Raw genomic sequence first — 57,671 nt, forward strand, 5'->3', positions numbered from 1 at the left:
CTGAACAGCCGGCCGCGCGCAACCCACGCGTTCCATTCGCCATTCGAGGTTTTCGCTGCGACACTTGCCTCAGCGGGACAACCTCAAAACGCTAAACATTAACCCCCTCGTTGCACTTCGGTTTGAAACCGCCGCTTATTTTTCTTTTTGGTTCGCTTTCGGTGGGGTCGTCCCGTTTTCGCGTTGGTCTATTAGCGTTGCCCCTGTGCGGGGCGGCAGTCACTTTCTTTGCTCGGGACCAGAGTAAGCGCTAAAGCGCCAACTCTGGTCGACGCAAAGAAAGCAACCAAAGAAACAGCTATCCCCAGCCTAAGCACTTCATGCCGGCCGCGGCACAGGCGATCGATTAGTGGTCCGGCAATAGCGAGTGCCCTCAAAGGTCTTATCGGGCGTGGACCGCGCACGATCCGACAAACCATAACTTCAAGGGCGCTGGTTCCGCACGAAATAGCTTCGGCACAGCGCTACGCGCTGCCGAAGGGTCTGCGAGGGGAACCAGCGAGAAGAGATGCAGCGAGATAGAGCGCGCAAACCCGATGGACCCGTCGGCCGCGAAGCGGGCTGGAGCTAGCAGGTGCTGAACCAGTATGTTAAGCGATGCGATGTATCAGACCGTGCGCGATCCAAGCCCGGTGAGGTTTGTGGGGGCACTCGCTACTGCTGGACCACGAAATTAGTTCTGTGCCGCGGCCGGCATGAAGTGCTTAGGCTGGGGAAAGCTGCTTTCTTTGCCTACTTTCTTTGCGTCGACCAGAGTTGGCGCTTTAGCGCTTACTCTGGTCCCGAGCAAAGAATGTAGGTGCCGCCCCGCACAGGGGCAACGCTAATAAACCGACACGAAAACGGGACCCACCGAAAAAAATCTACTTCGCCAACGACCGCCGCTTCATTTCGAGCTGAGTGATAAGCCGCTGCAGCGTATTCTCCGCCGACCCCGGCATAGAAACAAACTTGAACCCGATCGTAAACCGACGATCCCCCTTAGGCGTAGTCGATTCCCGATGCGAAACGAGCATCATATCCACCGTAATCCGCCCATTCGCGCTGAAATGCAGTTCAGCATCCTGCACCACGATGCCCATCTCGAGACTCGCCACGCGCTCATCCGTCGTGCGCAACGCCACGCCGCCGAGCGAAAGATCATGCACCTCGAAACGGAACCGATCGCCTTCCGGCAGCGAGCCCGTGCACATATAAGGATCGAGCACCGGCGCCTCGACGCGGAAATACTCGCGCCGCTGCATGTAATACAACACCGGAGGAAATTCCGCTTCGAACGCGGGACGCCCGTCGAATACCGTCTCGCGCGGCGTGGGCGTCGTGAATTCCACACGCACGCCATCCGGCGCCGCGCTGAAAATCAGCTTCGGCGATGCAAGCACGCCGCGATTCTGCTCCGGCACGCCGCCCCAGTCGAATGTGAACCGATGCGCGGTCACATCGACATCGAGCAAACGCGTCACGATCTGCCCGTCGCCATATTGCGCCGTCAGAAAGTCTCCGCGATTCGCGAGATTGCGCAGCGCCACGCCGATTTCCAGCGGATTGCGCCGGCCAAAATCCACGATCGGCGCGATATCGTCGTCGGCAACGTCATGCTTGTGATTGGTGTTCATGGTGCTAGCCGTATTCATTGTGCCCGCGCTTCCGCCCACTTCCCCGAACGTCGCGCGTCGATCCGAACCCCTATTGGCCCGGCACTTCGATTATTCAGGTTAGCGGCATGCCTCTTTGAAAGTTTAGGGTTCGCACGCGTAAAAAGTATGTGGTGCGCCGTCCCTTATAACGTAAAACGTTTGCTGCCGCATCAGCGCCGAATACTCGCCTCCGAACTAGTCAGCAAGAACGCGACCGCAATCATCGGCTGTTTTGAAAATGCGCAGCGCACGCTTCGTCAGACGATCTGGCGCATGATCGAAATGAGCTTCTTCGCATATTGCGGATCGGTCGCGTAGCCCGCCTTCTGCATGCCGTGCGCGAAGCCCGCGACATCGCGCGAAGCCTGAATCACCGGCGCATAGCGCGGATTGTTCTTGATGACGCTCGCGTAATCGGTGAGCGCTTCCTCGTACGAATCGTAGGCGCGGAATTTCTCGACGATCTTCCGCGGCTGGCCGTTCACATATTCCGTCGTGACCGAGCTGACCGTCTTGCCGCCCCAGTCCTTCGTCGCCTTGATGCCGAAGATGTTGTGGCTCGTCGCGCCGTTCGCATGCTTGATCTCGCGCTTGCCCCAGCCCGATTCCAGCGCGGCCTGGCCGATGATGAAGCGCGCCGGAATGCCCGTCGCAGCGCTCGCGGCCTGCGCCGGCACGGCGAGCCGGTCGACGAATGCGTTGACCTTGTCCGTGCCGTTGCCGCGCACAGGCGGCTCCAGCGAATCCGCCGCCGTATAGCCCTTGCCCGCGAGCGGCGCGTTGTTCTTGCCGGCCTGCGCCGCCGCGTAAGCCTTGGCCATCGCGTTCATCGCGGCGAGATTGCCCGCGTTCGCTTCGAGATCGCCGCTGCCGCCCGACATGCCGCCGAGCGCCTGCATCGCGTTCGTCGTGCCCATCGCGCCGCCGCCGCCCTTCCCGTCAGCGCCGCTCTGCGCGCCCGCGTTGCGCATCAACTGCTTCAGCATCATGTCCGCGACGCCGATACCCTTCGACGACATCTGCTGCGACAACTGCTGATCGAGCATCGACGTAAACGACTTCGTATCGTTCGATTCGAACGGGCTGTCCGAAGGCGTCGCGTCACGCATGCTCTTCAACATCATCTGCGTGAAGACGGCGTCGAACTGCTTCGCGGCCTCCTTGAGCCCTTGCTGCGGATTGGCGCTGGCCTGGGCGCGCAGCGCATCGAAGCCCTGCGTATCGAGCGCGAAACGGTTCGACAGGCCCGAGAATCCGCTCGTCGTATCGGTCGATGCCAGCGCGGTGCTGGCGATTCCGTTCGTGTTCGAGTTCATAGGTTCTTGTTCGTTCCTAGATGATTTCGAGGTCGGCGCGTAACGCACCCGCCGCCTTCATCGACTGAAGGATCGAGATGAGATCCGCCGGCGTGGCTCCTAGCGCGTTGAGCGCCTTCACGACATCCGCGAGATTGGCGCCCGCGCTCAGCATCTTGAGCGCGCCGCCGTCCTGCTTCAGTTGAATCGATGATTCCTTCGCCGCGACCGTCTGCCCGTTGGAGAACGCGCCCGGCTGGCTCACCGCTGTCTTCGTATTGATGACGACCGACAGGTTGCCGTGCGCGACCGCGCAGTTCTGCAGCGTGACCATCTGATTCATCACGATCGAGCCGGTGCGCGCGTTCAGGATCACCTTCGCGGCGGCCTGCGCCGGACGCACGTCGATGTTCTGCAGTTGCGCCATGAACGACACTTGCTCGCTGGCGTCCTGCGGCGCGCGCAATTGAATCGTGCGGCCGTCGAGCGCGAGCGCCGTGCCCATGCCGAACTGGTTGTTCACCGCCGCGACGATGCGCTGCGTCGTGTCGAAATCCATCTCGCGCAGTTCCATCTGCATGACGCCGCCCTGCTGCTGCAACGCCGATGGCACCGCGCGCTCGACGATCGCGCCCGCCGAAATGCGGCCGACCGCGAGCTGGTTCACCTGCACCTTGCTGCCGTTCGCGCTCGCGCCCGCGCCGCCGACGACGAGGTTGCCCTGCGCCATCGCATACACCTGGCCGTCGGCGCCCTTCAGCGGCGACATCAGGAGCGTGCCGCCGCGCAGGCTTTTCGCATTGCCGAGCGAGGAAACGGTGACGTCGATCGCTTCACCGGGACGCGCGAACGGCGGCAGCGTCGCGGTGACCATCACGGCCGCGACGTTCTTCAACTGCATGTTCTGGGTCGTCGCCGAGTTCACCGTGATGCCGAGATTGCCGAGCATGTTGGTGAGCGATTGCGTCGTGAACGGCGTCTGCATCGTCTGGTCGCCGGTGCCGTCGAGACCGACGACGAGGCCGTAGCCGATCAGCGGATTGTCACGCACGCCCTGGAACGAGACGAGGTCTTTGAGGCGCTCGGCGTGAGCATGCGGCGCGGAGGCGATCGCGACCAGCGCGGCCGCGAGCGAGAACGAAACGAAACGGAGAAGCGGATTCATGATCAGAACGGCGCGACGTTGAGGAAGAAGCGCTGGAGCCAGCCCATGTTCTGCGCTTCGTCGATGTAACCCTTCGCCGAGTATTCGATCTTCGCGTCGGCGACTTGCGTGGAGAACACGGTGTTGGTGCCCGAAATGGTCGTCGGGTTGACGACGCCCGAGAAGCGCACGAATTCGTTGCCCTGGTTGATGAGCATCTGCTTTTCGCCGCTCACCATCAGATTGCCGTTGGACAGAACGTCCGTGACGGTCACGGTCAGCGTGCCGCTGAACGTGTTCGCCGCGCTCGCGCCGCCCGCCGCCGTGAATTTGTTCGCGCCTGTCGCCGACAGATTCGTGTTGTTGAACAGACCGCCGAAGATGCCCGGCACGGTCGGCACCTGGAACGCGCCCGTGCCGTTGCGATTCGTATTCGCCGCCGACGACTTCGTCGCGTTGACGTTTTCCGAGATCACGATGGTCAGGATGTCGCCCACGTTGCGCGGACGCTGGTCTTCGAAAAGCGGCCGGCCGGCGTAGCCCGCGTTGTAGATCGCGCCGGGCGAGCGCGTGCCGACGGGCGGCTGCGGCGGACGCGCGGTCATCGGCTGCTGGACGATCGGCTCTCTCGGCACGAGGCCGCACGCGGCGAGCGCTGAAATGAGCGCGGCCATCGAAAAGCGCGAAAGAATGTGAGTAGACGACATCGTGATAACTCTTTTGAAGCGAATGAAGCGTCAGTGTGACGCCATCCGCCTGATTCCGATCCGTCGAATAGAGGGTTAAACCTGCATCTGCGAGAGCGTCTGCAGCATCTGGTCGGACGTGGTCACGGCCTTGCTGTTGATCTCGTACGCGCGCTGGGTCTGGATCATGTTCACCAGTTCCTGCACGACGTTCACGTTCGACGCTTCCACGTAACCTTGCTGCAGCGAACCCGCGCCGTTGAGACCCGGCTGCGACACGTTCGGCGCGCCCGAGCTGCCCGTTTCGGAGAAGAGGTTTTCGCCGCGCGCTTCGAGGCCGGCCGGGTTGATGAAGGTCGCGAGCTGGATCGAGCCGACCGTCGTGCTGGCCGTGCTGCTCGGCTGCGTGATCGACACCGTGCCGTCCGAGCCGATGGTGATCGCCGTCGCGTTCTGCGGAATCGTGATCGCCGGATTCAACTGATAGCCGCTCGACGTGACGAGCTGGCCCTGCGCGTTCGTCTGAAACGAGCCGTCGCGTGTGTAGGCGGTCGTGCCGTCGGGCATCGTCACCTGAAAGAAGCCCTGGCCGTTGATCGCGACGTCCTTCGAGTTGCCGGTCTGCTGCAGGTTGCCCTGCGTGTACAGGCGCTCCGTTGCGACCTGTTGCACGCCCGTGCCGAGCTGGACGCCCGATGCGAGCTCGGTCTGTTGCGTGGAGTTCGCGCCCGGCTGGCGCGTGGTCTGATACAGCAGATCCTCGAACACCGCGCGCGAGCCCTTGAAGCCGTTCGTGCCGACGTTGGCGAGGTTGTTGGAGATCACGTCCATCTGCGCCTGCTGCGCATTCATGCCGGTCGCGGCGATGTAAAGAGAGCGATTCATGTTCTTGCGTTTCCTGAGTGTCTGTTGCGTCGCCGCTTAGGAGAAGTTCAGCAGCTTGTTGGCCGATTGTTCGTTCTGGTCCGCCGATTCCATCAGCTTCGTCTGCATCTGGAACTGGCGCGCGTTGGTGATCATCGAGACCATCGCGGAGACCGGGTTCACGTTGCTGCCTTCGAGCGCCCCGCCAGCCACGACGACGTTCGGGTCCGCGTCGGCGGGGTCGCCGGTCGCGGTGCGAAAGAGGCCGTCGTCGCCGCGCGTCATCGTCGCCGGATCGGGATTCACGAGCTTCAGTTGATCGACGACCGCGATGGCCGTCGGCGGGTCGCCCGGAATCAGCGCGGAAATCGTGCCGTCCTTGCCGATCGTCACTTCAGCGCCCGGCGGAATCGACAGCGGACCACCGTTCCCGAGCACCGGCAGGTTGCTCGCGTTGACGAGCTGGCCGTTCTGATCCACGTGCAGATTGCCCGCGCGCGTGTATGCCTCGCTGCCGTCGGCCGCCTGCACGGACAGCCAGCCGGGGCCCTGAACGGCGACATCGAGCGGATTGCCGGTCTGCTGGATCGGGCCCGCGGAGTAGTCCGCGTTCGGCGTCGACGAGAGCACGAAGGTGCGCGTCGTGCCATCGGCGGACTGGTTCTCGAACGACATCGGCACCTGGCGGAACGCCGCGAGCTGCGCCTTGAAACCCGTGGTCGACGCGTTCGCGAGGTTGTTCGCCGTGACGGCCTGCTGTTCGAGCGCCTGGCTTGCGCCGGTCATCGCGGTGTAGATCAGACGGTCCATGAATCGCTTCCTTCCCTATTGCTTATGGACGATGCTTACAGATTGATCAGCGTCTGGTCGACGGTCTGCTGCGTCTTGATCGTCTGCGCATTCGCCTGATAGTTGCGCTGCGCGGTGATCAGATTCACGAGCTCGCTCGTCAGATCGACGTTCGAATTCTCCACCGCGCCGCCTTGCAACGTGCCGTGGTTGGTCGAGCCAGGCACGGAGACCTGCGCCGCGCCCGAGGCCGCCGTCTGCGCATACACGTTGCCGCCCAGGTTCTGCAAACCGTTCTGGTTGTTGAAGTTCGCGACCGCGATCTGGCCGAGCGCCTTAGTTTCGCCGTTCGAGTAGTTGCCCGTCAGCATGCCGTCCGTGCCGACCGTGAAGCCCGTCAGTTCGCCCGTGCTGTTGCCGTCCTGATGCAGGTTCGTGAGACCGCTCTTCGCGCCGTACTGCGTCGTGCCGGAGAGGTCCAGCGTCAGCGTCTGCGTCGCGCCCGACGTTGCGCTCGCGCCGTCCGGGATCGTGAACGAGAAGGTCTTGCCGCTGGTCATGTTGCCCGACGAATCGAACGTGACCGGGCCGAGATCCTTCTTTTGCGTGACCGGATCGCCATAGCCCGCGAACGCTTCCCACGTGTTCGTGCTGGACTTCGTGAAGTACACCGAGACCTTTTGCGTGCCGCCGAGCGAGTCGTACGCATCGACGGACGTCGACGCGTTGTATGTATTGCCGTTGGCCGGATCGAAATCCGCGGCGGCCTTCACGTCGTCCTGCGAGTTCAGGTTGAACGCGGCGGTGATTTTCTTCGTGGCGGTCGGCGCGATGTTCGCGGTCGGCACCGTCAGCGGCACCGTGCTCGCGCTGTTGACCACGCCGCTCGAATCCGCCGCGTAGCCCATCAGTTGCAGGCCGGACGAATTGACGATGTTGCCGCTGTTGTCGAGATGGAACACGCCGTTGCGCGAATACACGACCGAGCCGTTGTTCGACAACTGATAGAAACCGTTGCCGTTGATCGCGACGTCGAGCGCCTGATTGGTCGTCGTGATCGTGCCTTGCGAGAACTGCTGCTGCACTTCGGACATGCGCGTGCCGATGCCGATCTGATTGCTGACGGCCGTGGCCATCGAGCTCGCGTACATGTCCGCGAATTGCGCGGCGCCTTGCTTGAAGCCGACGGTATTCGCGTTCGCGATGTTGTTGCCGATCACGTCGAGGTCGCTGGATGCCGCGCCCAGACCGCTCAATGCCTGTTGGTAACTCATGTGTTTCTCCGCGACGAGTTCGCGCTCGTCCTAAAAAATGTCTGTTTAGAGAATCGACGCGACGCTCGTGAGCGCCACCGTGGAACCGTTCGCGAGCTTGAGCCCCGGCGCGCCGCCCGTCATCTGCACGACGCTCTGGACCTGCGAAGCGGAAAGCGTCGTCGCGGTCGCCTGCTGGCCGTTGATCGTGCCTTGCGCGGCGATCGTGTAGCTGCCGTCGGCGAGCGTATTGCCCTTCGAGTCGACCGGCTTCCAGCCCGTCACCGGCACGACGCCCGCGCCTTGCGCGCCGAGATCGAGCGTGTTGACGATCTGGCCGGAGGAATTCTTCACGACGATCTGCAGGTCGCTCACATTGTTGGCCAGTTGCACGCCGAAGCTCGACGACGCGCCGCTCGACACCGTCATGCCGTTGCCCGCCGCGAGCACGTTCGAGCCGATGAGCAGCGCGGCTTGCGTCTGCTGGCCGGCGGAAAGCTGCGTCGCGAGCGAAGACAGCGACGTGTTCAACTGGCCGATGCCCGTCACCGTGTTGATCTGCGCGAGCTGCGAGGTCATCTGCGAGCTGTCGGCGGGATTCGTCGGGTCCTGGTTCTTCAACTGCGTCACGAGCAGCGTGAGGAAGGTGTTCTGCAGATCCGACGCCGATTGCGCGCCGGTCGCCGAGCTCGACGAAGACGCCGCCGAACTCGACGACGTGCCGTTCATGGTGTCGAGCAGCGTCTGCGACACATTGGTGCCGTTGCTGCCGATGGTTGTGCTGGTCGTCACGTTGTTTTCCTTGAATGTCCGAATCAGGTGCCGATGGTCAAAGTCTTGAGCATCAATTGCTTGGCTGTGTTGAGCGTTTCGACGTTCGCCTGATAGGAACGCGAGGCGGAAATCATGTTGACCATCTCCTGCACCGGATCGACGTTCGGCATCGTCACGTAGCCGTCCGCGTTCGCCGCCGGGTTGCTCGGGTCATAGCTGGTTTTCATCGGGCTCGGATCGTCGATGACGCCGGTCACCTGCACGCCGCCGACCTGCTGGCCCGACGCGGTGCGCGCGCCGCCGAGCGGATCGACCGCGAACACGACCTGCTTTGCCTTGTACGGCTGGCCGTCCGGGCCGGTCGTGCTGTCCGCGTTCGCGAGGTTCGACGCGGTGACGTTCAGGCGCTGCGCCTGAGCGGACATCGCCGAGCCGGCGACGTTGAAGATGTTCATCAAAGAGGGCATTTCTTCTCCTGATGCGCTCAGCTATTCGACGTGATCGCCGAGAGCATCGACTTGATTTGCGAGCTCAGCACCGTCATGCCCGCTTCGAAGTGCAGCGCGTTGTCCGCGAACTGCACGCGCTCGGCATCGAGATCGACCGTGTTGCCGTCGAGCGACGGCTGGTTCGGCACGCGATAGGCGAGCTTGCCGTAGTCGTCGCTCGAGCCGCCCGATGCAAAGAGCGTCGACGTGCCCGACATATGGCCCTTCGACGTCACGCTCATCGAGGCGCTCGCGCTTACGCTGACGGGGTGCGCCATCTTCAACGTCGCCTTGTTCGATGCGTCGCCGCCCGGCTTCAGCGCACCCGCGAGCGCGGTGGAGAAATCGACGTCGCGCGCCTTGTAGCCGGGCGTGTCGGCGTTGGCGATATTCGACGACAGCAATTCCTGCCGATACGCGCGCACGTCGAGCGCCTCACGGCCAAAAGCGAATTCCTTGTCGAGTCTGTCTAGCATTGCGGTTTCTCCTGTCGGCGGCGCCGAGGGCTTTTTGCATGACACGCATCTTAGGAGCGGCGCGCAAGAACTAATCCGACGAATAACCGGGAAACGCGGCCTCTATTCGACGCTTGCCCGTTGTGGCGGATATCTAGAATTCGTTTCGTTAATGCCGCGCAGGTGCGGCTCGATCGAATCGGCAACGGAGAGAAGTGATGAGCAGGTCCGCAAAGCGTGCATCGAACCCTACGGCTCGCGCCGCAGCGACGTTCGCGCGCCGCACGCTGGGCGCGTCGCTGTTCATGGGCGTCGTGTTGAGCGCACAGGCTCAGCAAAGCGACGGCATGATCGTCATTCCGGGCAACGCCGAAACCAATCCCGCCGCCGCGGCCGGCATGGCGCAGAAGCTGAACGCACCCGCTGCACCGGCTGCGCGGCCCGCGCCCGCTCCCGTTGCGGCGATGCAGTCCGGCTATCGCGCCGCGACGAAAGCCGCCGACGCCGCGATGCGCAACGCCGCGCTCGAACTCGAAGCCCGCGCCGACGCCGCCGACGATTCCATGAATGACGCGGGTGGCATGATCGTCATTCCCGGTCCGGGCGAAGCGAAGCCTGCGCGGGTTGCTGCGCCGTCCGCGGCCGTCGCGCCCGCCATTGCTCCGTCGCTTGCGAAAGCGCCTGCCGCTTCCGTATCACGCGATGTCATTCCCGTCGTCGTGACACGCGACGATGGCATCGCGCGCGGCACGAATGCCAAGCCCGTCGCGGCCGGCTCCGCGTCGCCGGTGGCATCGCCGATGAAGCGCGTCAGCTTCAATCCGTCCGCGACCGCCGCCTTGCCGCAAGCCCAGAACGCGAACGCCGCGATGCAGGATGGCGAATCGATCCGCGTCGCGGCGCTCGGCTTTCTTCAACAGCAGGCCGCGGGATTGCCTGGCAAGGTCGAGATCACCGTCACGCCGGTGTTTCCGCGCGGACTCGCCGCCTGCTCCGCGCTCGATCCGTTCATGCCGACCGGCGCGCGGCTCTGGGGCCGCATGACCGTCGGTGTGCGCTGCGTCGGCGAGCGGCCGTGGACGCTTTACGTGCAAGCGCGCGTGTCGATCAACGCTACGTACTATCAGGCCGCGCGCGCGATCGCGCCGGGCGAAGTGCTGTCCAACGCCGATCTCGTCGCCCGCGACGGCGATATCACCGCGATGCCGCAGGCGATCGTCACCGATCCGGCGCAGGCCGTGGGCGCGGTGGCGCTCGGACGCGTGCCGGCTGGCTTGCCGCTGCGCACCGACATGCTGCGCGCAGCGAGCTCGGTGGCGATCGGCCAGAACGTGCATGTGGTCGCGGGCGGCTCCGGCTTTTCGATTTCCGCCGAAGGCACCGCGATGAACAACGCGGCGCCCGGCCAGCAGATTCGTGTGAAAACCGCTGCGGGACAGATCATCACGGGCATCGTGAAGGACGCCCAGACGGTGGAGATTTCGCTGTAAAGAACCGGAGTGTTCGGTCCCCCACGCTTGTTGCATTTTGTTGCAAATGCGCCTAAAGGCCGCCAGATAAGGCTTTGAAGACGATGAGCACGCCGCACGGCAGTTGGCAGTCCCCCGGCAGGGTAAAGTTTTCAAGCACCGTCGCCGATAAAGGACTCAACACGTTCGGGAATGGACATCGTGAAAATCGAATCGAATAGCAACACCAATCTGGCAGGCCTTCAAGACAACCTGCAGCGCGCGTCGCAAAACGACGCAAAAGGCGCCACGGGCACCGTGCAACAGTCGGGCGCGAACCCGGCGACGAATTCGACGGTGAGCTTGTCGTCGTTGTCGAGCGACCTGCGCGCATCGAACGGCTCGGACATCGATACGGCGAAAGTCGCATCGATCAAGGCCGCGATCCGCGACGGCAGCCTGAAGATCGACACGAGCAAGATCGCCGACGGCATTCTGAGCACCGCGCGCGACCTGCTGCAAACGAGAACCCCGCCGACCGGCGGCTGAACGCTTCCAGGGCGCGCACAGGCGCGTGACGGCAGGCGTTCGCGAAACCGGGCGGCTTTTTGAAACCGCTTTTCGAGCGATGCAATGAAAGACGCCCTGCTTGCCACCGTCACCGAAGAAGTCGCCGCTGTTCAGGCCTTCGAAAACCTCCTCGTCGAAGAGGAAAAAGCGCTGATCGCAGCGCAGCCGCTTCCGGCGCTGCCTTCGATCATCGAGCACAAGACCGCGCTGACCGAGCGCATCTCCGTTCTCGAAAAGACCCGCGATGAGCAGTTGAACGCGCTCGGTTTCCCGGGCGGCTTCGCCGGCATGGAAGCCGCCGCCGCCAGCGACGAGGCGATCGCCGGGCAATGGGCGTTGCTCACCGCTTCCGCCCGTCGCGCGAAACAGGGCAACAACAACAACGGCGTGCTGATCCGCACGCGCATGGAATACAACCGCAAGGCGCTCGCGGCGTTGCAGGTCGCGCCCTCGAAGAGCGGCTTTTACGGTCCGGACGGGCGCGTGCCTGGCGCCTGACCGCATTCACTTCTTCATGCAGAACGGCGCGTGCTTCCTTGCGAGGCACGCGCCGCTTTTGTTTCCCGCGCTTTCATCTACCGAATAACCCCCTTTTCCCCGGCTTTATCCGCCGATGGCCGCTCGACGCCTTCCGCAATAATCGCTTTCATCAAAAAGCGGCTTCGCGCCGCTCGCAATGCAAACGATGCAAGCAACGGAGTAAGGCCCGGTGGCAGAAGAAAGCGATCTCGAAAAAACCGAATCAGCCACTCCCAAGCGCCTGGAAAAGGCGCGGGAGGAAGGCCAGGTTGCGCGCTCGCGGGAACTCGCGTCTTTCGCGCTGCTCGCGGCGGGGTTTTTCGGCGTGTGGGGCATGGCGGGTCCGATCAGCGCGCATTTGCAGTCGATTCTGCGCGGCGCGTTCATGTTCAACCACGAAACCGTGCTCGACACGCGCCAAATGATGATCGGCGCGGCGAACGCGAGCAAGGAAGGTTTGTTCGCCGTGCTGCCGGTGCTGCTGCTGTCGGCTTTCGCCGCGCTCGCTGCGCCAATGGCGCTCGGCGGCTGGCTCATCACGACAAAGCCGCTCGCGCCGAACTTCGGTCGGCTGAATCCGATCAGCGGCCTCGGTAAGATTTTCTCGATCCAGGGGCCGGTGCAGCTTGGCATGTCTGTGCTGAAGACGGTGATCGTCGGCGGCATCGCGGGCTCCGCGATCTGGAGCCGCAAGGCCGAAGTGCTCGGCCTCTTGACCAAACCGCTCGATCTGGCGCTCGCCGACGCGATGCATCTGATCTTCGTGTGTTGCGGCATGGCGATCGGCGGGCTGTTTCTCGTCGCCGCCGTCGACGTGCCGTATCAGCTCTACTCGCACGCCAAGAAGCTGCGCATGAGCAAGGAAGAAGTGAAGCGCGAGCACAAGGAAAGCGAGGGCGATCCGCACATCAAGGGCAAGATCCGCCAGCAGCAGCGCGCGGCCGCACGTCGGCGAATGATGCAGGCGATTCCGACCGCCGATGTCATCGTCACGAATCCGACGCACTTCGCCGTCGCGCTGCAATACACCGACGGCCAGATGCGCGCGCCGAAGGTCGTCGCGAAGGGCGTGAATCTGGTCGCGGCGCGCATCCGCGAACTGGGCCGCGAGCACAACGTGCCGCTGCTCGAAGCGCCGCCGCTGGCGCGCGCGCTGTATCACAACGTCGAGATCAACCGGGAGATTCCGGGCGCGCTGTACGGCGCGGTCGCGCAAGTGCTGGCGTGGGTCTACCAGCTCAAGCGCTACAAGGAAGACGGCGGCACGAAGCCGGACGAACCTTCCGATCTCGACGTGCCGAAGGAACTGGACAAAGGCGGCGTTTCAGACGCCGACGCCGACCGCGAAGCCGCAGAGGCTTTGGCCGGCGACAACCCTGACAATGGAGCCGCAGCATGAATGCGCGCGCTGGATTTTTCGCCAAACGGCCCGACGCGCTGGGCACGCAGAACTTGCGAGCCTTAGCCGGCCCGATCCTGATCTGCATGATCTTGGGCATGATGATTCTGCCCTTGCCCGCGTTTCTGCTCGACTTGCTGTTCACCTTCAACATCGCGCTGTCGGTGATGGTGCTGCTCGTCAGCATGTACACGCAAAAGCCGCTCGATTTCGCGGCGTTCCCGAGCGTGCTGCTGTTCTCGACGCTCCTGCGGCTGTCGCTGAACGTGGCGTCGACGCGTATCGTGCTGCTCGAAGGCCACACCGGCCCCGACGCCGCGGGTCAGGTGATCGAATCGTTCGGGCACTTTCTCGTCGGCGGGAACTTCGCGGTGGGTATCGTCGTGTTCGTGATCCTGATGATCATCAACTTCATGGTGATCACGAAGGGCGCGGGACGTATCGCGGAAGTCGGCGCGCGCTTCACCCTCGACGCGATGCCCGGCAAGCAGATGGCCATCGACGCCGATCTGAACGCCGGTCTCATCAACGAGGAAACCGCGAAGAAGCGCCGTCAGAGCGTGGCGCAGGAAGCCGAGTTCTACGGTTCGATGGACGGTGCATCGAAGTTCGTGCGCGGCGACGCGATCGCGGGCTTGCTGATCATGGTGATCAACGTCGTCGGCGGGCTGATCGTCGGCATGTTGCAACACGACATGGACTTCGCGCACGCGGCGACCAACTACACGCTGCTGACGATTGGCGATGGCCTCGTCGCGCAGATTCCGTCGCTCATCATCTCGACGGCGGCGGGCGTGATCGTATCGCGCGTCGCGACCGAGGAAGACATTGGCACGCAGTTGACCGGCCAGTTGTTCCAGAATCCGCGCGTGCTGATGATCACGGGCGTGATCATCGGCATCATGGGCCTGATTCCGGGCATGCCGCACTTCGCGTTCATCCTGCTCGGTGGCGGCCTCATCTATGCCGCGCGCACGATGAACAAGCGCGCCGAGGCGAAGAAGAAGAGCGCCGTCACCGATGTCACGCCGCTCGCGGCGAACGCCGCGGCTGCCACGGCGGAGAACTCGGAGGCGAGTTGGGAGGACGTGTCGCTCATCGATCCGTTGGGGCTGGAAGTGGGCTACCGCCTGATTCCGCTCGTCGATCGCAACAGCGATGGCGAACTGCTCAAGCGTATCAAGGGCATCCGCAAGAAGTTCGCGCAGGAAATCGGCTTTTTGCCGCCGGTCATTCATATTCGCGACAATCTGGAACTGCGGCCGAACGGATACCGGATCGCGCTGAAGGGCGTGGAAGTGGGCGTGGGCGAGGCGTTCCCCGGACAGTGGCTCGCGATCAATCCGGGACAGGTGTCGGCCGCGCTGCCGGGCGCGCAGACGCAGGACCCGGCGTTCGGCCTGCCGGCTGTCTGGATCGACACGAACCTGCGCGAGCAGGCTCAGGTGTACGGCTACACCGTGGTCGATGCAAGCACGGTCGTCGCGACGCATTTGAACCATCTAGTCGTGACGCACGCGGCGGAGTTGCTCGGACGTCAGGAAGTGCAGGCGCTGATCGAGCGCATCGGCAAGGACACGCCTTCGCTCACGGACGATCTGGTGCCCAAGGTGCTGTCGCTCACGACGCTGCAGAAGGTGCTGCAGAATCTGCTCGACGAAAGCGTGCCGATCCGCGACATGCGCACGATTCTCGACGCGCTGCAGGAGCACGCGCCGCGCATGTCCGATCCGCACGATCTCACCGCGGCGGTGCGCCTCGCGCTGGGCCGGGCGATCACGCAGCAGTGGTATCCGGGCGCCGACGACCTGCAGGTGATGGGCCTCGATCCGACGCTGGAGCGTGTGTTGTCGCAGGCTTTGTCGACGGGTACGAATCCGGGTCTGGAGCCGGGACTCGCGCAAACGCTGCTGAACTCGACGCAGAACGCGATCATGCGCCAGCAGAATCTGGGCTTGCCGCCGGTGCTGCTCGTGCAGCATTCGCTTCGCGCGATGCTGGCGCGGTTCCTTCGGAGAAGCTTGCCGCAGTTGAAGGTGCTGTCTTACGCCGAAGTGCCGGATACGCGGAATGTGAAGGTGGTTAACTTGATTGGGGCTTGAGGTTCCAGTTCAATGCAGCACGGAGGCGATCAGGCTGCGAAGGTTCCGTGCATCGAAAACCACCGTTTTCCACGTGTAATAGTTGGCGCGTTCGAACTGTGCCTTGCCGACAGTTGACTGGCTCTCTGCGATCGCCAGCACATGTCCCGGCTTCTTCGCTTCCCGATACTGCATATGAATCAGTTCTCCCTCGAGAAGCCGCGTGTCGCTCATTGCCGCGATGACGATGGAAGGCGTCGGCGTTTCGATCACGTGGTCTGCCATGAACTTCCCCGAAATGGGTAGTTCGACTTCCGAATGGTGCTTCAGGTCGAACTCCTCGGCGATCTCGCCAATCGTCCGCGATAGACGGCCCTTAAAATCGCTACCCGACCGGCGTTCGGCGCGAGACGTCGCGACGCCATACAGTTGCTGCGCCGATTCGGCGACGCGAAAAACGTAGGGGACCACCAACCGCTCGTCCGTCGTCGTTGCGCGAATGACTTCGTCATCGCACAGGCGCGCGGGACTGTACTGGGATAGACCCTGCGACCACTGCTCGACGGCGCCGGACTCGACGTCCCCGCCAATCATGCTTGCGCAGAGGCAAGCTTCTCCGTTTTCATCGATCGAAAACGCGCCGTTTCGGATGCGCACTCGAACGACCACGCGATCTCCGGTGCCCGCGTATTCGAGCGGTGTGACGATTCGGTACACGTCGCGAGCGTCCTCGTGAACTTCAAAGAGCGCGCAGATGGTTCGCTTCAAGAATTCAGCTTGCACAGTAGATCGCCCTGACCGTTTTGCTCGTTCGAAATCGTTATGCCCGTGGCCCTGCAGAACAGAACGATGAGTGCCGAGCGATCATCGGAAACCCCCGGATCAAAAACTCGAGATGATTCGAGGTTAAGCTCTGGCGCACCGGGCAGCAAGCGATTCCGATAATCGATGGTCGTTTCGCAGGGCAGCTTGCAATGCACGCCCTTATGACTTGGATGATAGTGAAACTCGAACAGTGGATACAAATCGCCCTTCGGCGAAGTGAAGATCAAGTGTCCGTAAAATGATCGATCCGTGATTTCGTCGCCGTCGCGCCACATGAACAGCACGCGGTGCGCGTCCGAAACGGGGATGAGATCGGTCGCCTGAACACGCGGACGGGCCATCCTGTTGAAAGGCTTCGGCCACTTGCTCTTGTTCATTTGCCTGAACTTGGGCGACGCAGTCAACGTCTTGAGCGCCTGCTTGTGCGAACGCAATTGATCGGGTTTCAATACGGCTCTCTCAGGTTTGCAATCAGCCGTATCACTTCTTCGACGATCGACGAGCGAAGCAATCGGCAGATCTTTGCATGGATCTGCCGATGCTAACCGCACCAATCGACGTGCAATGCTTCGTTTAACGAATGTTTCATTCTCCGTGGAGAAAGCTGCGTTAAAGCAGTTAGCTACCTCAACACTCCACGATATTCACCGCCAACCCGCCGCGCGAAGTCTCTTTATATTTGGTCTTCATATCCGCGCCGGTCTCTCTCATTGTCTTGATGACGGAGTCCAGAGAAACATAATGCGACCCATCCCCGCGCATCGCCATGCGCGCGGCGTTGACGGCCTTCACCGAGCCCATCGCGTTGCGCTCGATGCACGGAATCTGCACCATCCCGCCGACCGGATCGCACGTCAGCCCGAGGTTATGCTCCATGCCGATTTCCGCGGCGTTCTCCACCTGCGCCGGCGTTCCGCCAAGCACGGCCGCCAGCGCGCCCGCCGCCATCGAGCACGCGACGCCGACCTCGCCCTGACAGCCCACCTCGGCGCCGGAGATGGAAGCATTCATCTTGTACAGAATGCCGATGGCCGCAGCCGTCAGCAGAAAATCGATCACACCCTGCGTGTTCGATCCCGGCACGAACCGGTCGTAGTAATGCAGCACCGCCGGAATGATCCCGGCCGCGCCATTGGTCGGCGCCGTGACGACGCGTCCGCCGATCGCATTCTCCTCGTTCACCGCGATCGCATAGAGATTGATCCAGTCGATCATCGACAGCGGATCGCGCAGCGCCTGCTCGGGCTTGCCCGCCAGCGCGCGATACAACTGCGGCGCACGCCGTTTCACCTGAAACGGCCCAGGCAAGCAACCATCCGCATCCGGGTTGCCGATGCCGCACCCGCGCGCGACGCAATCCTGCATCACGTCCCAGATGCGCAACAGGCCGGCGCGAATCTCGTCCTCGCTGTGCCAGACGCGCTCGTTCTCCCACATCAACTGCGCGATCGATTTGCCCGACTCCGCGCACATCTTCATGAGTTCGTCGCCGGTCTGGAACGGATACGGCAACTGCTCGTGCGCGCTCAGCACCGCCGTATTCGGCGCACCCGCCGTCACGACGAAGCCGCCGCCGACCGACAGATACGTAGCCTCGCGCAGCAACGCGCCGTTCGCATCGAATGCGTGGAGCTTCATGCCGTTCGGATGTTCCGGCAGCGCCTGCCGATAGAACGCGATGCATTCCTTCAACGTGAACGGAATCTCGTGCGTGCCCAGCAGCGCGAGCGTCTTCGACGCGCGCACGGCGTCGAGCCTCGGGACGATGCTGGACGCGTCGACGGTATCGGGCGCGTCGCCCATCAGGCCGAGCATCACGCCGCGGTCGGTGCCGTGGCCCTTGCCCGTCGCGCCGAGCGAGCCGTACAGCTCGCATTTCACCGATGCCGTCGATGCCAGCAGCCCATCGCGCTCGAGCCCTTGCGCGAACATCAACGCGGCGCGCATCGGTCCGACGGTGTGCGAGCTCGATGGTCCGATGCCGATCTTGAAGAGGTCGAATACGCTGACTGCCATGACATCACCTGACTGAAAGAATTAACGCGCCGGCAGCGGCAGACACACCGCGAGCCAGGCGGGGGGCGTCGGTGCGAGCCGCAGCGCGACCGGCGTGTAGCGGCCGTCGAGACGGGCCGCCAGATGAAAGAGTTCCGCCGCGTTCTTCGGATCCCATTGACCCGAAAATCCCGGCAATCCTGCCTCGCGGCGCTTGGCGTCGAAAGGCACGGACGACTTCACGAATTCGTCATGCGTCTTCGTGCCGAGCGCGTACGGCGTGAGCCAGTTGAGCGCAATAGCGAGTGTCGCGCCCGACTGTGCGCCCTCCGGCAGCCAGTTGCGGTTGTGCCGCCGCGCGGCGAGCGCCGCCGTCACGAGCGGCTGAAGATCGTAGGTGACGTAGCGCAGCGCGTCGCGTTCGGCGAAATCGACCGTCGATCCGTCCGGCGCGATGTTGTCGCCAATATGCTCGACGAACAACCGCTGCGCCGCGTTGATGAGCTTGCGGTCGTCGATGGTGAACGCGCCCATCGCGACCAGCTTCACGCGATGGCTCTGCCAGTTGTTGCGGTAATTGCCCGTGAGCGGACGCGGCTGCTTGTCCATATCGGCGACATAGCCCGTCACCATCTTCGTGATGAACGCGTTCGCCGCGTTGCGCGTCTTGACCGGCAAGGCGCTCGCCGTGAGGTCGTACGCGAGAATCAGCGATTCGAAGTTCGTCTCGTCGATCGGGTTGAAGCTCGGCTGATAAGTCGTCGCCCACGCGAACAGAAAGCGGTCGACGAGCCGCAGATAGCGCTCGTCGCCGGTCGCGCGCCACGCCAGCGCCGCATCGCGCATCAGGCCGAGGTCTTTTTCGGCATCGACGCTCTCGTCGTAAATGCCTTCGTGCGGCAGCGTGCCTTCCGTATGCAGCTTCGCGCGCGGCTTCGGCTGGTCGTTCACGTGCGATTGCACCGTCTTCACCAGCGCCTTCACGCCAGGATCGGCATTGGTGCGCTCGCTCGTCTGCATCGCGGGCGCGGCGCAGAAATTCATCGCGGCCTGCGCCGTCAGCGACCACGCGAACAGCATCGCCAGCGCCGTGAATCGACTTACTTGTTTCATCTCTCGCACCTTCCGCGCCATGCGAACTCCTTGATTGGCTTTGGTCCGGGGTGAGATGTTAGCCGGTTCGACGAGCGCCGCGATACCGCCCGACAATGCTTTACGTTGTCCGCTTACTCCGCGTAGTCAGAGATCGGCACGCACGAGCACATCAGGTTGCGATCGCCATACGCATTGTCCGCGCGGCCGACCGGCGACCAGTACTTGCGCGCGATCAGCGATTTCAGCGGATACGCCGCCGCCTCGCGCGTGTACTTGTGCGCCCATTCGTCCGATGTCACCGCCGCCGCCGTATGCGGCGCGTTCTTCAGCACGTTGTCTTCGCGGTCGGCGCGATCTTCTTCCACCGCGCGGATTTCTTCGCGAATCGCGATCATCGCGTCGATGAAACGATCGAGCTCTTCCTTCGATTCCGATTCGGTCGGTTCGACCATCAGCGTGCCGGGCACGGGGAAGCTCATCGTCGGCGCGTGGAAACCGTAGTCGATCAGGCGCTTGGCGACGTCTTCCACCGAAATGCCGCTCGATTCCTTGATCGGCCGGACGTCGAGAATGCATTCGTGCGCGACGAGCCCGCCCGGGCCGCTGTACAGCACCGGATAGTGCGGCGCGAGACGCTTCGCGACATAGTTCGCCGCGAGAATCGCGCTTTCGGTCGCGGCGGTGAGGCCTTGCGCGCCCATCATCGCGATATACATCCACGAGATCGGCAGGATGGCGGCCGAGCCATACGGCGCCGACGACACCGCGCCGATGCCCGCTTCATCGCGCTTATATCCGGTCGATGCCTGATTCGGCAGGAACTTCGCCAGATGCGCGCCGACCGCGACCGGACCGACGCCCGGTCCGCCGCCGCCGTGCGGAATGCAGAACGTCTTGTGCAGATTCAGGTGCGAAACATCGCCGCCGAACTGGCCTGGCGCGCAGAGTCCGACCATCGCGTTCATGTTCGCGCCGTCGACATACACCTGGCCGCCGTGCGAATGCACGATGTCGCAAATCTCGCGGACATTGCGTTCGAACACGCCGTGCGTCGACGGATACGTGATCATGATCGCCGCGAGATTCGCCGAATGCTTGCCGGCCTTCGCTTTGAGATCTTCGATATCGACGTTGCCGTTCGCATCGCACGCAACCACGACGACCTGCATGCCCGCCATCTGCGCCGACGCCGGATTCGTGCCGTGCGCGGACGCCGGGATCAGGCACACATTGCGATGTCCTTCGCCGCGCGACTCGTGATACGCGTGAATGATGAGCAGACCCGCGTACTCGCCCTGCGAACCCGCGTTGGGCTGCAACGACACCGCCGCGTAACCCGTGCATGCGACGAGCATCTGTTCGAGCTGATCGATCATCGTGCGATAACCGAGCGTCTGCTCGGCGGGCGCGAACGGATGAATCGCCGCGAACTCGGGCCACGTGACCGGCAGCATTTCCGATGTCGCGTTGAGCTTCATCGTGCACGAGCCGAGCGGGATCATCGTCCGATCGAGCGCGAGATCCTTGTCGGCGAGGCTGCGCAGATAACGCAGCATTTCATGCTCGGAATGATGGCGATTGAAGACCGGATGCGTGAGGTAGTCGCTCGTGCGTTTCAGCGCGTCCGGAATCGGATCGTTCAGCGCCGCATCGAGCGCGTCGATATCGAACGTTCCGGTCTTGCCCGCGACTTCGGCGAACAGCGCGAAAAGCTTCTGCAAGTCGTCGCGCGTGGTGGTTTCGTCGACCGATACGCCGACTTGGCTTCCGCTCACGCGGCGCAGGTTGATGCGCGCCGCGTACGCCGCCTGATGCAGCGCCGTCGTGTTCGCGCCGCTTTCCACGGTTACCGTGTCGAAGAACGTGTCGTTGGCGATCGTGTAGCCGAGTTTGCGAACACCCGCCGCGAAGATCGACGCCACGCGGTTCACGCGCAACGCGATGGTCTTGAGCCCGCGCGGGCCGTGATACACCGCGTACATGCTCGCCATGATCGCGAGCAGCGCCTGCGCCGTGCAGACATTCGACGTCGCTTTCTCGCGGCGAATATGCTGCTCACGCGTTTGCAGCGCGAGACGCAGCGCGGGATTGCCTTGCGCATCGACCGTCACGCCGACGAGACGCCCCGGCATCTGACGCTTGAAATCATCGCGCACGGCCATGTATGCCGCGTGCGGGCCGCCGAAGCCGACCGGCACGCCGAAACGCTGCGTGTTGCCGATGGCCACATCCGCGCCCCATTCGCCCGGCGGCGTGATGAGCGCGAGCGCGAGCAGATCCGCCGCCGCGACGACGTGACCGCCCGCCGCGTGAATCGCTTCCGCGAGCGCGCGATAGTCGCGCACATCGCCATTCGCGCCGGGATATTGCAGCAGCACGCCGAACGCGTTCGCGCTCGCGGCATCGGCTGCGGGACCGACCTTGACTTCGATGCCCGCCGGCTTCGCGCGCGTTTTCACCACTTCGATGGTCTGCGGCAGCACATCGTCGGCGACGTAGAACACATTCGACTTCGGCTTGCCGACACGTTGCAGGAGTGTCATCGCTTCGGCGGCGGCGGTGGCTTCGTCGAGCAGCGATGCGTTCGCCATCGCGAGGCCCGTCATGTCCATCACCATCTGCTGGAAGTTAAGCAGCGCTTCGAGACGCCCTTGCGAAATCTCCGGCTGATACGGCGTGTAAGCCGTGTACCACGCCGGATTTTCGAGCACGTTGCGCAGGATCACCGCCGGCGTGTGCGTGCCGTAGTAACCCTGGCCGATGTAAGTCCGAAACACCAGATTCTCGTCCGCCAGCTTGCGCAGGTACGCGAGCGCTTCCGCCTCGCTCTTCGGCTGCGTGAACGCGCCGAGCGGCAGCGTTTCCTTGCGGCGGATCGATTCAGGAATCACCGCGTCGATGAAGGCCGCGCGCGACGCGAAACCGAGCGCGTCGAGCATGGCGCGCTGGTCCGCATCATCGGGGCCGATGTGCCGTTGCCCGAACGCATCGTGGCATTCGAGCGCGGCGAGTGACAGGGAGGTGCGGTTCATCAGGCGATCCGGGTGTTCGAGCTTCATGTGAATTCCTGCTGGCGGCGAAGGCGGCTCTTTTCGACAGAACCGCTTTCGCCGATGAAAAAAGTTATTCGCCGATCGACTTGCCGTAGCCTTCGGCGTCGAGCAGCTTTTCGAGGCCGGCGTCGCTCGACGGCTTGATCTTGAAGAGCCAGCTTTCGTACGGCGCGCCGTTGACCTGATCCGGCGCGGAGGTCAGTGCATCATTGGATGCGACGATTTCGCCCGAGACCGGCGCGTAGATATCGGAGGCGGCCTTCACCGATTCGATGACGGCGATCGCATCGCCCGCCGCGACGGCTTTGCCCGCCGCCGGCAGTTCGACGAACACGATGTCGCCGAGCGCTTCCTGCGCGTGATCGGTGATGCCGACGGTCAGCGTGCCGTCAGATTCGGTGCGGACCCATTCGTGCGATTCGGTGTATTTCAGATCGGCCGGGATGCTCATTGGATGCTCCTTGCGTGGTTCTTTCGTGAGTTTCTTGATCGGAGGGAACGGGCGCGACGGCGTTACGAGAGTTCGACGAGAACCTTGCCGTTGCGCACGAACGGAAGTTTTACCACGCGCGCGGGAAGCTGTTTGTCGCGGATGACGACCTGCACCGTGTCGCCCGCGGCAACGCCCGTCGGCACGCGCGCGAACGCGATCGACTCCTGCATCGACGGCGAAAACGTGCCGCTCGTGATCTCTCCGTCGCCGTGTGGCGTGACGACTTTCTGGTGCGCGCGCAGCACGCCGCCCGCCTTGCCGTTTTCCTTGATGAGCACGAGTCCGACGAAGTCCGCCTTCGAGCCGTTCGCTTCGAGCGCGCTGCGGCCGACGAAATCGCGTTCCGTTTTCAGATCGACGGTCCACGCGAGGCCGGCGTCGAGCGGCGAGACGTTGTCGTCCATATCCTGGCCGTACAGGTTCATGCCTGCTTCGAGCCGCAGCGTGTCGCGCGCGCCCAGGCCAGCGGGCTTCACGCCCGCGTCGGCGAGGGCGTTCCACAGCGCTTCGACGTGCGCCGCCGGCACGACGATCTCGAAACCGTCTTCGCCGGTATAGCCGGTGCGCGCGAGCATCAGCTCGCCGAATTTTGTCGATTGAATCGTGACCGCGTTGAACGGCTTGATGTCCTGAGTTTGCGCGCGCGTTTCAGGCAGCACTTGCCAGGTTTTTTCGCGCGCGTTCGGGCCTTGCACGGCGATGATCGCGAGATCGCGGCGCGGCGTGATGGAAAGATTGAACTCGCCTTCGGCATTCAACTGCCCGAACCAGGCGATGTCCTTCTCGGCCGTGCCCGCGTTCACGACCGCGCGGAAACTCGTTTCGGAGAAGTAGTAGACGATCAGATCGTCGATGACCCCGCCGTCGCCATTGAGCAGGCACGAGTAGAGTGCCTTGCCCGGCGTCGTGAGCTTGTCGACGTTATTGGCGATCGCATACTTGAAGAATTCGCGGACGGCCTCGCCTTCGAAATCGACGACGCGCATGTGCGACACGTCGAACATGCCGGCGTCGGTACGCACGGCGCGATGCTCGTCGATCTGCGAACCATAGTTGACGGGCATGTCCCAGCCGCCGAAATCGACCATGCGCGCATTGAGCGCGAGGTGGGCGGCGTGCAGGGGCGTCTGTTGAAGTGAAGTCATCGGGGCCTCGGTTCGCGAAACAAAAAAGGCCACGCAGCGCGGTTTCCGCCTCAGGAATGCGCCTTTCGTGCTGCCGGAAGCAGCGCGCAAGGCTCATGCCGTGAGCGATTGCGATGCGTGACCCCTCTGTCCTCGGTACCTGAGAGATTGCGTGAACCGTGCACGTTCGTGCTGCGATTCATCGCGCGCCCCTTCGGTGGGCAACTGGCTTCGGTCGATGAAGCCGCTGCCGCTCTCCAGAGTGCGAGGAAACTTCGTTCCTCGACGCCGTCGGTCCTTTTGCCTGAGAGTTTGCGGGTATGCCCCTTCGGCGGCGCGGCCTTTTTTATTGCGACGAAAGACCACGCGCTCTCCCGACGCGTGCGGCAGAATTTACGCGACGGAAATTGGGTTGTCAAACGGATTCGGGCGCCGCCGATGGACAGCGCACGCGCCCCCCGTCAGGTATTCAGCCGATCCGCTCGAAGGGCACGCGCCGCCCCTCCTCATTACTCCGGATCGCCAATTCAATAATCGTCATGACATCGACCGCATCCTGCGGCGACACCGGAAACGCCTTGCCCTCCTGAATCGACGCCGCCAGCGCGCAATAAAACTCGACATACGCACCGTCCTTCGTCGCGAATTCGTGGCGCAGATCGTGATCGCCATCGACTTCGCGCAGCAAACCCGGGGGATTCTTGCCGAACTCCGGATTGCCCGGCCGCATGCCCGAGCGCAACTGGTCTTCCTGCGTATCGAGTCCGTTTTTCACATAACTGCCGCGCGTGCCGTGGATCGCGAAACGCGGCGGTTCGAGCGCCGAGAGCGCGCTGGCATGCAGGATCACTTCCTTGTCGCCGTAGCCGAGCACGAGATGCACGTAATCCGGCGCGTGCGCGTGATCGCGATGCGCCTTCACGAACGCCGTCACCGTCTGCGGCGCGCCGAACAACGTCAGCGCCTGATCGATCAGATGCGGCCCCAGATCGAACAGCAGGCCGCCGCCGCGCTCCGCTTCCTCGCGCCAGCGCTGCGGCACTTTCGGGCGAAACCGGTCGAAATGCGATTCGAAATGCGTGATGCGCCCGAGCCGCCCGCTTTCGATCAGCGCGCGCACCGTCATGAAATCGCCGTCCCAGCGGCGGTTGTGGAACGGCGCGAACAATAGATTGCGACCGGCGGCGAGATCGGCGAGCGTGCGGGCGTCGGCTGAGGAAAGCGTCACGGGTTTGTCGACGACGACATGCTTGCCCGCCGACAACGCCCGGCGCGCGAGATCGAAGTGCGTGTCGTTCGGCGTCGCGACGACGACGGCCTCGATTTCCTCGATGGCGAGCAGCGCGTCGAAGTCCGCGACGATCTGCGCGTTCGGATAATCAGCCTGCGCGCGCTCCGCCTGGCTCGTCGCGATGGCCGTCACTTCGGCACGGCCACAGTGCTCGATGACGGGCGCGTGAAACGTCGCCCCGGCGAGGCCGTAGCCCATGACGCCGACTTTCAGTGCTGTGCTCATGCGGGCATCGTCCTGTCGTGAATTCGATCGGATATTGTGGCACGAACAGGGGCCGGAACCGCGCCGCTTCTATCGTGTTAACATCGCGCTCTCCTCCATGCGCCGGCCTCGCCGCGCGCGCCAAACTTCCAAGCTCAACACGATGTCCGCAGGTCTGAACGCCGCGCAAAGCGAAGCCGTGCGCTATCTCGATGGTCCCTGTCTCGTGCTCGCCGGCGCCGGCAGCGGCAAGACGCGCGTGATCACGCAGAAGATCGCGCATCTGATCGAAGGACGCGGCTTCGAGCCGAAGCACATCGCCGCGCTCACCTTCACGAACAAGGCCGCGCTCGAAATGCGCGAGCGCACGGCAAAACTTCTCGAAGGCAAGACGCTCACGACGCCCGGCAAGGAAGGCCGCAAGATTCCCGTCAATCAGTTGACGATCTCGACGTTCCACTCGCTCGGCGTGCAGATCATGCGGCAGGAAGCGGAGCACGTCGGGCTGAAGCCGCAGTTCTCGATCATGGATTCGGACGATTGCTTCGGCATGGTTCAGGAGCAGCTCGGCACGACCGACAAGGGCTTGATCCGCAAGATCCAGTCGATCATTTCGCTGTGGAAGAACGCGACGGTCTCGCCCGATCAGGCCTCCGTGCTCGCGAGCAACGAGGACGAGCATCAGGCGGCGATCGTGTATCGCAGCTATGCCGCGACCTTGCACGCGTATCAGGCGCTCGATTTCGACGATCTGATACTGCGCCCCGCGCAACTCTTCGCGGAAAACGAGCAGGTGCGCGACAAGTGGCAGAACCGTTTGCGCTATCTGCTCATCGACGAATATCAGGACACGAACGCCTGCCAGTACGAACTGGTGAAGCTGCTGGCCGGCCCGCGCGCGGCGTTCACCGCGGTCGGGGACGACGATCAGGCGATTTATGGCTGGCGCGGCGCGACCATCGAAAATCTCGCGCAGCTCGGCAAGGATTTTCCGAAGCTGCACGTCGTCAAGCTGGAGCAGAACTATCGCTCGACGGTGCGGATTCTGACGGCGGCGAACAATGTCATCGCGAACAATCCGAAGCTGTTCGAGAAGAAGCTGTGGTCCGAGCACGGCATGGGCGACACGATCACCGTCACCGGCTGCAATGACGAAGAGCATGAGGCGGAGTCCGTCGTGTTCCGTTTGTCGGCGCACAAGTTCGAACGGCGCACGCAGTTTCGCGACTACGCGATTCTCTATCGCGGGAATTTTCAGGCGCGCATCTTCGAACAGGTGCTGCGGCGCGAGCGCATTCCGTATGTGCTCTCGGGCGGTCAATCGTTCTTCGACAAGGCCGAGATCAAGGATCTCATCGCATATCTGCGTCTGATCGCGAATCCCGACGACGATCCCGCGTTCATCCGCGCGATCACGACTCCGCGACGCGGCGTCGGCAACACGACGCTCGAAGCGCTCGGCGCGTTTGCGGGCGCGGCGAAGGTGTCGCTGTTCGAGGCGGTGTTCATGGGCGGCATCGAGGCGCGTCTGTCGGCGCGGCAGGTCGAGCCGCTGCGCACGTTCTGCGAGTGGATGCGGCGTCTGTCGGACCGCGCGGCGCGCGATCCCGCGACCGAAGTGCTCGACGACATGATGGAAGCCATCCACTACGAGTCTTATCTCTACGATGCCTACGACGAGCGCCAGGCGCAGTCGAAATGGCAGAACGTGCTCGAGTTTCTCGAATGGCTGAAGAGGAAGGGCACGAAGCCGGAGCCTGCGCAAGGGACGGAACAGACGGGCTACGACACCGCCGACGGTTTCGCCGATGAAGGCAAAAACCTGCTCGGCCTGATCCAGACCGTCGCGCTGATGTCGATGCTCGAAGGCAAGGAAGAAGACCCCGACGCCGTGCGGCTATCGACGGTGCATGCGTCGAAAGGGCTTGAGTATCCGCACGTGTTTCTGGTGGGCGTCGAGGAAGGCATCATGCCGCATCGCGGCGCCTCGGACGATGACGCGCCCGTCGACGATTCGCGCATCGAGGAAGAGCGGCGGCTGATGTACGTCGCGATCACGCGGGCGCAGCGCAGTTTGCATCTGAACTGGTGCAAGAAGAGAAAGCGCGCGCGCGAGACGGTGGTGTGCGAGCCGTCGCGGTTCATCCCCGAGATGCTGCTCGACGATGCCCCGCCACCGACCAAGGAAGAAGCGCCTTTGTCGCCGAAAGACCGCATGGCGATGTTGAAGGCGCTTCTGCAGAAAAGCTGATCGCGCCGCTTACTTCGACGCGTTCACCATGTAATCGACGGCTGCTTTCACATCGGCGTCCGGCGCGTTCGATCCGCCCTTCGGCGGCATCGCGCCCTTGCCGTGCAGCGCGTAGTTATAGACGGTGTCCATCGGCTCCTTGAGGCGCGGCGCCCAGGCGGCCTTGTCGCCGAACTTCGGCGCGTTGAGCACGCCGGCCGCGTGACATGCCTGGCAGACTTGTTCGTAGAGCGCCTTGCCGGCTTGCGCGGCGTCGGCGCTTTGCGCGCCCGCTGCCGGCGCCGAGGCGGCCTGCGGCACGGATGCGAGTGCCGCGACGGCTGCCGCTGCCTGCGCATTTTCCTGCGCACCCGACGCGCCTTGCGCACCCGCTGCTGCGGCGGGCGCCGAAGCGCCGGCGGATGCCGCTGCGCCGGGTGCGGGTTGAGCCGGTTCCGCGAGCTTGCCGCCGCTTCCGTTCGCCATATAGACGACCGCGCGCGCGATTTCGAAGTCGCTGTAGTCGTCGGGGCTCGTGCCGCCGCGCGCGGGCATCGCGCCCTTGCCGTTCAGCGCGTTATGCAGGAGCGTGTCGTAACCTTCGCCGATGCGCGCGGACCACGCGCCTGCATCGCCGAATTTGGGCGCGCCTGCCGTGCCTGCCGCGTGACAGGCCGAGCACACGGCCTTGTAGACTTCCTCGCCGGTCTTGTAGACGCGCGGCGCGTTGGCGTCGCGGATATCGACCTGCGCGGCGGGCGCGATGCGCTCCTTCACCGACTGCTCGATGTCCGTGCCCGCGCCGGTGCGTGTCGCGTTGTTCACGTACACCGCGAGCAGGATGATGATGGCGACCGGGATGCCGAATCCCGCGATGACCGCGGCGATGAGTTGGCCGGGTGTCTTGATCGGGGCTCCGTGGGGTGCTTCGCTCATGCTTGTCTCGTCTCCCGTTTTTTGGTGTGAGTCGGTTCAGTGACAGCGTGACAGCTAAGGCAATGCGCTCAAGCGCGCGCCTTGGGGAAAGGCACGGTCGATTATAGACGGAACGCTTAACTGTCGGCGCGAGGTGGCGGACGCACTGGAACGGGCGTTTACCCGAATCGTGTGATGCTTTGCGACTGTTCTTGCGCAGCGGGCTCAGGCCCGCGCGATGGACGAAGTCACGGAAAGCAGGTATCCTCTCGGATTCGCATGGGCCTTGCAGCCGGTTTCCTTTACCGGCGTTTTCGTTCTTCCGCCTCGCAAGGCCTCCCGCCGATGCGCCCGTAGCTCAATGGATAGAGTACTGCCCTCCGAAGGCAGGGGTTGCTGGTTCGATCCCAGCCGGGCGCGCCAATCGTCTCGAGAGAAGCGCCATCATTCGACGACTCTTTTTCCGAGCACCGTCCCCCACTCAAACCCCATCCCCCTCAACCACCTCCGATACTCCACCGCCATCCGATCACATCGCTGATGCAGCTCCGCATCCGGATCGAGAGGCAAAAGCCGAGGCCATTGCGACTCCACGATCGGCGTGTCCTGCATCAAGATCTCCATATTGAAGTCATGAAGCTCGCGATCGCTGTGCACCGCATCGTCCTCATGAATCGACACGAGCCATGCACGCGTCTCCGTCTGCGTGACCGGCGACGCCGCCAGCATGATATGCAACGCGCCCAGCCCGCCTGACGCCATCTTCGTGAGACTCGCGACCAACGGCCGCTTCACGCGATACACGTAATCAATCATCGCGCCGCCGCCTTGCCCCGGCATCCCCGCAGGCTGCCAGTATCGGCATTGCCGCGCCTCGAGGCCGCCATCGACCGAAACGACTTCGTAGTCGCTCACCTCCGTGTGCGCCTCCTCACCGAGAATTCCCGCATGCACAAACGAGAAATGCGCCATATCCAGAAAATTTTCGACGACGCGCGGCGCCGATGACCTCACCGTCCGCGGCGCGAGATTGATGCGCCTGCCACCTCGAATCGCGGCCTCGGGAAAGAAATCGAGCGCATGCGCAGGTTCGCCGAAACACATCCACACGACGCCGTACTTCTCCTCGCTGACGAACGTCGTTGCGCAGGCGCGCTTCGCGGGCCGCAGTGACGGATTCGACGGAATATGCAAGCACTGCCCTTCGATGTCGTAACGCCAGCCGTGATACGGACACACGATCTGATCGCGCATCACATGCCCGAGCGATAACTGTGCGCCCCGATGCGGACAGTAATCGCGCCACACATGCGCCACGCCGATACTGTCGCGCCATACGACGATCCTTTCATCGGCAACGATGAAACCGCGCGCGCCGTCCTCCGGCACGTCTTCGCTATTGCAGACCGGCAGCCATTCGCTGGCGAGAGAAAGAAAAGATTCGTCGCGCATCACGGTGAAGTCGAAAAGGTCGTGCGAAAGCCGTACTTAGACGAAACACAGCATCTTCGCAAAACGTTGCAAAATAGCGGATCGCGCGCCCGATGCAACCTCACCGGCGCCGTGCGACGGGGCAGCAGTACATAACAGCAAGATAAAAGAAAGAAATCACCATCCAGGGGTTCAGTATGGAGCAGGCGCATCAGCCGGCACGCCGGGGCCATGTCTTTCCATGGTCAGGAAACCGGAATCCCGAACGCGAGCAGGCCACACTACGTGTCTGGATGGGTGCAGCGGTTCTGGTGGCCTACAGCGTCTTCTCCTGGCTCCATCCCTCGCGCGATGCACTGCTGGTCATGCGCATCATCGCGCTTTACGTGTCGTATGGCGCGATTACGCTGCTCATCCTGAGCCGCGCAACGTCGCCATCGCAGATACGTCTCACCGCGACGACCATCGCCGATCAGTCGATTCTGGGGCTCGCGCTCGCCGCGGGCGGCGCCGTCGCGCTGCCGCTCATCTGGGTGATGTTCTGGTTTCTGATCGGCTCGGGATGCCGTTACGGGAAGCGCACGCTCGCCGTCTCGTGCGCGACGGCGCTGGTCATCGTCGTGACGCTGGGCATCGGGCAGCCGTGGTGGAACGCGAATATCGCCGCCGCGATCGGGCTGGGTCTGAGCGTGCTGGCCGCGTCGGTGTATCTGAGCGTGCTCGTCGATCGTCTCGGAAACGCCAATCGCGTTCTCGCGCACCAGGCATCGACCGATCCGCTCACGGGACTGTCGAACCGTTACGCGCTCGAACAGATCGTCGATCGCGCGATGACCACGCCCGCAGCCGAAGGCGACGCCGCCACCGCGCTGCTGCTCATCGATCTCGACGGCTTCAAGGAAGTGAACGACACCTACGGTCACGCCGTCGGCGACATGCTGCTGCAATCCTTCGCGCAGTCGCTCGCCAGGCGCATGCGCAAGAGCGACACCACCGCGCGTCTGGGCGGCGACGAGTTCGTCGTGCTCGCGCATCAGGTGCGCGATCGCGCCGCGGTGCTCGCCGTCGCCGACAGCATCCATTCGGTGCTGGGCGCGATCACGTCGGTTCAGGAACGGCCGGTGTCGGTATCGGCGAGCATCGGCGCATGTCTGCTGTCCAGTGCGGCCGCCGCGCGTCAATCCGGCATGACCGCCGTGCTGCGCGCCGCCGACCGTGCGATGTATCGCGCGAAAAGTCTCGGCGAAGGTAAAACCGTGTTCGCCGAGACGCGCGACTTCGACACTAACTAAATCAAAAGCCTCAAGCCTCGACGGTCGTCCAGGACTGCTCGCGCAGCTTCGTGCGCAGACGTGCGACCGCCTGGCTGTGCAACTGACACACGCGCGATTCGCTCACTTCCATCACCGCGCCGATTTCGCGCAGGTTCAGGCCGCGTTCGTAGTAAAGGCTCATCAGCAGCTTTTCGCGTTCCGGCAGCTTGTCGATGGCTTCGATCAGCGCGCCGCGCAGGCTGTCATCGAGCAGCGCGGACAGCGGGTCCGAACGATCGACGCAATAGCGATCGAGGAACGGCTCGTCGTCGGCGGAGCGGTCGAAGTCTTCGTAGTAGATCAGCTGGCTGCCGTGCAGATCCTGCAGCATCGACTGATACTCGTCGAGCGGCAGCTTCATGTGGTCCGCGATTTCCATCTCGCTCGCCGAGCGGCCGAGATTCTGCTCGACCTTGTGCACCGCCGATTCCACTTCGCGCGACGTCTTGCGCATGCTGCGCGGCAGCCAGTCGTTCGCGCGCAGCTCGTCGAGCATCGCGCCGCGGATACGCTGGCTCGCGTAGGTTTCGAACTGCGCGCCCTGATCTTCCTTGTAGCGGCCAGCCGCGTCCAGGAGGCCGATCATGCCGGCCTGAATCAGATCGTCGAGATCGACGCTCGCCGGCATCTTGGCGACGAGCTGAAGCCCCAGCCGGCGAACGAGCGGTGCATATTTCGTCAGCACTTCCGACTGTGAGAGTTTGCCTTGGGCGTTATACATCTTGGTCACCTATCTTGTTCACATCGACGCCGTGCTGCTCATTGCAAGGTCGTGAAACGCGGCCGCTCGTCGCGCCGCCTCCCGCCCACCCTGTTCAGAGTCGCCAACCGGAATTTGCGCGTCTGCCTGGCGGCCCGCTGCGCGCATGTACTGCGCGGGACGCATCGGCCAGTGGAGGAGCTCGGCCGCAATCGCGCGGTAGTCGCGTGCCGCGGCCGTGGCCGGGAACGCTTCGACTGCGCAGCGTGAGAGTTCCTTCGCCCGAGCGACGCGCGCATCCTCGGACACAAATCCCGCCTGCATGAGCGACACGGCCAGATACCGGCTCGCGACGCCCGACAGGTTGTCGAACGCGACCGCCGCGTCAGCCGGGTTCTGCACGTGATTGATGAGCACGCGGAACTGGCCGATCGCATGGGCGTAGTGCAGGCGCTTCATGCACGCATACGCTTCGGTGATCGCCGACGCGGCTACCCGCGTCACAATGAGAACGTCATGCGCCTGCGCCGCGAGTGTCGACAGCGCGCCGTGGCGATCGAGTTGCGCGTCGATCAGCACGATATCCGCAGGACCGTCGAGCAATGCGCGGCACTGCGCGGCATCGTGGACGATGCGTTCATCGCGGGACGCCGCGATCAGCGAGAACCCTAACGGCGTGCGCTCGACGACGTCCGCAAGCGCGCGGCGGCCGGACATCACCGCTGCAAGCGCGCCCGCATCATCGAGGCCCGTGAGACGGCTGACCGATCCCGCGTCGCGATGCTCGTCGATCACGAGCACGTCCTTGCCATGCACGGACAGCGCCGCGCCGAGGTTCACCACCGCCGACGTGCATCCGATGCCCGCCGGCCCGCCCGCGACCGCCACCACGCGCGAACCGGCGCGCGTGAGGAGCCGTCGCAGACCTTCCGCCTGGTCGAGCACTAACTTATCCAAAGTGCACCCCATGCATTTCGGTCGTGGCGCGCGCGGACAATGCGGAGAGCAGCGCCGGCACTTCTTCGTCCTGCGGCACGAACGGCGAACCGTCGCGCGGAATGCAGAACGCGCTCTTGATGAGAAAACGCTTCGTCGCGACGTACAGGTTCTCCGGCACCTTCTGGCCGGTCGACACGTAATGCACCGGCAGCTTGTAGCGGATGACCGTATCGAGCACGCCGCCGAGATTCGTTGCTTCGTCGAGCTTCGTGAGAATGCAGCCCGCGAGCGGCGGCTGATCCGGCGCGCTCTTGTAGGCCTGCACGACTTCGTTGAGCGTGTCGCCGTGGCTGGTCGCGTTGAGCAGCAGGATGCGTTGCACCGGCTGGCCCGCGCCGCACAGCATCGCGATCTGGTCGGAGACCATGCGATCGCGCTGGCTCATGCCGATGGTGTCGATCAGCACGATATGTTTGTTGCGCAGCTCGGACAGCGCGAGTTGCAGGTCGGCGGCGTCCTTCACCGCGTGAACCGATACGCCGAGAATCTTGCCGAAGATGCGCAGTTGCTCGTGCGCGCCGATCCGGTAGCTGTCGGTCGTGAGCAGCGCGACCTTGCTCGCGCCGAAGCGCATCACGCAGCGCGCCGCGAGCTTCGCGGTCGTCGTCGTCTTGCCGACGCCCGTCGGGCCCATCAGCGCGAACGCGCCGCCGCGTTCCATCAGCGCGTCTTCGCTGTCCATCACCGGGATATTCGATTCGAGCACTTGCTGCACCCACTCGAGCGCGCCTTCGACGCTCTCCATCTCCGGCATGTTCTCCACCATCATGCGAACGAGCTGCGCGGAGAAACCGGCCGAGAAAAGACGCTTCGTGAGCGCGCTGCCCGTCGGGTTGCGGCGCTGACGCTCACCCCAGAGCAGACCGGAGAAATGCTCTTCCATCATCGTGCGCATCGACGAAAGCTCGTTCATCACGGTTTCGTTGACGACCTGCTCCATGCGTGCGCGGATCGCTTCCGTGACGACGGCCGCCGCGTTCGCGGGCAAGCCTTCGAATGCGCTTTCCTTCGATGCAGGCGCGGCGCCCGCTTCGGGCGCATCCGCTTGCGGCGCGCTCGCGTTGATCTTCTGCGCGGCGCGGCGCGCGGCGACCTGAGCGGCTTCGCGCGCCCAGCCGGGCGTTTCGACTTTAGGTTCGATGGCAGCTTCAGCGCGCTTCGCTTGCTGGCGCACCGCGTACTTGCCCGTTTCCGGCGCTTTCTCGACGCGCGCTTCCTGCGCCGACACCTGCACCGGCACGCCCATGCCGCGAGCGATCGCCGCGGACGCCGTCAGCGGACGGTTCGACGGCATCGACGCCTGCTGCGCGATGCGCTTTGCGTGCTCGATCAGCCACGGATTCGTGTCGGCCATCGTGCGCGGCGCTTCGTTGTCGGAATGCGTTTCGGGCTCGGCGTGAAATTCATCGTCGACATCGGTGTTCGCGCCGAAAACCGACGAAAACACGTCGCCGCTCGCATAAGGATTCGCGGCGGATTGTCGGACCGGCATCGTCGCTGCGGCGGCGGCCAGCGCGGCGCGCGACGTGCCGGACGAACGCACGACCTGTTCCTTCGCGGCGGGCGAGATCGATGCGATATCGCTGTCCGCGACACCGACGATTTCGACGGAGCCATCATCCAGTGTGCGATTGGACAACACCACGGCATCGGGGCCGAGCGCTTCACGAACCTGGCGCAATGCGTCGCGGCTGTTCGCGCCGATGAATTTACGAATGTTCAAACTTGCCCCCGATGAGGTATGAGACTGCGATCTTTGCGAGGCGGACCCACTTGGCTCGTTGCCGTGTCCGCTTTTCAGTGAACCCATTATTACGAACTTCACCTGTCGTCCATCGCTGGATAAAAGGTGAGAAAAAGGGGTATTTCGGCTGATGGGAATGCAGCGCCGGGTTGGTCGGCTGCGCACACCGGAAAAAGATTCCGCCTCGCTTCTCGCCCGACTTCGGCGTGACAGCGTAAGCTCTAGGGCAATTCGCTCACGGTCCGGCTCGCATCCACGACGGTCCGGACATTAAAAAAGGAGACTTCTTCGCATGGCGTCCGCTGTCCCCGCTCAGATTCAGACCACCGGTGCGCGTCTTCTCGTCGATGCGCTCGTGCATCACGGCGTCGAACGCGTGTTTTGCGTGCCCGGAGAAAGCTTCCTTGCGGTGCTCGATTCCCTGCACGACGAAACGTCGCAGGTCCAGACGATCGTCTGCCGTCACGAAGCGGCCGCGGCGAACATGGCCGAAGCGGTCGGCAAGCTGACGGGCCGGCCGGGCATCGCGATCGTCACGCGCGGGCCGGGCGCAACGCACGCGTCGATCGGCGTGCACACCGCGTTTCAGGATTCGACGCCGATGATCCTGCTCATCGGGCAATGCGCGCGGGAGCACATGGATCGCGAGGCGTTCCAGGAAATCGACTATCGGCGGATGTTCGGGCAGATGGCGAAGTGGGTCGCGCAAATCGACGATCCGCGCCGCGTGCCGGAATATATGAGTCATGCGTTCCACGCGGCGACGTCGGGCCGTCCGGGTCCGGTCGTGCTCGCGCTGCCGGAAGACATGCTGACCGAAGCCGTCGACGCCGCGCCGCCCGCACCGCGTTATCAGCGCGTGGCGGCATCGCCGTCGGCGGCGCAGATCGAACGCTTGCGCGAATTGCTCGCGAACGCGAAGAAGCCGTTCGTGATCGCAGGCGGAAGCGGCTGGACGACCGAGGCGACGCAGGATTTCGCGCGCTTCGTCGAGCAGTGGAAACTGCCGGTGGGCTGCGCCTTCCGCTATCAGGACACGCTCTCCAACGAGCATCCGAACTATGCGGGCGATGTCGGCCTCGGTATCAATCCGGCGCTCGCCGCGCGCGTGCGCGACGCCGACGTGCTCTTCGTGCTCGGCCCGCGCATGGGCGAATCGACGACGGGCGGCTACACGCTGCTCGACATCCCGAAGACGAAGCAGACGCTCATCCACGTGCATCAGGGCGCGGAGGAGCTCGGGCGCGTCTATAGCGCCGATCTGCCGATCGTGTCGGGCATGCCGGAGATCGCGTCTCTCCTGGCCGCTTTGCAGCCGCCCGCCAGCATGTCATGGGACGGCAGCGCGGAAACCGCACGCGCGGCCTATCTCGAATGGCGCACGCCGCGCCCGATGCTCGGCGACGTTCAACTCGGCGAGATCATGCGCCAGCTCGCGGAGACGATTCCCGCCGACTCGATCCTCACGAACGGCGCGGGCAATTACGCGACGTGGCTGCATCGGCACTATTCGTATCGGCATTTCAGATCGCAGGTCGCGCCGACGAGCGGTGCGATGGGCTATGGCGTGCCCGCCGCGATCGCCGCGAAGTCGCTGTATCCGGAGCGCACGGTGATCGCGTTCGCGGGCGACGGCTGCTTCATGATGTCGAGCAACGAGATCGCCACGGCGATGCAGTACGGGTTAGGGGTGATTTTCATCGTCGTGAACAACGCGCAGTACGGCACGATTCGCATGCATCAGGAGCGGCATTATCCGAATCGCGTGCACGGCACGGGGCTCACGAATCCGGACTTCGTTGCGTATGCGCGCGCGTTCGGGGCCCACGGCGAGCTCGTCGAAACGACGGATCAGTTCATGCCCGCGTTCGAGCGCGCGCAGGCGTCGGGACTGCCGGCGGTCATCGAGATCCGTATTCCGCAGGATCAGAGCACGCCGGGCGCGACACTCGAACAAATTCGCCAGCAAGGGCAGCGCTAAGAGACAAACTTTCGATCTGCTTGCGGCACGCTCCCGGTGGCAGTAGAGTAGCCAGTTCGAAACCACCGGGAGTTAGCGATGCTTAGGGTTCTGGCTTTGTCGTTGGCATTGAGTTTTTCGGGCGCGGCGTTCGCGAAAGCGGATTGCACGGCGCATCCGAAGAGCGAATGGATGAAGGAATCGGATGCCAAGGCGCAGCTCGAAGCCCAGGGCTACAAGATTCGCAAATTCAAGGTCGATGGAAACTGCTACGAGATCTACGGCCACAACAAGGACGGCAAGAAGGTCGAGATCTATTACGACACGAAGACGCTGGCTGTCGTGAAGTCGGAAGTCGAATGACGCTCACGCAGTGAAAGTCTGGGACGGCTTCGTCCGGCTCACGCACTGGGCCGTCGCGGGCATCGTGCTGTGGAATCTGTTCGGACCGACGGATTCCACGCATCGCTTATTGGGTTATATCGCGGCGGGGCTGGTCGTTGCGCGGATCGCGTGGGGCTTCGCCGGACCGCGTCATGCGCGGTTTTCCGCGTGGTGGCCGACGTTTTCACATCTCGTCGAATATCTGCGCTCGCTCGCGAAGGGCAAGCCGATACATCACCTGTCGCACAATCCGCTCGGCGGGGTGATGGCGCTCTTGCTGTGGTTCCTGATTCTCGCGCTCGCGGTGTCCGGCTGGATCATGCGGCTCGATGCGTTCTGGGGCGAAGACTGGCCGCGGGAGATTCATGCGTGGCTGTCGATTGCCGTCGAGGTTTGCGTGTGCCTCCATGTCGTCGCGGCGATTTTGATGAGCCTGTGGACGCGGGAGAATTTGATTCGGGCGATGGTGACGGGCAACAAAAAAGCCCCGTGACCTGAATCACGAGGCTTTCTTCCAACTCAGGGCAGAAGCGAAAACCGCTTACTTCCCGCCCACGCTCTGCAGCGTCGTCCACTTGCCGCCAACGACCTTATACAGCGTGATCCCGCCGTTCTTCAGATCGCCCTTCGAGTCGTACGACAGGTGCTTCGCCGTCACGCCCTGCATGTCCGTCTTCGCGAGGAACGGCAGGTACTTCGCCGGGTCCGTCGAGTTGGCCGCCTTCATCGCGGTGAACATGGCCATTGCGCCGTCGTAGGCATACGGCGAGTACGTCTGCACGTCTTCGTTGAAGCGCTTCTTGTACTTCGCCGAGTACGCCGCGCCACCCGGCATCTCGTCCATCGGCAGGCCGGCGAGCGATGCCACCGTGCCATCCGCCGCGTCGCCCGCGATCTTGACGAAGGTGTCGGTCTTCACCATTTCGCCCGCCATCAGCGGTGCGCGGAAGCCCAGCGTCTTCATTTGCTTGACCATCGGGCCGGCTTGCGAATCCGCGCCGCCGTAGTACACGAGGTCGGGATTCGTCGACTTGATCTTGGTCAGAATCGCCTTGAAGTCCACGGCCTTGTCGTTCGTGAACTCGCGCACGACGATCGTGCCGCCCGCCGCCTTCGCCGCCTTCTCGAACTGGTCGGCGAGACCCTGGCCGTAAGCCGTGCGGTCATCGACGATCGCGATCTTCTTGACCTTCAGGTTCTTCACCGCGAACTCGCCCGCGACCGAGCCTTGCTGCGTGTCGGAGGTCATCATCCGGAACGCCGTCTTGAAGCCTTGCGTCGTGTATTCCGGTGCGGTCGCCATCGCGATTTCGGGGATGCCCGCGTTCGCATAGATGCGCGATGCGGGAATAGTCGTGCCCGAGTTGAAGTGGCCGAGCATGCCCTTGATGCCGTCATCGACGAGGCGCTGCGCGACGGTCGTGCCCGTGCGCGGGTCGGCCTGATCGTCGGCCGAGTTCAGCACGATGCGAACCGGCTTGCCGCCGATCGTCGGCTTCGTGGCGTTGAAGTCTTCGACGGCGAGCGTGATGCCGTTCTCCATGTCCTTGCCGTAGTGCGCCTGCGCACCGGTCAGCGGTCCGGCGTAACCGACCTTCACGTCCTCGACTTGCTGCGCAAATGCGGTCCCCGCGAGCGACAGTCCGGCGAGCGTCATGGCTGCTGCCAGCCTGGTCATCGTGTGCTTCATAGCTTCTCCTTATTCCAGTGTGGATTGGCAGCTTGTGCCGGGATCGCCGTGCCTGCTGCCGCTTGTTTGAATTCGTTTGAATCGGGCGTTCGAGGGGTGTCTCAACCGATCGTCATCAAATTCGCATTGCCGCCCGCCGCCGCCGTGTTCACGCTCACCGAGCGTTCCGTCAGCAGGCGTTCGAGCGCGTAGTCCTCGCCGTCGTGGCCAGCGTCGGCGAACGCCCCCGCAGCCACGCCCTGCACCGATACGATCGGCCCCGGACGCTTCGCCACTTCCTTCACGAGCGACAGCAATTCATCGCTGTCGCCTTCGAACAGCACCGCGTCGAAGTCTTCCGCCGCTTTCCCGACCCGCGCATACGGCTTGAGCGACGCAGGCAGCGACGCCGCCAGCTGCTCGCCCGCCGATCCGCTGAACAGCGCGCGGTTGCCCGTCGCGAGCACGGCGGCGAGCTGGGCGCGCGCGCCGCTCGACGTCGCCGCCACGCACAGCACCGTGCCGCGCGCGCCGAGCGTGTACGTGTTGCGTTCGCCGGTCGGGCCGTTCAACACGGCCGTCGCGCCCGCCATCACGTGTTGCAAGTAGCCGTCGCAACGCGCGGCCGTCTGCGGGTCGCGTTCGCCGATCGCCCAGTCGCGCAATGCCGTGAGCGCCGCCGAGGGCGTGTCCTTCGACGCGGACTGGTCGACGACGAGCGTGCTCGCCAGCGACTTCGGCAAACCGGTCGGGCGCTTCGCCAGCAGACGCTGCAAGTACAGCGCGCCGCCCGCCTTCGGACCCGTCCCCGACAACCCTTCGCCGCCGAACGGCTGCACGCCGACGACCGCGCCGATCACGTTGCGGTTCACATAGATGTTGCCCACGTGCGCCCGCGCGATGACATGCGCGATGGTTTCGTCGATACGCGTATGGATGCCGAGCGTCAGCCCATAACCCGTCGAGCGAATTTGGTCGAGGAGTTTATCAAGGTTCGAACGGCGATAACGCACCACATGGAGCACCGGGCCGAACACTTCACGCTTGAGCTCGTCGATGCTGTCCAGCTCGATGAGCGTCGGCGGCACGAACGTGCCTTGCGCGCAGTTGTCCGGCAGCGACAGTTGCGTGACATTGCGGCCCTTGTCGCGCATTCCGGCGACATGCGCGTCGATGCCGCGTTTCGCGTCGGCGTCGATCACGGGGCCGACGTCCGTCGACAGGCGATCCGGATTGCCGACCGCAAGCTGGTTCATCGCGCCGGTGAGCATTTCGAGCGTGCGATCGGCGACGTCGTCTTGCAGGCACAGCACGCGCAGCGCCGAGCAGCGCTGGCCGGCCGAATCGAACGACGACTGGAGCACGTCCGCGACCACTTGCTCGGCGAGCGCCGACGAATCGACGATCATCGCGTTCTGCCCGCCGGTTTCGGCGATCAGCGGAATCGGACGGCCGTCGGAATCGAGGCGTTCGGACAGCGTCTTGTTGATGAGGCGCGCGACTTCCGTCGAGCCGGTGAACATCACGGCGCGCGTGCGCGGATCAGCGACGAGCGCCGCACCAACGGTCTCGCCGTTGCCAGGCAGCAGTTGCACCGCGCCAGCCGGCACGCCGGCTTCGCGCAGAATACGCACGGCTTGCGCGGCGATCAGCGGCGTCTGCTCGGCGGGCTTCGCGAGCACCGGATTGCCGGCGGCGAGCGCGGCGGCGACCTGACCCATGAAGATCGCGAGCGGGAAGTTCCACGGGCTGATGCAGACGACCGGACCGAGCGGACGGTGCGTATCGTTCGAAAACTCCGCGCGAATCTGCGACGCGTAATAGCGCAGGAAGTCCACGGCCTCGCGAATTTCGGCGATGGCGTTCGGCAACGATTTGCCCGCCTCGCGAATGATCAGCCCCATCAGCGTGTGCATCTGCGCTTCGAGCAGGTCACCGGCGCGCGCGAGGCAATCGGCGCGGTCTTCGACCGGCGTCGCCTGCCAGATCGGCGCGGCGGCGACCGCGTTGGCGATCGCGGCGCTGACTTGTTCGGACGACGCTTCGACCACGGTTCCGACCAGATCGCGCTGATCCGACGGATTGCGCACATCGCGCGCGACGCCGTTGCCGACTTCGCCGCCTTCGAGCATCGGCTCCGCGCGCCACGCATGATTGGCACTCGCCAGCAGCGCCGACGACAGCGACGCCAGACGATGCTCGTTCGAGAGGTCGAGGCCCATCGAGTTCGGACGCTCGTTGCCGTAAAGCTGACGCGGCAGCGGAATCTTCGCGTGCGGCGCGCCGAGCGGCGTGATGGCTTGCGCTTCGTCGATCGGATCGCGCACGAGCTCCTTCACCGGAATCGACTCATCGGCGATACGGTTCACGAACGACGTGTTCGCGCCATTCTCCAGCAGGCGGCGCACGAGATACGCGAGCAGTGTTTCATGCGTGCCGACCGGCGCGTACACGCGGCACGGACGGTTCAGCTTGTCGCGGCCCGTCACTTCCTCGTAGAGCGGCTCGCCCATGCCGTGCAGGCACTGGAACTCGTACTGGCCGGGATAGTAGTTCTGGCCCGCGAGGTGATAGATCGCCGACAGCGTGAACGCGTTGTGCGTCGCGAATTGCGGATACACGGCATCGGGCGCGCCGAGCAGTTTCTTCGCGCACGCGAGGTACGAAATGTCCGTGTAGATCTTGCGCGTGTAGACGGGATAACCTTCGAGGCCGTCGACTTGCGCGCGCTTGATTTCGGTGTCCCAGTACGCGCCCTTCACGAGACGGATCATCAAGCGATGACGGCTGCGGCGCGCGAGATCGATCAGATAGTCGATCACGAACGGGCAACGCTTCTGATAACCCTGCACCACGAAACCGATGCCGTTCCAGCCCGCCAGCTCCGGATCGAAGCACAGCGCTTCGAGCAGATCGAGCGAGATTTCGAGGCGATCGGCTTCCTCTGCATCGATGTTCAGGCCGATGTCATAACGGCGCGCCAGTTGCGCGAGCGAACGCACGCGCGGCAGCAGCTCGTTCATCGTGCGTTCCTGCTGCGCGCGCGAATAGCGCGGATGCAGCGCGGACAGCTTGATCGAAATGCCCGGGCCTTCGTAGATGCCGCGTCCCCCGGCGGCCTTGCCGATCGCGTGGATCGCCTGCTCGTAGGATGCGTAGTAGCGCTGCGCGTCTTCTTCCGTCGTCGCGGCTTCGCCGAGCATGTCGTAGGAATAGCGGAAGCCGCGCGCTTCGTATTTGCGGCTGTTCGCGAGCGCCTCGGAAATGTTCTCGCCGGTGACGAACTGCTCGCCCATCAAGCGCATCGCCATGTCGACGCCCTTGCGGATCAGCGGCTCGCCGCCCCGGCCGATCAGACGCGTCAGCGCGGAAGACAGGCCCGTCTCGCTGTTGGTCGTCACGAGCTTGCCGGTGATCATCAAGCCCCACGTCGCCGCGTTCACGAACAGCGACGGCGCCTGGCCCATATGCGATTTCCAGTCGCCCTTGCTGATCTTGTCGCGGATCAGCGCATCGCGCGTGGCGCGGTCGGGAATACGAAGGAGCGCTTCGGCGAGGCACATCAGCGCGACGCCTTCCTGGCTCGACAGCGAAAACTCGTGGATCAGCCCTTCGACGCCGCCGCCCGAACTCTTCGCGCGCAGCGCTTCGACGAGCTTCGTCGCGAGCTTTTCGGCTTCGGCGGCGACGCTCGCGGGCAAGCGCGCCTGACCGATCAGAAACGGCACGCACTCAGGCTCCGGCCGGCGATACGCCGCCGTGATCGCCGCGCGCAGCACGGATTGCGGCTGCACGTTCTGCGCGAAGTCGAGGAAAGGATGCATCGCGCCGTCTTCGTCGCCGTCGACGGGAGCGGCGTCGGCCATGTCGGACGAGCCATTCGCGCCCGACAGCTCGGGCGGAAGCTGGCCGTGCTCGATGCGCTCCAGATAAGCGAAGATCGCCTGCTTGATCAGCCAGTGGGGAGTGCGCTCGAGGCGCGTCGCGGCATCCTTCAGCCTGGAACGCAGCAGCTCGTCGACTTTGACGCCTAAGGTTGTGCTCGCCATATTTCCTTCGTTTGCCGGTCGTGCTCACCCGGCCAATGACCAAAAAGTTGGCGAATCGTACCCCGCTGATATAAAAGGTGCAACCGAGATTTTTGCTAGGGTTGCACCGCGACGAAACCGTTATGGCACAAGGGTTTGCGCTGTAATCGGGCTGCCTGCGGCGAGCGGTTGCGACCTAGTACTTTCCCTAGTCGGAATATTTTTGGGATAGCCCCTAAGTAAATGACCGCCATCCGCCGTTATAAACGCAACGCGCCGTCAATGGCGCTGTATCCGCGGTAGCGCCGCGGTCTCGGGAGAGCAACGGGCATGAGCACTTGGATCGTGGTAGTGAGCGTTTGGGCGATGTTGGCCGTTTGCGCGATTTTGTTCGTGCGAGGCGCTGCGCTGCGCCATCATCGAATGGATGAGGCGTCCGAAGAAGCCGGCCTGCCGCACAGCGATATTTCACGCACGAAGGTTTGAAGCGCCGCGTTGCGCCACGCGGCGACCGCGAATCAAACGTCCAGCGGATCGACTTCCACGTTCCAGCGCAGCACGCCCTTGAGCGAGCGCAGCAGCGGTTGCCATGCGCGCAGCGACGCCTGAAGCGCCGCGCGCGACGTGCTTTCGAGCAGCAGTTGCGCCCGATGGACATTGAACACTTTCACGATGGTGAGCGGCACCGCGTCGTAAACCGTGACGCGATCGGCGCCGGGCAGTGGCGCAAAGGCCGCCGCCGCTTCCGCGAGAAAACCGAGCGCGGCTTCCAGCGTGCGGCCTTCGGCGCGAAGCATCGCCTGATAAACGAACGGCGGCAGGCACGCGTCGCGCCGCTCGGCGAGCGTCGAAGTGGCGAAGCCCACGTAGTCCTGCCGCGATAACGCCTGATAGAGCGCGTGGCGCGGATAGCGCGTCTGGATCATCACCTCGCCAGGCAAGCCGGCGCGGCCGGCGCGGCCGCTCACCTGCGTGAGTTGCGCAAAAAGCCGCTCGCTTGCGCGGAAGTCGTGCGAGAACAGCGCGGTATCGGCATTGAGCACGCCGACGAGCGTCACGCGGCGGAAATCGTGGCCTTTCGCGATCATCTGCGTGCCGACCAGAATATCGACTTCGCCCGCGTGGACGTCGGAGAAAAGCGCCTGCGCGCTGCCCTTGCGGCGCGTGCTGTCGGCGTCGATACGCAGCACGCGCGCGCCCGGCACCACGCTCGCGAGCGTTTCCTCGACACGCTGCGTGCCGCGGCCCATCGGCGCGATATCGATGTTGCCGCACTCCGGGCACGACTTCGGAATGCGCGATTCCCAGCCGCAGTGATGACAACGCAGCGCCCGCTCCGGCTTGTGGAGCACCGCATAGGCGCTGCAGCGCGGACAGCCCGCGACCCAGCCGCAGGCGTCGCACGAAAGGATCGGCGCGTAGCCGCGCCGATTCAGGAACACGAGACTTTGCTCGCCGCGTTCCACGCGCATCTTCAGCGCGGCGATGAGCGGCCCCGCGAGTCCGTCGACGGACGCGCGGCCGCGCCGTCGTTCCTCTTCGAGATCGATGAGCTTCACGGTTGGCAGCGCCGCTTCCGCGACGGCGCGGCGCGTGAGCGTCAGGCGCGTGTATCGGCCCTGATCGGCCTGCCACCAGGTTTCGAGCGACGGCGTCGCCGATCCGAGCACGACGGGAATGCCGAGCTGTTTCGCGCGATAGATCGCCAGATCGCGCGCGGAGTAGCGCAAACCTTCCTGCTGCTTGTACGCGGGATCGTGCTCTTCATCGACGACGATCATCGCGAGCTTCGGCATCGACGAGAGGATCGCGAGGCGCGTGCCGAGCACGATGCGCGCGCTGCCCGTATGGGCCGCGAGCCAGTGCCGTGCGCGCTCGCCTTCGGCAAGACCGCTGTGCATCGTGACGATGGAGCCGTCCGCGAGCGCCGCGAAGCGCGCTCGAAACGCGGCTTCGAACTGGGGCGTCAGATTGATTTCGGGAACGAGGACGAGCGCCTGGGCGTCCGGCCGCCCGGCGAGCAGCGCGGCGAGCGCGTGCAGATAAACCTCGGTCTTGCCGCTGCCCGTCACGCCGTGAAGCAGGAACGGCGCGAAGCCTTGCGACTGCGCGATGGCGTCGACGGCATCGCGCTGTTCGCCGGTCAGAACGGGAAGCGCGACGTCGGCGGTCGGCGTTGGAGTGTGCACCTCTGCGGCTGCGATGTCCGGCGCGGCGGCTTCGATCCATCCGCGCGCGAGCCAGTCGTCGAACGTCGCGCTGGCTTTGGGATGCAGCGTGCGGGCGTCTGACAGACCGAGCGACGGCGCTTCGGCGAGCGCGTCGGCAAGACGGCGCAAGGCGCTTGCGCGCGCGGGCAACGCATCGGGAAGATGCGCGCGCCCTTCGTCCAGCAGCCTGAAGCGCGGCTCGACGGCGAAGAGCCGATCCCAGCGCGAGGCATCGCGCAACGCCTGAGGCAGCGCCGGCAACGCGACTTCGCCAAGGCCACGCTGATAGTAATCAGCAGCGAAACTGGCGAGCGCGATCCATGCGCCGGACAGCGGCGCGCAGCCGTTGCAGATCGCGGTGACGTTGCGCAGTTTGCTGGTAGGCACGTCGCTTGTATGGGCGATTTCGCAGATCAACCCGACGACCTCGCGGCGCCCGAACGGTACCTGCACCAGCTTGCCGATGGCGGGCGCGTCCGGCAATGCGTAACGGTAGTCGAACAGCACGGCCAAAGGCTGATCGACGGCGACGCGCACGAAGACGTCGGTCATCGCGCACGGCTCCGCGCACGGGAGTTCGACACAGGTACGGGCGTTGGCGGGGCAAACTTAAAGTGAAACATCAGAATCGCCCGTAAACCGCCGATTATTTTTGGATTTCCGATGCTTTCCACAGGCCTGTGGATAACTTTGTTGAGAAGTGCGTCCGACGCCGAGGCAAACAAAGTCACGTATCCCCTATGTGCGCCAGCCCACATTTCGGGCGAAGCTCTCGAAAATCGTTCTGAATCATTGACTTGCGGCACACATAGAGAGACGTTATGGGTTGTTCGGGTCCATACGTCTGATGGCGCGCCGCAGCGAACAAACTGTGCATAAGTTCAGTCTTGACATCGGGTGACGCCACTCGCGCCGGGCGATTGGGAAAGAATGCTCCAGCCCCTGACGACCGCTTCCGGCGAGCGAGTGCCGCACTGCAGCATCCGCGTTTAGACTCGACTTTCGTGTGCGCTCAGCGCGAGCGCATTGCCCGGCTGTGACGATGAACCTCGTCGACGAGCTCCGCGACATGCTCCGGCGGCGTGAATTGCGAGATACCGTGGCCGAGATTGAAGACGTGGCCCGGAAAATTCCCGAAGCTCTCCAACACGGCGCGCGCTTCCGTGCGGATGGCCGCAGGGGGCGCGAACAGCACGCTCGGATCGATATTGCCTTGCAGCGCCACGCGCGCGCCGACCTTCTCCCGCGCCGTGCCGAGGTTCATGGTCCAGTCGAGACCGACTGCATCGACGCCCGTTGCGGCGATTTCCTCGATCCACAGGCCGCCGCCCTTCGTGAATGTGATGACCGGCACGCGTTCGCCGTCGTGCTCGCGCTTAAGTCCCGCAACCACCTTCGCGATGTAGTCGAGCGAGAAACGCTGATACGCGCCATCGGCAAGTGCGCCGCCCCACGTGTCGAAAATCATCACGGCCTGCGCGCCCGCTTCGATCTGCGCGTTCAGGTACGCAGTGACGGCTTGGGCGTTCACGTCGAGAATGCGATGCATCAGGTCGGGCCGCGCATAAGCCATCGATTTCACGGTGCGGTGATCGTCCGAGCCGCCGCCTTCGACCATGTAGCACGCGAGTGTCCACGGACTGCCGGAAAAGCCGATGAGCGGCACCTTTTGGCGGCCTTGCGCGTCGGTGAGCGCGCGGCGAATCTCGCTGACGGCGTCGGTGACATAGGAAAGCGTGGCGCCGATGTCCGGCACGGCGAGGCGCTTCACGTCGTCTTCAGTGCGCACCGTTCGCTCGAAACGCGGGCCTTCGCCCTGGACGAAGTTCAGCCCGAGGCCCATTGCATCGGGCACGGTGAGGATGTCCGAGAAGAGGATCGCGGCGTCGAGCGGGAAGCGCTCGAGCGGCTGAAGCGTCACCTCGGTCGCATAGTCCGGATTCTTCGCGAGGCCGAGAAAACTGCCCGCGCGGGCGCGCGTCGCGTTGTATTCCGGCAGATAGCGTCCTGCCTGGCGCATCAGCCAGATCGGCGTGTAGTCGGTCGGCTGGCGCAGCAGCGCGCGCAGGAAGGTGTCGTTCAGAAGAGTGTGTGCCACGTCGCTCGATGCTGAAGGCAAAGAATCATCCATTCTACCGGAGCGGGCGGGCGTTTTAGCCGGCCTAGCCTCCCGATTCGGAATGTCGCATGCGGCGCGGCCTATGCCGTTTGGCCGGGTTTCGGGCGGGAGATTGCATCGTTATGATCGACGTGCTTACACAACTAGAACCAGGAGAATCGATGCAACGCATGTCTGTCAGTCTCGCCGCAATCGCGTTTTCACTCACGATCGCGAGCCACACCGCTCATTCTCAAACGATTCAGGCCGGCACCATCGCGGGCGCGAAGCCCAACGCGCCGGCGCCTTCCGCCGCGCCCTCGCGGCTCGACGACGTGCTCGCGCGCAAGACACTGCGCGTCTGCACGACGGGCGATTACAAACCCTATTCGTTCTTGCGGACCGACGGCCAGTTCGAAGGCATCGACATCGATCTCGCGGAAAGCCTGGCAAAGTCGCTCGGCGCGAAGGCGGATTACGTGAAAACGTCGTGGTCGAACCTGATGAACGACTTCGTCGCCAAATGCGATATCGCCGTGGGCGGCGTATCGACCACGCTCGAGCGGCAAAGGCGCGCGTTCTTCACCGCGCCGTACATGGAGGACGGAAAGACGCCCATCGTGCGCTGCGACGACGTCGAGAAGTATCAGACGGTCGCGCAAATCGATCAGCCGAACGTGCGCACGATCGTCAATCCGGGCGGCACCAACGAGCGCTTCGCGAAGCAGTTCTTTCCTCATTCGCAGCTGATCGAGTATCCGGACAACGTGACGATCTTCAGGCAGATCCTCGAAGGCAAAGCCGACGTCATGGTCACGGACGCCTCCGAAACCTTGCTTCAGCAGAAGCTCAATCCCGGCCTGTGCTCGGTGCATCCGGACAAGCCGTTCCAGTTCGGCGAGAAGGCGTATCTGCTGCCGCGCGGCGACGTGCCGTTCCAGCAATATGTCGATCAATGGCTGCACCTCGCCCGTTCGTCGGGCGAGTTTCAGGCGGTCTACGACAAGTGGCTGAAATAACGCGCCACGCTCTTCCGTCAGCGCACGGCGCGCACGAGTTCACCCGTGCGCTCGCCGATCCTGCGGAGCCAGCCGAGCGCAGCATCGGATTGCGAATGCACGCGCGCGAATCCATGCGCCATGTCGCGGGCGTCGATCATTTCGACGCGGCCGCCGTTGGCCCCCAGAAAGCGCTCGAGTTCGAAGGCGTCGTCGTAGAGCGGATCGTAGGCCGCCGCGACGATGATCGCGGGCGCCGGCGTGCGCTCGAACGGCTCGGAGAGCGGAAACGCGCGCACGTCGTGATCGCGCGGCGTCTCGCCCGACAGAAACTGAGCCCAGTACCATTTCAGTTCGTCGCTCGTGAGGCCCGGGCCGTTCGCGTTGGCGATACAACTCGGGCTGTCGAACTGCCGGCGCATCACCGGATAGAGCAGCAATTGCGCGCTGACGAGGCCAGCCACGCGTTGATTCGCTTCACGCGCCGCAACGACCGCCAGATGCGCGCCCGCGCTGTCGCCGCCGACCGCCAACCGGTCCGTCGCGAAGCCGAGCCGTGAGCGATGTTCCGCGAACCAGATCAGCGCATCGATGGCGTCATCGCACGGCGCCGGAAACGGATGCTCTGGCGCGAGCCGGTAATCTACGCTCGCCACCGCGCATTGCGAATCCTGCGCAAGCCGTTCGACGAGACCATCGTGCGTGTCGAGATCGCCGACCACCCAGCCGCCGCCGTGAAAATAGACGATGAGCGGCAGCGGGCCAGGCGCCGCTTTGGGCTTGTAGACGCGCGCGGCGAGCGTGCGGCCTTCGAGCGGGATTTCGACGTTTTCCGCGGCCACGGCGTCACTGCGCGCCTGCGAGTATGCTTTGGCGATATCGCCGAAACGCGCTCGCACCGTTCGCGCATCCGCGTTCGGACTCATGGGCGGATAACCTTCCGCGATGGCGCGGTGGTAGCGAAGCAAGCCTGCATCGATGGTCATGCGTGTCTCCATAGCTTTTCGTGGGTGAAATTTTTGACAGGAAAGAGGCCTGCATTTCGATTTCATGCGCCCGCCCGTTCACTTTTTCGCACATTTCGAATAATGGCACTACTCCGAAAAAGCGGCATTTACGGATCGCGTCAATCCGATCGGATAAATCATCTGACTAGCAGACAATATATTCTCGGAATTTGCCCATTTCTCCGGAGATAATTTCCTCTGAGCCTTACGGGACGGGGGTTACAACCTGAAACACTTTGTTACGGCGACCCGGAATCAATTCGCCCACAATCTGTTGAAACGGTTTCAACACGGATGTATTCGGGCGCGCTGTGCAAAGGCCGCGCGTCGGGTGGCGGATTTAGTCGAAGCTCTCTCGTTGGGGGCATCCGTGTTGGGATCGTTCTTCGGATGGAAACATTCGAAACATCCCACGTTTGGTCTCCTCGCGCTAACCCCGTAGCGTGTGGTTTTTAGCGGGCTCCAGGCCCGCTTTTTTTTCGTCTGGACAAACGTTTGCGGTTTCCGTCGACTTGGAGCAGCGACGTTTCATCCAATGACAAAGGGAGCGCAGCAGCGCTCCCTTTGTCTTTTCGTGGCTGCAGCGCCCTAATATCAGGCAGTCTTCGCTTCGGCGAGCTTCAGTTCATCAATCATGCGCGCGCGCATCACGAACTTCTGCGCCTTGCCAGTGACCGTCATCGGCAGTTCGTCGACGAAGCGGATGTAACGCGGAATCTTGTAGTGCGCTATCTGCCCCTGGCAAAACTCGCGGATTTCCTCCTCGCTCGCCTGCTCGCCCGGCCGCACGACGATCCAGGCGCAGACCTCCTCGCCGTATTTCTGGTCCGGCACGCCGAACACCTGCACCGACTGCACTTTCGGATGCCGGAACAGGAATTCCTCGATTTCGCGCGGATAGATGTTCTCGCCGCCGCGAATCAGCATGTCCTTCAGCCGTCCGACGATATTGCAGTAGCCTTCGGCGTCGAGCGTCGCGAGGTCGCCGGTGTGCATCCATCCGTCGATGATCGCCTCGCGTGTCTTGGTTTCATCGCCCCAATAGCCCTTCATCACCGAGTAACCGCGCGTGCAGAGTTCGCCTGTCTCACCGACGGGCACGATATTCCCCAACGGATCGACGATCTTGACCTCGAGATGCGGCTGGATGCGCCCGACGGTCGTCGTGCGCTTGTCGAGCGGATCGGTGGTCGAGCTCTGGAATGACACCGGGCTCGTCTCCGTCATCCCATAGGCGATCGTAATCTCAGCCAGATGCATCTTCGACACGACGCGCTTCATCGTTTCGATGGGACACGGCGAACCGGCCATGATGCCCGTACGCAGGCGGCTCAGATCGTACTTCGCGAAGTCGGGATGATCGAGTTCCGCGATGAACATGGTCGGCACACCATGCAGCGCGGTGCAGCGCTCCTCGTGCACGGCGGCCAGCGTCGCGCCCGGATCGAACGCTTCGCCGGGGAACACCATCGTGCAACCGGTCGACACGCACGCGAGCACCGCCAGCACCATGCCGAAGCAGTGATAGAGCGGCACCGGTATGCAGAGCGAGTCCTGCTCGGTGAGGCGCATCGCCATCGCGATATAACGCGCGTTGTTGACGATGTTCCGATGCGTGAGCGTCGCGCCCTTCGGATTTCCGGTCGTGCCGCTCGTGAACTGGATGTTGATGGGATCGTCCGGGACGAGCTTCGCTTCTATGGCGTCGAGCTTCGTCTTGTCCGTTTGCGCGCGGCCGGTGCGCATCACTTCGTCGAAATTGAGCATGCCGGGCGTCTTGCCGTCGCCCATGCGGATGACGGCGCGCAGTTCCGGAAGCTTCGCGGCGTTGAGCGCGTTGGGTGCGGCGTCGGCCAGTTCCGGCGCGAGCGACTGCAACATCTCCAGGTACTTCGACGTCTTGAACTGCTCCGCCGCGATGATCGCCTTGCAACCGACCTTGTTGAGCGCGTACTCCAACTCGGCCAGTCGGTACGCCGGATTGATGTTCACCATCACCGCGCCCATGCGCGCGGTGGCGAATTGTGTCAGCAGCCATTCGACGCGGTTCGGCGACCATATGCCGACGCGATCACCCGCCTGAATGCCGAGCGCGAGCAGGCCGCTCGCGAGCACGTCGACTTCGTTCACGAATTCGCGCCATGTCCAGCGGACGTTCTGCTCGCGGAATACGACTGCGGGTCGCTCCGGAAAGCGGCCAGCTGTTTCGAGAAGAAACCGCGCGACGGTTGCACCGCTCAGGGGAATGTCGCTCGCGCCGCGAACATAGGAAACGCCGTCGCGCGGTTCGATCTGCGCGCCGGACTGCGTCGGTTCAGTTGCCATCGATGGTCTCCGCCAATGTGAATCGCCGCCCGATGAAGGCTTAAATGGAGGCCATTGTGCATCGCGGAGTCGCATACGGGCATTGAGTGTTTCCCCGCAATGCCGTTTTCTGCCTCGGCTTGAAAGGCGCGCCGAATCAACGGCTTAGGCGAACGAGGCCGCCGCAGCACATAACCGATATGCAGATATGCGCGCGCGGTTTGCCGATTTGGAGCATAAAAAAAGCAGCCCGAAGGCTGCTTTTCCTAAACTGCTGAACGCCGCGTAGGGCGCTGCGCACTCAATGCTTCGCGTGCGCCTTGCGCAGACGCTGGATCGCCGCGAGTTGAGCCGTCGCGTAGGCGAGTTCCGCTTGCGCGGTAGCGTACTCAAGCTCCGAGGTGTTGTTTTGAATCGCTTCCTCGGCACGCTTCTTCGCTTGCTCGGCTTTCGCTTCGTCGAGATCGGCGCCGCGGATGGCGGTATCAGCAAGAACGGTCACGATGCCCGGCTGGATTTCGAGAATCCCGCCAGCAACGAACACGAACTCTTCCGATCCGTCTTCCGCCTCGATGCGCACCGCGCCCGGACGAATGCGCGTGATGAGCGGCGTGTGGCCGGGCAGAATGCCCAGCTCACCCGCTTCGCCCGGCAGCGCGACGAACTTCGCCTGGCCCGAGAAGATCTGCTCTTCCGCGCTGACGACGTCTACCTTGATGGTTGCCATATGTGTCGACTCCTGTCGGTCAGTGTATTTCGTGGACGTCGGCGCAGTGCGCAGACGTCCGCCTGAAAAACACCCGACCCTTACTGGATCTTCTTGGCCTTCTCGAAGGCTTCGTCGATCGTGCCGACCATGTAGAACGCCTGCTCCGGCAGATGATCGCACTCACCTTCGACGATCATCTTGAAGCCGCGGATCGTTTCCTTCAGCGGCACGTACTTGCCCGGCGAGCCCGTGAACACTTCAGCGACGTGAAACGGCTGCGACAGGAAACGCTGGATCTTGCGCGCGCGCGAGACCGACAGCTTGTCTTCCGGCGACAGTTCGTCCATGCCCAGAATCGCGATGATGTCGCGCAGTTCCTTGTAGCGCTGCAGCGTCTGCTGCACGCCGCGCGTGATCGAGTAATGCTCTTCGCCGATCACGTGCGGGTCGATCTGACGCGAGGTCGAATCGAGCGGGTCCACTGCCGGATAAATACCGAGCGAAGCGATGTCACGCGACAACACGACGGTTGCGTCCAGGTGGCCGAAGGTCGTAGCCGGCGACGGGTCGGTCAAGTCATCCGCAGGGACGTACACGGCCTGAACCGACGTGATCGAGCCGGTCTTGGTCGACGTGATGCGCTCTTGCAGCTTGCCCATTTCTTCAGCCAGCGTCGGCTGATAGCCCACTGCCGAAGGCATACGGCCGAGCAGAGCGGACACTTCCGTACCCGCCAGCGTGAAACGATAGATGTTGTCGACGAAGAACAGCACGTCGAGGCCTTCGTCACGGAAGTGCTCGGCCATCGTCAGACCGGTCAGCGCAACGCGCAGACGGTTGCCCGGCGGCTCGTTCATCTGGCCGTACACCAGCGCGACCTTGTCGAGAACGTTCGAGTCCTTCATTTCGTGATAGAAGTCGTTCCCTTCACGGGTACGCTCACCCACGCCCGCGAACACGGAGTAACCGCCGTGCTCCTTCGCGATGTTGTTGATGAGTTCCATCATGTTCACGGTCTTGCCGACGCCAGCGCCGCCGAACAGACCGACCTTGCCGCCCTTCGCGAACGGGCAGATCAGGTCGATAACCTTGATGCCGGTTTCGAGCAGTTCCGTCGACGGCGACAGGTCTTCGAACGAGGGCGCGTGCTGGTGAATCGAGCGCAGCGTCGACGAGTCGATCGGGCCGGCTTCGTCGATCGGACGGCCGAGCACGTCCATGATGCGGCCCAGAGTGGGCTTGCCGACCGGCACGCTGATAGGCTTGCCGGTGTTCTTGACCATCGTGCCGCGGCGCAGGCCGTCGGATGCACCCAGACAGATGGTGCGCACCACGCCGTCGCCCAGCTGCTGCTGGACTTCGAGCGTCAGTTCGGTGCCTTCCAGAATGAGCGCGTCGTAAATCTTCGGCATTTGCGCACGCGGAAATTCCACGTCGATAACGGCGCCGATGCACTGTACGATCTTGCCTTCTACCAAAGCAGTAGTACTCATCGCATTTCCTTTAGATACTGTGTTCTTTCACGCGGTCAGCAAAATCAGACCGCTGCGGCGCCGCCGACGATTTCCGACAACTCTTTCGTAATCGCGGCCTGGCGGCTCTTGTTATAGACGAGCTGCAGTTCGTTGATCACGGTCTTCGCGTTGTCGGACGCGGCTTTCATCGCGACCATGCGCGCGGATTGCTCCGACGCCATGTTTTCCGCGACCGCCTGATAGACGAGCGCCTCGACGTAGCGGACCAGAAGCTCGTCGACCACGGTTTGCGCATCCGGCTCGTAGATGTAGTCCCACGAGGTCGTCGGCATGGCGCCTTCTTCGTCCTTCGCGTGGAGGTCATCCGCCGACAACGGCAGCAACTGCTCGATCACGGCTTCCTGCTTCATCGTGTTGATGAAGCGCGTGTACGCCAGGTACACCGCGTTGATCTTGCCTTCCGAATACAGGTCGAGCTGCACCTTGATCGCGCCGATCAGCTTTTCCAGATGCGGCGTGTCGCCCAGCTGCGTGACTTGCGACACGACCTGCGCCTTCAGCCGGTTCAGGAAGCCCAAGCCCTTGCTGCCGATCGCCGACGCTTCGATCTTCACACCGCTCTGATCGAGTTCCTTGATCTTGCCCAGCGACGCACGCAGGATGTTCGTGTTCATGCCGCCGCACAGACCCTTGTCGGTCGTGACGAGAATCAGACCGGCCGTATTCACGCCCTTGTTCTCCACCATGAACGGGTGGCGATACTCGGGGTTCGCCTTGCTCATGTGCGAGGCGATTGCACGGACCTTGTCGGCATACGGACGGGCGGAACGCATGCGCTCCTGAGCGCGGCGCATCTTCGATGCGGCGACCATTTCCATCGCTTTCGTGATCTTGCGCGTGTTCTGCACGCTCTTGATCTTGCCGCGAATTTCCTTCATTCCAGCCATTGCTTACTCCTTGATCGAAGCCGCGCGGCGCCTTTGAACGCCGCGCGATGCCTCTCTATCCCGATCAATAAGCGCCCGACTTCTTGAAGTCCTTCAGCGCGGCATGCAGTGCGCCTTCGTCGTCCTTCGACAAGTCTTTGTTGTCTTCGATGCGCTTAATCAGATCGCCGTGGCTCGTCTTCAGGAATTCGCGCATGCCCTTTTCGAACGGCAGCACTTGCGAGACTTCGAGGTCGTCGAGGTAACCGTTGTTGGCCGCGAACAGCGCAACCGACAGTTCCCACACTTGCAGCGGCTGATACTGCGGCTGCTTCAGCAGTTCCGTCACGCGGCGGCCGCGCTCGAGTTGCTTGCGGGTGGCTTCGTCGAGGTCCGATGCGAACTGTGCGAATGCCGCCAGTTCACGATACTGCGCGAGGTCGGTACGGATGCCGCCCGACAGCTTCTTCACGACCTTGGTCTGAGCCGCACCACCGACGCGCGACACCGATACACCCGCGTTGATCGCGGGGCGGATGCCGGCGTTGAACAGGTCGGTTTCAAGGAAGATCTGGCCGTCGGTAATCGAGATCACGTTCGTCGGAACGAACGCGGTCACGTCGCCGGCTTGCGTTTCGATGACGGGCAGGGCCGTCAGCGAGCCGCTCTTGCCCTTCACTTCGCCGTTCGTGAACTTCTCGACGTACTCTTCCGAGACGCGAGCCGCGCGCTCGAGCAGACGCGAATGCAAATAGAACACGTCACCCGGATACGCTTCACGGCCCGGCGGACGGCGCAGCAGCAGCGAAATCTGGCGATACGCCCATGCTTGCTTGGTCAAGTCGTCATAGACGATCAGCGCATCTTGACCGCGATCGCGGAAATATTCGCCCATTGTGCAGCCGGCGTACGGCGCGAGATATTGCATCGCTGCCGATTCCGAAGCCGAAGCCGCCACGACGATGGTGTAAGCCATCGCGCCGGTTTCTTCGAGCTTGCGCACCACATTCATGATCGACGAAGCCTTCTGGCCGATCGCGACGTAGATACAGATGAGGTCCTTGCCCTTCTGGTTGATGATCGCGTCGACGGCCACCGCGGTCTTGCCGCACTGACGGTCGCCGATGATCAGCTCACGCTGGCCGCGGCCGATCGGCACCATCGAGTCGATCGACTTCAGCCCCGTTTGCACCGGCTGCGACACCGACTTACGCCAGATCACGCCCGGAGCGATCTTTTCGATTGCGTCCGTTGCCTTCGCGTTGATCGGGCCCTTGCCGTCGATCGGGTTGCCGAGCGCATCGACCACGCGGCCGATAAGTTCCGGACCGACCGGCACTTCGAGAATGCGGCCCGTCGTCTTGACGATGTCGCCTTCCGAGATGTGCTCGTACTCACCGAGAATAACGGCGCCGACCGAGTCACGCTCGAGGTTCAGCGCGAGGCCGAAGGTGTTGCCCGGGAATTCGAGCATTTCGCCCTGCATCACGTCCGACAGGCCGTGGATACGCACGATACCGTCGGTCACGGAGATCACGGTGCCCTGGTTGCGAACGTCCGCGCTCGCTTCAAGGCCCTGGATCCGGCTCTTGATCAGCTCGCTGATCTCAGAGGGATTGAGTTGCATTATTCGCTCCTGATAGTCAATTCTGTTGCGTGCCAGCTATGCGCTTCCAAGAAGCGTCAGGCGGTCAGAGCCGTCTGCATGCTGGCGAGGCGCGCGCGGACCGAGGTATCGAGCACTTCGTCGCCGACCGTCACGCGAACGCCGCCGATCAGCGACTGATCGACGGAAACGATCGGTTTCAGCTTGCGCTTGAACTTGCGTTCGAGGCTTGCAACGAGGTCGTTCAACTGTTCGCCTTCGAGGGGAAACGCGCTCACGATGTGAGCGTCGGCAGCACCTTCACGGGCGTTCTTCAGCTCGTCGAACTGAACGGCGATCTCCGGCAGCAGCGGCAGGCGATGGTTCTCGACCAGCATGCCGACGAAGTTCTTCGCCTGCGCATGTCCGGGCAAACCCGTCTGCGCGAGCGGCGACTTCACTGCGGCGAGCAGGAGATCGACGATTTGCTGACGGTTCACCTTCGGGCTCGAAGCGACCGATTCCACTTCGGGCAGACGCGCAACCTGTGCCAGCTCCTCGACGAAGGTGGACCAACCCGCGAGATCGCCGGTTTCGGCCACGCGGAACAGCGCTTCTGCGTAAGGACGAGCGATGGTTGCAAGTTCGGCCATGATCAGAGCTCGGTTTTGAGTTGATTCAGCAGATCGGCATGAGCCTTCTGATCGACTTCGCGCTTCAGAATCTGCTCGGCGCCTTTGACAGCTAGCGCCGCGACTTCGGCACGCAGCGATTCGCGAGCCTTCACGACTTGCTGGTCGGCGTCGGCCTTGGCCTGCGCGACGATGCGCGCGGCTTCGGCTTGCGCGTTAGCCTTGATTTCTTCTGCGACGGCGGCAGCGCGCTTTTCAGCGTCGGCGATACGTTGCTGGCCGTCGTTGCGTGCTTGGGCGAGCTCCTGGTCGACGCGCTTGTGCGCTGCTTCGAGTTCCGCTTTGCCCTTGTCGGCGGCGGCGAGGCCGTCGGCTATCTTTTTCGAGCGCTCGTCGAGGGCGTTGATCAACGGCGGCCACACGAACTTCATCGTGAACCACGCGAGGATCAGAAACACGACCATTTGCGCAAACAGGGTTGCGTTGAGATTCACGGTGTTTCCTTAAACGTTGCTTGGTCGGAGGTGAAACGGTTAAAAGGCGCTCATCGGCTTGTTGAGCTCGATCAGCGCCTCACCCGTTCCGTTCAGCGTCCTGTTCAAAAGATCAGGCGCAAACTTCCGAGGAACCTCAGCCTGCGAGCTTCGAGAGCAGCGGGTTCGCGAACGCAAACAGCATTGCCACACCAACGCCGATCAGGAACGCCGCATCGATCAGACCAGCCAGCAGGAACATCTTGGTCTGCAGCGGGTTCATCAGTTCCGGCTGGCGGGCGCATGCTTCAATGTACTTGCCGCCCATCAGACCGATACCGATACAGGCGCCGATTGCACCCAGGCCGATGATGATGCCGATACCGATGGCGGTCAGAC

General features: G+C 63.5%; 48 protein-coding genes, 1 tRNA gene and 2 riboswitches (1 of these 51 running past the window's edge). Of the genes, 13 read left to right on the forward strand and 36 right to left on the reverse strand.

Annotated features, from left to right (window positions below):
* Positions 1 to 863: 863 nt before the first annotated feature.
* The 10 genes from AWB75_RS00005 to flgB all read right to left on the reverse strand — a co-directional run bounded on the left by AWB75_RS00005 (position 864) and on the right by flgB (position 9,406).
* Positions 864 to 1,616 carry a flagellar brake protein gene (locus AWB75_RS00005; protein WP_061122042.1) on the reverse strand — a complete coding sequence of 251 codons (753 nt, stop codon included), beginning with the start codon at positions 1,614 to 1,616 and terminating at the stop codon, positions 864 to 866.
* A gap of 278 nt (positions 1,617 to 1,894) precedes the next feature.
* Positions 1,895 to 2,953 carry a flagellar assembly peptidoglycan hydrolase FlgJ gene (gene flgJ / locus AWB75_RS00010; protein WP_061122043.1) on the reverse strand — a complete coding sequence of 353 codons (1,059 nt, stop codon included), beginning with the start codon at positions 2,951 to 2,953 and terminating at the stop codon, positions 1,895 to 1,897.
* A 16-nt stretch (positions 2,954 to 2,969) separates the two neighbouring features.
* Entirely contained in the window at positions 2,970 to 4,097 is a 1,128-nt protein-coding gene (locus AWB75_RS00015; protein ID WP_061122044.1) for a flagellar basal body P-ring protein FlgI, read from the reverse strand.
* Between the two features lie 2 nt (positions 4,098 to 4,099).
* Positions 4,100 to 4,783, reverse strand: a complete 684-nt coding sequence (locus AWB75_RS00020) for a flagellar basal body L-ring protein FlgH (RefSeq protein WP_061122045.1) — start codon at positions 4,781 to 4,783, stop codon at positions 4,100 to 4,102.
* Positions 4,784 to 4,858: 75 nt separating this feature from the next.
* The gene (gene flgG / locus AWB75_RS00025) at positions 4,859 to 5,647 is read right to left on the reverse strand and encodes a flagellar basal-body rod protein FlgG (protein ID WP_061122046.1); all 789 of its coding nucleotides are present in this window, start codon (positions 5,645 to 5,647) and stop codon (positions 4,859 to 4,861) included.
* 36 nt (positions 5,648 to 5,683) lie between these two features.
* Positions 5,684 to 6,436: a flagellar basal-body rod protein FlgF gene (gene flgF, locus AWB75_RS00030; protein ID WP_061122047.1), complete on the reverse strand. Its 753-nt coding sequence runs from the start codon at positions 6,434 to 6,436 to the stop codon at positions 5,684 to 5,686.
* 35 nt (positions 6,437 to 6,471) lie between these two features.
* Positions 6,472 to 7,689 carry a flagellar hook protein FlgE gene (gene flgE / locus AWB75_RS00035; protein ID WP_061122048.1) on the reverse strand — a complete coding sequence of 406 codons (1,218 nt, stop codon included), beginning with the start codon at positions 7,687 to 7,689 and terminating at the stop codon, positions 6,472 to 6,474.
* A gap of 45 nt (positions 7,690 to 7,734) precedes the next feature.
* Positions 7,735 to 8,460: a flagellar hook assembly protein FlgD gene (locus AWB75_RS00040; RefSeq protein WP_061122049.1), complete on the reverse strand. Its 726-nt coding sequence runs from the start codon at positions 8,458 to 8,460 to the stop codon at positions 7,735 to 7,737.
* Between the two features lie 23 nt (positions 8,461 to 8,483).
* Complete coding sequence (flgC, locus tag AWB75_RS00045; RefSeq protein ID WP_061122050.1) at positions 8,484 to 8,909, reverse strand: flagellar basal body rod protein FlgC; 426 nt, start codon at positions 8,907 to 8,909, stop codon at positions 8,484 to 8,486.
* A 17-nt stretch (positions 8,910 to 8,926) separates the two neighbouring features.
* Positions 8,927 to 9,406 carry a flagellar basal body rod protein FlgB gene (gene flgB / locus AWB75_RS00050; protein WP_061122051.1) on the reverse strand — a complete coding sequence of 160 codons (480 nt, stop codon included), beginning with the start codon at positions 9,404 to 9,406 and terminating at the stop codon, positions 8,927 to 8,929.
* A gap of 197 nt (positions 9,407 to 9,603) precedes the next feature.
* On the opposite strand from flgB, the gene flgA reads away from it, so the two are divergent.
* From flgA to flhA, 5 genes are all read left to right on the forward strand, one after another.
* A complete protein-coding gene (gene flgA, locus AWB75_RS00055) occupies positions 9,604 to 10,875 on the forward strand; it encodes a flagellar basal body P-ring formation chaperone FlgA (protein ID WP_061122052.1) in 1,272 nt (423 codons plus the stop codon).
* Positions 10,876 to 11,055: 180 nt separating this feature from the next.
* Complete coding sequence (gene flgM / locus AWB75_RS00060) at positions 11,056 to 11,382, forward strand: flagellar biosynthesis anti-sigma factor FlgM (protein ID WP_061122413.1); 327 nt, start codon at positions 11,056 to 11,058, stop codon at positions 11,380 to 11,382.
* Positions 11,383 to 11,466: 84 nt separating this feature from the next.
* Positions 11,467 to 11,901 carry a flagella synthesis protein FlgN gene (locus AWB75_RS00065; RefSeq protein WP_061122053.1) on the forward strand — a complete coding sequence of 145 codons (435 nt, stop codon included), beginning with the start codon at positions 11,467 to 11,469 and terminating at the stop codon, positions 11,899 to 11,901.
* A gap of 211 nt (positions 11,902 to 12,112) precedes the next feature.
* The gene (gene flhB, locus AWB75_RS00070) at positions 12,113 to 13,321 is read left to right on the forward strand and encodes a flagellar biosynthesis protein FlhB (protein WP_061122054.1); all 1,209 of its coding nucleotides are present in this window, start codon (positions 12,113 to 12,115) and stop codon (positions 13,319 to 13,321) included.
* Positions 13,318 to 15,423 carry a flagellar biosynthesis protein FlhA gene (flhA, locus tag AWB75_RS00075; RefSeq protein ID WP_061122055.1) on the forward strand — a complete coding sequence of 702 codons (2,106 nt, stop codon included), beginning with the start codon at positions 13,318 to 13,320 and terminating at the stop codon, positions 15,421 to 15,423. The genes flhB and flhA overlap by 4 nt, the downstream gene beginning before the upstream one ends.
* Positions 15,424 to 15,432: 9 nt before the next feature.
* On the opposite strand, the gene AWB75_RS00080 is transcribed toward flhA, so the two are convergent.
* From AWB75_RS00080 to AWB75_RS00115, 8 genes are all read right to left on the reverse strand, one after another.
* Positions 15,433 to 16,185, reverse strand: a complete 753-nt coding sequence (locus AWB75_RS00080) for a hypothetical protein (RefSeq protein WP_061122056.1) — start codon at positions 16,183 to 16,185, stop codon at positions 15,433 to 15,435.
* Complete coding sequence (locus AWB75_RS00085) at positions 16,167 to 16,676, reverse strand: hypothetical protein (protein WP_061122057.1); 510 nt, start codon at positions 16,674 to 16,676, stop codon at positions 16,167 to 16,169. Before AWB75_RS00085 ends, AWB75_RS00080 begins: the two co-directional genes overlap by 19 nt.
* A gap of 178 nt (positions 16,677 to 16,854) precedes the next feature.
* Positions 16,855 to 18,243 (reverse strand): L-serine ammonia-lyase, encoded by a 1,389-nt coding sequence (locus tag AWB75_RS00090; protein WP_061122058.1) that lies wholly within the window; start codon positions 18,241 to 18,243, stop codon positions 16,855 to 16,857.
* 21 nt (positions 18,244 to 18,264) lie between these two features.
* Positions 18,265 to 19,356, reverse strand: a complete 1,092-nt coding sequence (locus AWB75_RS00095; RefSeq protein ID WP_061122059.1) for an alginate lyase family protein — start codon at positions 19,354 to 19,356, stop codon at positions 18,265 to 18,267.
* Between the two features lie 92 nt (positions 19,357 to 19,448).
* A complete protein-coding gene (gene gcvP, locus AWB75_RS00100) occupies positions 19,449 to 22,376 on the reverse strand; it encodes an aminomethyl-transferring glycine dehydrogenase (protein ID WP_061122060.1) in 2,928 nt (975 codons plus the stop codon).
* A gap of 64 nt (positions 22,377 to 22,440) precedes the next feature.
* Complete coding sequence (gene gcvH / locus AWB75_RS00105) at positions 22,441 to 22,821, reverse strand: glycine cleavage system protein GcvH (RefSeq protein ID WP_061122061.1); 381 nt, start codon at positions 22,819 to 22,821, stop codon at positions 22,441 to 22,443.
* A gap of 62 nt (positions 22,822 to 22,883) precedes the next feature.
* On the reverse strand, positions 22,884 to 24,008 hold the full coding sequence (gene gcvT / locus AWB75_RS00110; protein ID WP_061122062.1) for a glycine cleavage system aminomethyltransferase GcvT: 1,125 nt from the start codon (positions 24,006 to 24,008) through the stop codon (positions 22,884 to 22,886).
* A 116-nt stretch (positions 24,009 to 24,124) separates the two neighbouring features.
* Positions 24,125 to 24,258, reverse strand: a riboswitch (glycine riboswitch).
* Positions 24,259 to 24,269: 11 nt separating this feature from the next.
* Positions 24,270 to 24,374: riboswitch (glycine riboswitch) on the reverse strand.
* Positions 24,375 to 24,456: 82 nt separating this feature from the next.
* On the reverse strand, positions 24,457 to 25,503 hold the full coding sequence (locus tag AWB75_RS00115) for an oxidoreductase (protein WP_061122063.1): 1,047 nt from the start codon (positions 25,501 to 25,503) through the stop codon (positions 24,457 to 24,459).
* A gap of 142 nt (positions 25,504 to 25,645) precedes the next feature.
* On the opposite strand from AWB75_RS00115, the gene AWB75_RS00120 reads away from it, so the two are divergent.
* Positions 25,646 to 27,733: a UvrD-helicase domain-containing protein gene (locus tag AWB75_RS00120; RefSeq protein WP_061122414.1), complete on the forward strand. Its 2,088-nt coding sequence runs from the start codon at positions 25,646 to 25,648 to the stop codon at positions 27,731 to 27,733.
* Positions 27,734 to 27,742: 9 nt separating this feature from the next.
* On the opposite strand, the gene AWB75_RS00125 is transcribed toward AWB75_RS00120, so the two are convergent.
* Entirely contained in the window at positions 27,743 to 28,648 is a 906-nt protein-coding gene (locus AWB75_RS00125) for a c-type cytochrome (RefSeq protein WP_061122064.1), read from the reverse strand.
* Between the two features lie 326 nt (positions 28,649 to 28,974).
* On the opposite strand from AWB75_RS00125, the gene AWB75_RS00130 reads away from it, so the two are divergent.
* Positions 28,975 to 29,050, forward strand: a tRNA-Arg gene (locus tag AWB75_RS00130).
* A 21-nt stretch (positions 29,051 to 29,071) separates the two neighbouring features.
* Here AWB75_RS00130 and AWB75_RS00135 read toward each other — a convergent pair.
* Positions 29,072 to 30,079 (reverse strand): aromatic ring-hydroxylating oxygenase subunit alpha, encoded by a 1,008-nt coding sequence (locus tag AWB75_RS00135; RefSeq protein ID WP_061122065.1) that lies wholly within the window; start codon positions 30,077 to 30,079, stop codon positions 29,072 to 29,074.
* A 176-nt stretch (positions 30,080 to 30,255) separates the two neighbouring features.
* On the opposite strand from AWB75_RS00135, the gene AWB75_RS00140 reads away from it, so the two are divergent.
* Positions 30,256 to 31,350 (forward strand): GGDEF domain-containing protein, encoded by a 1,095-nt coding sequence (locus AWB75_RS00140; RefSeq protein WP_061122066.1) that lies wholly within the window; start codon positions 30,256 to 30,258, stop codon positions 31,348 to 31,350.
* A 10-nt stretch (positions 31,351 to 31,360) separates the two neighbouring features.
* On the opposite strand, the gene AWB75_RS00145 is transcribed toward AWB75_RS00140, so the two are convergent.
* Genes AWB75_RS00145 through flhF form a run of 3 tightly spaced genes read right to left on the reverse strand, consistent with a single transcriptional unit; the run spans position 31,361 to position 34,793 of the window.
* Positions 31,361 to 32,092 (reverse strand): RNA polymerase sigma factor FliA, encoded by a 732-nt coding sequence (locus AWB75_RS00145; protein WP_061122067.1) that lies wholly within the window; start codon positions 32,090 to 32,092, stop codon positions 31,361 to 31,363.
* Positions 32,093 to 32,110: 18 nt separating this feature from the next.
* Positions 32,111 to 33,028 carry a MinD/ParA family ATP-binding protein gene (locus AWB75_RS00150; protein WP_061122068.1) on the reverse strand — a complete coding sequence of 306 codons (918 nt, stop codon included), beginning with the start codon at positions 33,026 to 33,028 and terminating at the stop codon, positions 32,111 to 32,113.
* Positions 33,021 to 34,793, reverse strand: a complete 1,773-nt coding sequence (gene flhF, locus AWB75_RS00155; protein ID WP_061122069.1) for a flagellar biosynthesis protein FlhF — start codon at positions 34,791 to 34,793, stop codon at positions 33,021 to 33,023. Before flhF ends, AWB75_RS00150 begins: the two co-directional genes overlap by 8 nt.
* 313 nt (positions 34,794 to 35,106) lie before the next feature.
* Between flhF and AWB75_RS00160 the strand changes: the two genes are divergently transcribed.
* The 3 genes from AWB75_RS00160 (at position 35,107) to AWB75_RS00170 (ending at position 37,651) form a co-directional block, all read left to right on the forward strand.
* On the forward strand, positions 35,107 to 36,795 hold the full coding sequence (locus AWB75_RS00160) for a thiamine pyrophosphate-binding protein (RefSeq protein WP_061122070.1): 1,689 nt from the start codon (positions 35,107 to 35,109) through the stop codon (positions 36,793 to 36,795).
* Positions 36,796 to 36,873: 78 nt separating this feature from the next.
* Positions 36,874 to 37,137: a PepSY domain-containing protein gene (locus tag AWB75_RS00165; RefSeq protein WP_061122071.1), complete on the forward strand. Its 264-nt coding sequence runs from the start codon at positions 36,874 to 36,876 to the stop codon at positions 37,135 to 37,137.
* 10 nt (positions 37,138 to 37,147) lie between these two features.
* A complete protein-coding gene (locus AWB75_RS00170; protein ID WP_061122072.1) occupies positions 37,148 to 37,651 on the forward strand; it encodes a cytochrome b/b6 domain-containing protein in 504 nt (167 codons plus the stop codon).
* A 48-nt stretch (positions 37,652 to 37,699) separates the two neighbouring features.
* Here AWB75_RS00170 and AWB75_RS00175 read toward each other — a convergent pair whose 3' ends face one another.
* A complete protein-coding gene (locus tag AWB75_RS00175; protein WP_061122073.1) occupies positions 37,700 to 38,848 on the reverse strand; it encodes a branched-chain amino acid ABC transporter substrate-binding protein in 1,149 nt (382 codons plus the stop codon).
* Positions 38,849 to 38,949: 101 nt separating this feature from the next.
* The gene (gene putA / locus AWB75_RS00180) at positions 38,950 to 42,876 is read right to left on the reverse strand and encodes a trifunctional transcriptional regulator/proline dehydrogenase/L-glutamate gamma-semialdehyde dehydrogenase (RefSeq protein ID WP_061122074.1); all 3,927 of its coding nucleotides are present in this window, start codon (positions 42,874 to 42,876) and stop codon (positions 38,950 to 38,952) included.
* Between the two features lie 309 nt (positions 42,877 to 43,185).
* Here putA and AWB75_RS37980 point away from each other — a divergent pair, with 309 nt between their 5' ends.
* Positions 43,186 to 43,341: a hypothetical protein gene (locus AWB75_RS37980; RefSeq protein WP_200822908.1), complete on the forward strand. Its 156-nt coding sequence runs from the start codon at positions 43,186 to 43,188 to the stop codon at positions 43,339 to 43,341.
* 32 nt (positions 43,342 to 43,373) lie between these two features.
* Here the strand turns inward: AWB75_RS37980 and AWB75_RS00185 are convergent, their stop codons facing one another.
* Both AWB75_RS00185 and hemE read right to left on the reverse strand, forming a co-directional pair.
* On the reverse strand, positions 43,374 to 45,617 hold the full coding sequence (locus AWB75_RS00185; protein ID WP_061122075.1) for a primosomal protein N': 2,244 nt from the start codon (positions 45,615 to 45,617) through the stop codon (positions 43,374 to 43,376).
* Between the two features lie 460 nt (positions 45,618 to 46,077).
* A complete protein-coding gene (hemE, locus tag AWB75_RS00190) occupies positions 46,078 to 47,163 on the reverse strand; it encodes a uroporphyrinogen decarboxylase (protein WP_061122076.1) in 1,086 nt (361 codons plus the stop codon).
* A gap of 182 nt (positions 47,164 to 47,345) precedes the next feature.
* Between hemE and AWB75_RS00195 the strand changes: the two genes are divergently transcribed.
* A complete protein-coding gene (locus tag AWB75_RS00195) occupies positions 47,346 to 48,182 on the forward strand; it encodes a transporter substrate-binding domain-containing protein (protein ID WP_096031679.1) in 837 nt (278 codons plus the stop codon).
* Between the two features lie 17 nt (positions 48,183 to 48,199).
* Here AWB75_RS00195 and AWB75_RS00200 read toward each other — a convergent pair whose 3' ends face one another.
* The 9 genes from AWB75_RS00200 to atpE form a co-directional block, all read right to left on the reverse strand.
* Positions 48,200 to 49,147 carry an alpha/beta hydrolase gene (locus AWB75_RS00200; protein ID WP_061122416.1) on the reverse strand — a complete coding sequence of 316 codons (948 nt, stop codon included), beginning with the start codon at positions 49,145 to 49,147 and terminating at the stop codon, positions 48,200 to 48,202.
* A gap of 615 nt (positions 49,148 to 49,762) precedes the next feature.
* Entirely contained in the window at positions 49,763 to 51,493 is a 1,731-nt protein-coding gene (locus AWB75_RS00205; RefSeq protein WP_061122077.1) for an AMP-binding protein, read from the reverse strand.
* Between the two features lie 280 nt (positions 51,494 to 51,773).
* A complete protein-coding gene (locus AWB75_RS00210) occupies positions 51,774 to 52,199 on the reverse strand; it encodes a F0F1 ATP synthase subunit epsilon (RefSeq protein ID WP_029672474.1) in 426 nt (141 codons plus the stop codon).
* Positions 52,200 to 52,279: 80 nt separating this feature from the next.
* Entirely contained in the window at positions 52,280 to 53,674 is a 1,395-nt protein-coding gene (atpD, locus tag AWB75_RS00215) for a F0F1 ATP synthase subunit beta (protein ID WP_061122078.1), read from the reverse strand.
* 44 nt (positions 53,675 to 53,718) lie between these two features.
* Positions 53,719 to 54,603, reverse strand: coding sequence for a F0F1 ATP synthase subunit gamma (gene atpG / locus AWB75_RS00220; protein ID WP_061122079.1), 885 nt, complete (start codon positions 54,601 to 54,603; stop codon positions 53,719 to 53,721).
* A 64-nt stretch (positions 54,604 to 54,667) separates the two neighbouring features.
* The gene (atpA, locus tag AWB75_RS00225) at positions 54,668 to 56,209 is read right to left on the reverse strand and encodes a F0F1 ATP synthase subunit alpha (protein WP_061122080.1); all 1,542 of its coding nucleotides are present in this window, start codon (positions 56,207 to 56,209) and stop codon (positions 54,668 to 54,670) included.
* A 56-nt stretch (positions 56,210 to 56,265) separates the two neighbouring features.
* Entirely contained in the window at positions 56,266 to 56,820 is a 555-nt protein-coding gene (locus tag AWB75_RS00230; protein ID WP_061122081.1) for a F0F1 ATP synthase subunit delta, read from the reverse strand.
* A gap of 2 nt (positions 56,821 to 56,822) precedes the next feature.
* Positions 56,823 to 57,293, reverse strand: coding sequence for a F0F1 ATP synthase subunit B (locus tag AWB75_RS00235; RefSeq protein ID WP_061122082.1), 471 nt, complete (start codon positions 57,291 to 57,293; stop codon positions 56,823 to 56,825).
* 136 nt (positions 57,294 to 57,429) lie between these two features.
* Positions 57,430 to 57,671, reverse strand: the 3' portion of a protein-coding gene (gene atpE, locus AWB75_RS00240) for a F0F1 ATP synthase subunit C (RefSeq protein ID WP_007180033.1). 28 nt of this gene lie beyond the right edge of the window; 242 of the gene's 270 nt are visible here — the last part of the coding sequence; its start codon lies off the right edge, out of view — the gene reads right to left on this strand; its stop codon occupies positions 57,430 to 57,432.

Origin of the sequence: Caballeronia catudaia (genome assembly GCF_001544755.2) — a bacterium.
Taxonomy (GTDB): Bacteria; Pseudomonadota; Gammaproteobacteria; order Burkholderiales; family Burkholderiaceae; genus Caballeronia; species Caballeronia catudaia.

Excerpts from the sequence above, each read along its gene's own strand:
- AWB75_RS00065 (WP_061122053.1), top strand. The coding sequence starts at position 11,467 with ATGAAAGACGCCCTGCTTGCCACCGTCACCGAAGAAGTCGCCGCTGTT.
- AWB75_RS00095 (WP_061122059.1), bottom strand. The coding sequence starts at position 19,356 with ATGGCGCGGAAGGTGCGAGAGATGAAACAAGTAAGTCGATTCACGGCG.
- putA (WP_061122074.1), bottom strand. The coding sequence starts at position 42,876 with ATGGCGAGCACAACCTTAGGCGTCAAAGTCGACGAGCTGCTGCGTTCC.
- AWB75_RS00140 (WP_061122066.1), top strand. The coding sequence starts at position 30,256 with ATGGAGCAGGCGCATCAGCCGGCACGCCGGGGCCATGTCTTTCCATGG.
- flgE (WP_061122048.1), bottom strand. The coding sequence starts at position 7,689 with ATGAGTTACCAACAGGCATTGAGCGGTCTGGGCGCGGCATCCAGCGAC.
- AWB75_RS00115 (WP_061122063.1), bottom strand. The coding sequence starts at position 25,503 with ATGAGCACAGCACTGAAAGTCGGCGTCATGGGCTACGGCCTCGCCGGG.
- gcvT (WP_061122062.1), bottom strand. The coding sequence starts at position 24,008 with ATGACTTCACTTCAACAGACGCCCCTGCACGCCGCCCACCTCGCGCTC.
- AWB75_RS00195 (WP_096031679.1), top strand. The coding sequence starts at position 47,346 with ATGCAACGCATGTCTGTCAGTCTCGCCGCAATCGCGTTTTCACTCACG.
- flgJ (WP_061122043.1), bottom strand. The coding sequence starts at position 2,953 with ATGAACTCGAACACGAACGGAATCGCCAGCACCGCGCTGGCATCGACC.
- AWB75_RS00145 (WP_061122067.1), bottom strand. The coding sequence starts at position 32,092 with ATGTATAACGCCCAAGGCAAACTCTCACAGTCGGAAGTGCTGACGAAA.
- AWB75_RS00175 (WP_061122073.1), bottom strand. The coding sequence starts at position 38,848 with ATGAAGCACACGATGACCAGGCTGGCAGCAGCCATGACGCTCGCCGGA.
- AWB75_RS37980 (WP_200822908.1), top strand. The coding sequence starts at position 43,186 with ATGAGCACTTGGATCGTGGTAGTGAGCGTTTGGGCGATGTTGGCCGTT.
- atpG (WP_061122079.1), bottom strand. The coding sequence starts at position 54,603 with ATGGCTGGAATGAAGGAAATTCGCGGCAAGATCAAGAGCGTGCAGAAC.
- AWB75_RS00165 (WP_061122071.1), top strand. The coding sequence starts at position 36,874 with ATGCTTAGGGTTCTGGCTTTGTCGTTGGCATTGAGTTTTTCGGGCGCG.
- flgB (WP_061122051.1), bottom strand. The coding sequence starts at position 9,406 with ATGCTAGACAGACTCGACAAGGAATTCGCTTTTGGCCGTGAGGCGCTC.
- atpD (WP_061122078.1), bottom strand. The coding sequence starts at position 53,674 with ATGAGTACTACTGCTTTGGTAGAAGGCAAGATCGTACAGTGCATCGGC.
- AWB75_RS00120 (WP_061122414.1), top strand. The coding sequence starts at position 25,646 with ATGTCCGCAGGTCTGAACGCCGCGCAAAGCGAAGCCGTGCGCTATCTC.
- AWB75_RS00015 (WP_061122044.1), bottom strand. The coding sequence starts at position 4,097 with ATGAATCCGCTTCTCCGTTTCGTTTCGTTCTCGCTCGCGGCCGCGCTG.
- AWB75_RS00210 (WP_029672474.1), bottom strand. The coding sequence starts at position 52,199 with ATGGCAACCATCAAGGTAGACGTCGTCAGCGCGGAAGAGCAGATCTTC.
- flhA (WP_061122055.1), top strand. The coding sequence starts at position 13,318 with ATGAATGCGCGCGCTGGATTTTTCGCCAAACGGCCCGACGCGCTGGGC.
- AWB75_RS00090 (WP_061122058.1), bottom strand. The coding sequence starts at position 18,243 with ATGGCAGTCAGCGTATTCGACCTCTTCAAGATCGGCATCGGACCATCG.
- AWB75_RS00020 (WP_061122045.1), bottom strand. The coding sequence starts at position 4,783 with ATGTCGTCTACTCACATTCTTTCGCGCTTTTCGATGGCCGCGCTCATT.
- AWB75_RS00125 (WP_061122064.1), bottom strand. The coding sequence starts at position 28,648 with ATGAGCGAAGCACCCCACGGAGCCCCGATCAAGACACCCGGCCAACTC.
- AWB75_RS00230 (WP_061122081.1), bottom strand. The coding sequence starts at position 56,820 with ATGGCCGAACTTGCAACCATCGCTCGTCCTTACGCAGAAGCGCTGTTC.
- AWB75_RS00160 (WP_061122070.1), top strand. The coding sequence starts at position 35,107 with ATGGCGTCCGCTGTCCCCGCTCAGATTCAGACCACCGGTGCGCGTCTT.
- AWB75_RS00005 (WP_061122042.1), bottom strand. The coding sequence starts at position 1,616 with ATGAACACCAATCACAAGCATGACGTTGCCGACGACGATATCGCGCCG.
- AWB75_RS00185 (WP_061122075.1), bottom strand. The coding sequence starts at position 45,617 with ATGACCGACGTCTTCGTGCGCGTCGCCGTCGATCAGCCTTTGGCCGTG.
- gcvH (WP_061122061.1), bottom strand. The coding sequence starts at position 22,821 with ATGAGCATCCCGGCCGATCTGAAATACACCGAATCGCACGAATGGGTC.
- atpA (WP_061122080.1), bottom strand. The coding sequence starts at position 56,209 with ATGCAACTCAATCCCTCTGAGATCAGCGAGCTGATCAAGAGCCGGATC.
- AWB75_RS00205 (WP_061122077.1), bottom strand. The coding sequence starts at position 51,493 with ATGGCAACTGAACCGACGCAGTCCGGCGCGCAGATCGAACCGCGCGAC.
- flgF (WP_061122047.1), bottom strand. The coding sequence starts at position 6,436 with ATGGACCGTCTGATCTACACCGCGATGACCGGCGCAAGCCAGGCGCTC.
- AWB75_RS00200 (WP_061122416.1), bottom strand. The coding sequence starts at position 49,147 with ATGACCATCGATGCAGGCTTGCTTCGCTACCACCGCGCCATCGCGGAA.
- AWB75_RS00135 (WP_061122065.1), bottom strand. The coding sequence starts at position 30,079 with ATGCGCGACGAATCTTTTCTTTCTCTCGCCAGCGAATGGCTGCCGGTC.
- flgA (WP_061122052.1), top strand. The coding sequence starts at position 9,604 with ATGAGCAGGTCCGCAAAGCGTGCATCGAACCCTACGGCTCGCGCCGCA.
- flgG (WP_061122046.1), bottom strand. The coding sequence starts at position 5,647 with ATGAATCGCTCTCTTTACATCGCCGCGACCGGCATGAATGCGCAGCAG.
- gcvP (WP_061122060.1), bottom strand. The coding sequence starts at position 22,376 with ATGAAGCTCGAACACCCGGATCGCCTGATGAACCGCACCTCCCTGTCA.
- flgC (WP_061122050.1), bottom strand. The coding sequence starts at position 8,909 with ATGCCCTCTTTGATGAACATCTTCAACGTCGCCGGCTCGGCGATGTCC.